The sequence below is a fragment of the Actinokineospora auranticolor genome (genome assembly GCF_002934265.1).
Classification (GTDB): Bacteria; Actinomycetota; Actinomycetes; order Mycobacteriales; family Pseudonocardiaceae; genus Actinokineospora; species Actinokineospora auranticolor.
This window is the reverse complement of record NZ_PTIX01000035.1, coordinates 1-57671: the sequence shown is the minus strand read 5'-3', so window position 1 is coordinate 57671 and position 57671 is coordinate 1. Positions and strand designations below refer to the sequence as shown.

Genomic DNA, 57671 nt, shown 5'->3' with positions numbered 1-57671 from the left:
TATGGACTCTGACCCGAGCTATTTGCCCACCGGTGAAACCAACCCCGTGCGCACCGCGTAGAGCGCGGCCTGGGTGCGGTCGTTGAGGCCCAGTTTGCCGAGGATGGCGGTCATGTGGGTCTTCACCGTCTTCTCCGACAGCACCAGTCTGCGGGCGATCTCCCGGTTGGTGTTCCCCCGTGCCACCTCCTCCAGCACCTCGCGCTCGCGCGCCGTCAACGTCGCCGCGCCGGGGCGGGTGTCGCCCTCGGCCAGCAACCGGGCCACCGACGGGTGCAGCAGGACGTGGCCCGCGTGCACCGAACGCACCGCCGCTGCCAGGGCCAGGGGGTCGACGTCCTTGTAGACGTAGCCCGCCGCGCCCGCGCGGACCGCCGGGACGATGGCGGTGGGTTCGGTGTAGCTCGTGATGACCAGGACCCGCGCCGGGTTGCCCGTCTCGCGCAGGCCGTGCAGGGCGTAGACGCCGTCCGTGCCGGGCATGCGCAGGTCGAGCAGCACCACGTCCGGGCGCAGCCGCTCGGCCTCGGTCACGCAGGTGGCGCCGTCGGCGGCCTCGCCGACCACGGTGATGTCGGCCTGCAGGTCGAGGAACGTGCGGAGTCCCTGTCGCACCACCGGGTGGTCGTCAACCACGAGCACCCGGATCACCTCAGCCGCCAAGGGGCACCTCCAACCGCACCGTCGTCCCGCCCGGGCTGTGCGAGTCCACCGCCAAGTCGCCGCCCACCGCGCGGGCGCGCTCGCGCATCGACTTGATGCCGAGCCTGCGCGTGCCGCTGCCCGCCACGTCGAAGCCCAAACCGTCGTCGCTGACGCGCAGCACCAGGTTGTGCTCGCGGACCATCAACTCGACGACGATGCGCGCCGCGCGCGCGTGCCGCAGCGCGTTGTGCAACGCCTCTTGGCTGACCCGGTACACGGCCTCCTCCCGCGGTGACGTCAACCGGGGGACCGCGCCCGCCCGGTAGACGATTTCGATGTTGTGCACGCGGTTTAGCAGGTCGGTCAGCTTGCCGATGGCGATGTCGAGCCCGTCGCCCGCCAGGTCGGGCGGGCGCAGGCCGACCACGACCGACCGCAGCTCCGCGGCCACCTCGGCGGACAGTCGTCGGACCAGCGCCAGCTCCAGCATCGACCGCGGCCCGTCGCGGTCGGCCAGCGTGGCCGCGGACTCGGCGGCCAACCGCAGGCTGAACAGCTTCTGCGTGACGGCGTCGTGCAGCTCGCGCGCGATGCGGTTGCGCTCCTCGACGATCGACAGCTCGCGGGCGCGCTCGTGCAACCGCGCGTTGACGATGGCGATGGCGGCGTGCGCGGCCAGCAGCACCAGCATCTCCTCGTCCTGCGCGGTGAACCCGCCGTCCTTGTTGGCCACGAAGATCTCCCCGAGGATCTCGTCGCCGTCGGTGATGGGCACGCCGAGGAAGCTCGTCAGCTCCGGGTGCGCCGCGGGCCACCACTCGAACCGCGGGTGCTCGCGGATGTCGTCGAGCCGGACCGGGTTGGGTTCGCGCAGCAGCAACCCGAGCAGACCGTGCTGACGCGGCACCGGCCCGATCGCGGCCCACTGCTCGTCGGACACCCCGTCGGCGAGGAACTCGGCGAACCCACCCGCGTCGTCGGGCACGCCCAACGCGGCGAAGCGCGCGCCCACGAGCCTGCGCGCCGACGTCAGGATCGTGGTCAGCACATCGCGCACCGACAGGTGCGTGGCGACGGCCAGCACCGCGGCGCTGACGGCGCGCAGCTCACTTCTCCCGATTCCGGTCACGGTTCCACATTACCGACCCGCCCCGACAAAACCCCGGTCCTAAGACCAAAGTCCGAGATAAGTCCAGACCCGAGACCGATGCTTCCCCCCACCCCCAAACCTAACGTGGAAACCAACGCCAACAGGAAGGAAAAACCCATGCCGACAAAGAACCCCGTCGCGATCATCACCGGCGCCTCCCGAGGCCTCGGCCTGGCCACGGCGGAAACACTGTCCAACACCGGATGGCGCCTGGTGCTCAACGCCCGCGGCGGCGCAGCGCTCGCCACCGCCGCACAGCGACTCCCCGGCACCATCGCGATCCCGGGCGACATCACCGACCCGGACCACCGCGCGCGGCTGGTGGCCGCGGCGGAGGAACTAGGCGGCGCCACCCTGCTGGTGAACAACGCGGGCGCGCTGGGACCAAGTCCCCTGCCTACCCTCGCCAACCACCCCCTCGACGCGTTCCGGGACGTGTTGGAGACGAACGTGATCGCCCTCCTCGGGTTGACCCAACTCGCCCTACCGACCTTGCGCAGCCGGTCAGGCGCGATTCTCAACATCACCTCGGACGCGGCCGTAGTCGCCTACGAGGGCTGGGGTGGCTACGGGTCGTCCAAGGCCGCGGTGGAACAACTCAGCCGGGTCCTGGCCGTCGAGGAGTCCGGGGTGCGGGTGTGGTGGGCCGACCCAGGCGACCTGCGAACCCAAATGCACCAGGACGCCTTCCCGGGCGAAGACATCAGCGACCGCCCCCTGCCCAGGACAGTGACACCGGCCATCCTCAAGTTATTGGCCACCAACCCGGAGTCGGGCCGCGTGCGTCTACCGGATTTCCTATGACGACACCGCGCGCCCTATGGCTGCCGTTCGAGGTAGACGACCTGGATTCGCTTAAGAGGTTCTACCGAGACCTCTTAGGCTTACCTGAAGTCGACTCGTGGACGACGCCTACCGAACGCGGCACGGTCCTCCGCATCACGGACGGCGCTTACCTGGAACTGGTCTCCCCGGGCACCTCCAGAGCACCGGTCCCGCTCGCCATCGAGCTGGCCGGTAGGTCGGAGGTAGAGGCTACCTTCGCCCGCCTCCACGGCGCTCCGGTCGTGCGACCACCCGGCCCATACCTACGAGGCCACTACGGCTTCGAGGTCCGGGACCCATCAGGCACCCACATCATGGTGTGGCACGAAAAGCCAACGTGACAGCGCCTGGGGGAGCCACTCCATCCGCACCTGTCCACGACAACACCGGCAACAAGCCACACCAACTCAACCCCGCGGAACCTCGACCACACTCGATGTGCGCGCTCCTCGCAGCTTCGGCGGCACGAGTCCAGCCGGACAGCGGGAAGCAACCATCACCACGCCACCGCGCAGACGACACAGTAGGTCGCCACCCGCTACCGCGACGGCACACGGTGGACTTCGCGGGTCCGAACCACAGCGGCAACGCCTGCCGCACAACGCCAGTCTGGCCCGCGTGACTACCGCTTTCACCTGCTCGTGCAGCAGACCCGGTCTCGCACCGAAGTTACGACTGCGGTCGACGCCCGAACCGCACGCCAGCAAAGTCGTCGACCAGTCCGAACCAAGACGACGGCGACGCGGCAGTCCGCGTCGGTGTCCACATCGCCGCAAAGCCACCGTGGCCGAGCGGTGTCCGAGGCCGCACCAGCAGTCCACAAGATCACACAACAACTCGACCGGCGAGGTTCAGGCACCAGCATGTCCACGACAGGGGTCTCGGCCGTCGTCGCCCGCTGCCCGGCTATCCGGGCAGTTCAGTCAGCTCACCGACCAGGGGGAAGCACATGAAGACGTTGCAGTTCAGGGTAACCGGTGACCTGGAGGCTCATGAGCCGCCAGAGGCACGTGGGTTGACGCGGTCCGGGGTGCGGCTACTTGTCGGGGACGGCGCCGAGGTGAGTCATCGGCGGTTCGAGGAGTTGCCGGACATCCTCCGACCGGGAGACGTGTTGGTGGTGAACACGTCGGCGACGATGCCTGCGGCTGTGCCGGTGGTGGGTGCGGACCTGGCGTTGCACTTCTCCACCGAATCGCCGGGCGGCCTGTGGTTGGTGGAACTGCGCGCGGTGGCCGAGAAGGCGACGAAGCCGTACACGGGTGGCGTGGTGGGGCTGCGGTTAGCGCTACCGGGCGGCGGGGCTGCGACGTTGGTGCAGCCGTACTCGCGGGGTCGGCTGTGGGTGGCGTCAATCTATCCCGGCCGGTTCGGGAGCGTGCTCGAGTACCTGGAGGTGTTCGGGGCGCCGATCCGCTACGGGTACGTGTCGCGCCCGTGGCCGTTGCGGTACTACCAGACGGTGTTCGGAACCGAACCGGGCAGCGCGGAGATGCCCAGCGCATCGAGGCCGTTCACAGACCGGGTGGTGACCCGACTGGTGTCGGCGGGCGTGCAGTTCGCCCCGGTGCTGCTACACACGGGCGTGGCATCGCCGGAGGCTCACGAGCGGCCCTACCCGGAGCGGTTCCAGGTCGCCGACACCACCGCCCGAGTCGTGAACACGGCCCGGGCGGCGGGTGGCCGGGTGGTCGCTGTGGGAACGACGGCGGTACGAGCCTTGGAGTCCGCCGCGGACGAGGACGGGGTGGTACGAGCAGCGTCGGGCTGGACAGACCTGATCGTGACACCGGAGCGTGGGGTGTTGGCCGTGGACGGTCTGCTGACCGGGTTCCACGAGCCAGAGGCCTCCCATGTGGACATGCTCGTGGCGGTGGCCGGGGAGGAGTTGTTGGCCCAGTGCTATCAGGAGGCGTTGGCGGAAAGGTACCTGTGGCACGAGTTCGGGGATGTGAACCTGTTGCTGAGGTAGCGGCAGAGGCCGGCCTCGCTCGAGGACAGCTCAGCACCGCACGAGCAGACCGCGAGCCACCCAAGCACGGACAGCACGAGGAGGACAGGGCAAACACGACATGGCAGAAGATGGGAGGCCGGTCGAACGCGCGGCACAGAGCACCGCACCACATCGCGCACCCGGACAGCGCCAGGCAGGGCACGACACCAGAAGGGCCGGGACCACCCGAAGGGTGGGGACACCGCGTGTCCGCGCAGTACGGCAGGACAGGTCACGACTCGGCAGACGCAGAGCGAGAAGACATGGGCGGCTCAGCGGTGCGGCGCGGGGATGTTCGGGCCCGTCGGATAGGTCACCACGAGTGGCTGCGGGCAGGGCTCGGGTGAGGGGAGACAGCGAGGTCCCGGGTCAGACACCAGGTCGGCGGTGAGCATTCGCCGGGCTGTGCGAGGAAAGGTTGTGCGAAAGGAACGAGGCGGTTGGTTTTATTTGGGTCGATCGTGATCGACGAATGGCTGGACCTGGCGAAAGGAGGCGGAGGCAGGGGTGGTGACGCGGTATTCGGTGCGCGAGCGGAGTCGGGCCATCGGCGAAGGCGCGGGCAGAAGGGGGCCGGTTGAGAGGAGCACGGGTGGGAGGAGCGCGTAAGGGAGGTCTTTAGTTGGAGTAATCAACTCCCGAGGTTGACGGTGTCGGGGGTTGGGGTGTCGGCGTAGAGGTCGTCGATGGTGGTGGCGTATTTCCGGGCTATGGGTTTGCGGCGGAGTTTGAGGGTTGGGGTGAGTTCGTCGCCGCCGGGTTCCCAGTAGCTGGGGACGATGTGGAACCGCTTGACCTGTTCGACTCTGGAGAGGCGGGTGTTGCCGGTGCGGATGGCCTGCTCGATCCGGGCGCGGGTCTGCTCCGCCGCGGCGACGGCCTGGCAGGTGTTGGGCAGGTCGTGTTCGGTGGCGAAACGGGTGGCGGCGTCCTGGTCCAGGACGACGAGGGCCGAGATGTACGGGCGGTCGTCGCCGATGGCCACCACCTGGCCGATCAGGCCGCCTTCGGCCTTGATGGCGTTCTCGATGTTGGTGGGCGACATGTTCTTGCCCGCCGCGTTGATGATCAGCTCTTTCTTGCGGTCGACTATGGAGACGAAGCCGTCCGCGTCGACGGTGCCGATGTCTCCGGTGTGGATCCAGCCGTCTTCGTCGAGGGTTTCGGCGGTTCGGACGGGGTCGGCGCGGTAGCCGCGCATCACGGACGGGCCGCGGATGAGGAGCTCGCCGTCGTCGGCCAGCCGCACCTCGGTGGCGTGGACCGGGGTGCCGACGGTGCCGATCCGGTTGCCGCCGACGCGGCCGGACGTGCCCAGCCCGGCCGTCTCCGACATGCCCCAGATCTCGTACACCGGCACGCCGATGCCCCAGAAGAACTCCAGCGTCCGCACCGGGATCGCCGCCGCCCCCGACGCGGGCATCTTGGCCTCGGTGAGGCCCAGGCGGGCCCGCAGCTTGGCGAACACCAGGCGGTCGGCCAGGCGCTGGGCCACCCGGAGGCCGAGAGGCACCGGTTCGCCCGCCTCGACCACCCGTCCGTGGCGGGTGCCGATGTCGATCGCCCAGGTGGCCAGTGTGCGCTTGGGGGCTGGTTCGGCGGCGATGGCGGCCTCGATGGCCAGTCGGAACTTCTGCCACACCCGGGGCACGGCGAAGAACAGGTGCGGGCGAACCTCCGGCAGCACCTCCCCCAGCCGCCGGGGGTCGTCGAGGGAGGTCACGACGGTGCCGAACAGGATGGACGCGTAGTGCGACACCACGCGGTCGGCGATGTGCGCCGAGGGGAGGAACGACAGGACCCGGTCGCCCGGGAGCAGTTGGAACGCGTTGCGCAGCGCGGCGGATACCGCCATCACGTTGGCGTGGGTCAGTTCGACGCCCTTGGGCGGGCCGGTCGTGCCCGAGGTGTAGATGATCGTCGCCAGGTCGGAGGGCGCCACCGCCCGCCAGGCCGCCTCGAAGTCGAAGGAGTCGGCGTCGGCCGCCTCCACGTCGGCCAGTGGCACCGTGTCGGCCACCGACCCGTTGACGCAGACCAGCCGCAGGTCGGGTGCCGCCGCGCGCAGGATCGGCACGAAGGCCGCCTCGGTCACCACGACCCGGGCGCCCGCGTTGGCGAACACGTGCGTCAGCTGCTCGGCCGCGCTGGTGTTGTAGACCGAGAACGGCACGGCGCCCAGGTGCAGTGCGGCCGTGTCGACCAGGTGGAACTCGGGTCGGTTGGTCAGCATCAGCCCCACCGCGTCCCCCGGTCCGACCCCCAAGGCGGCCAGCCCGGCCGCGATGGCGCGCACCCGCCGCGCGTACTCGCGCCAGGTCACCGCGACGGTGTCCCCCGGGGTCCGCAGGGCGACCAGGTCCGGGTTCTCCGCCGCCGTGGCCTGGAAGGCCGCGCACAAGGTCCGGTGCTCACTCATCGCGCCACCTCTCGCCACTGTGGTCCACGACACAGGGCAGTGATCGTAAGGAGCGCGGTCGGCCGTTGTCTACGGCCGATTCGTCCGCTTTTCGATCGAGGTGGGCGCTAGCCCGCGCCGAGGCAGATGAACGGGCGGCGGTAGGGGTCCTCCGCGATCGACGCGGCCAGTGCCCGGGCGGGTGCGACGCCCGCGGTCAGCGACCGGTGGTAGGTGACCATGGCGGTGGCCGCCGACTCGTCGCCGACCCGGCTCGTCGCGGCGATGACCGTGCGGACGCCGCTGGCCAGCAGCGCGCCCGCGTAGCCCAGGGCCTCGTCGCCGGGGCGGACGTAGTTCAGCGCCAGCTCGCAGGCGGCGAGGACGACCTGGCGGGGCGGCTGCCGCAGCCGGGACAGCTCGTAGGCGAACAGCGGACCGTCGGCCAGCTCCAGCCTGGAGAACAGCGCGTTGGTCGGTTCGTGCTCACCGTGGGCGGCCAGGTGGGCCAGTTCGGCACCATCCAACGCGGACAGCACACCCGCCACTGTCGCGTGGTCACCGTCGAGGGCGACCGCCTCCGGGTAGATCTCGCGCAGCGGCCCCTCTTCGGCGACCAACCCGGTCAACATCGGACCGCGGGCCAGCACCGTCCGGCCGCGCGGCGCCGACCCCGTGGCCGCGCTCAGCCAGGCCGTCGCGGACGGGGCGACGACGATCGGGCGGCCCCACAGCGAGGGCAGGCTCCCCCACGGCACCGCGTAGAGCGCGCCGGTCGGCACGATCACCAGGTCCCGGTCGCCGATCAGCGGCAGCAGCGGCTGGATCAGCTGGCGGTCCAGCCCGCCCGCGCTGCGCGCCGCCGAGGTCTTGACGACCTCCACGATCGGCGGGGGCAGCGTGTCCGGCGCCAGCACGTCGAGGTCGGCGTGCAGGCGGGCGGCCCACTCCGCGGCTTCGACCGCCGACCCGAGGCGGACCATCTTGGCGCCGGTCCCGGCCACCACGACCGCGACCAGGTCGTCGTCGGAGGTCGCGAAGGACACCAGTACCCGACCGTCCAGGGCGGGACCGACGGCCTCCAGGGTCGCGACCGGACGCGGCTTGCCCCACGGGCTGGCGTACCAGCCCTGCCGGGCGACCTCGCGCTCCAGGGTCGCGGTCTGCTGCTCCAGCTTCTCCGCCGACCGACCGGCCAACCGGACCAGCTGGGCCGTGCGCTTGGCCAGCCGCAGCTCCGTCGCCTTCTCCGCCATCCGCGGGTCGGCGATGTCCGGCATCGGCTCGTAGCGGTAGACCTGCGCGCGCGTGCGCTCCAGCCAGCCGAACAGCCGCCGCGCGTCGGGGCGCTGGTGCTCCAGCACCAGCCGCACGGCCATGTCGCCGAGCTGCCTGCCGTGCACCGCGGTGCCGCACATGAGTTCCAGGCCGCCCATGCGGTCGCGGGCACGACCCAGCTCGGTCAGCCCGGCGCGGGCCTCGGCGAGCGCGCCGCGGGTGTCCTGGGTGGCCACGGCGAGTTCCGCGCGGCACAGGCGCAGCAGCATCCGGTGGTCGACCGGTGTGGTCACCCGGGGTTTGGGGACCTGGTCCAGCAACTCCGTCGCGGCGGCGAGGTCGCCGCGGTGGATCTGCAGCCGCACCGCGAGCATCAGCGCCAGTGCGGCCTCGTCCTCCAGCAGCAACCCGCGCAGCTGCTCGGCGAGCCGCACCGCGGTGGCGGGCAATGCACGGGGTACGTGGATCCCGTTGCGCTGCTTGGTTTGGATCTTGACCGGTCGGGCGCGGTCGCCGTCGAGGGCGGTGAGGGTGTCGGCGCGCAGCGCGGCCAGCGCGGCGACGGACGCCCAGCGCTCGTTGCCGCGCCGGGTGAACATCCGCTCGCTGCGCCGGGCCCGGCGCCGGGCCTGGGCCGCGTCGCCGTGCAGCAGGGCGGCGGCGGCGCGGGCGATCTCGGCCTCGGCGGCGTCCTGCCCGACGCGTTGGCGGCGCAGCCGGGGCAGCGCGTCGTCGAGGTGCCGGGCGGCCTCGTCGACGAGTCCACCCGCGAGCAGCGCGCGGGCCTGGTCGAGCTGCACGACCGGGAGCATGCTCGGCGCGCGTTCCTGGCAGTCGCGGGAGGTCTCGGCGAAGTAGCGCAGCGCGGTGGGCACGTCGCCGGTCATGTGCGCGACGTAGCCCCGGTTGTGCCGGGCCTTGATGGCGATGTCGTGCAGTTCGTACTTCTCACACAGCTCGATGCAGGTGTCGAGTTCGGCGATGGCCGCGTTCGTCTGGGACCGCTCGATCTGCGCGAGGCTGCGGTTGAGGTACAGGCTCGCCAGCACGTACGGGTCGCCCGCGCCCTCGGCGAGTCCGGCGCGCAGCCGCCGCGCGGCCTCGTCGAGCAGTTCCAGGCCCAGCTCGGTGTTGCCCGCGCGGATGTGCAGGAACCCGCGCTGCTCCACCGAAAGCCCAGCCAGCTCGGTGCGCCGGGGGCCGACCGGCAGCTCGTCGAGCAGCTCGTCGGCCTCGGAGAGCCGCTTGATGCCGGTGGTGATCGAGCTGCCCTCGGTCTCGGCGTAGGCCAGCGTCACCAGGACGCGGACGCGCAGCTCCACGACCTCGGGCGCGTTCTGCTCCGGGGCGGAGTCGAGCACGGCGACGGCTTCGCCGAGCAGCGCCCGCGCACGGGCGAAGGTGTAGGCGTAGACAGCCTTTCGGCCGCGTCGGTACAGCGCGCCTGCACGCCGAACAGCGAGCATGGGTTAAACCCTACGTGCCGCGTCCAGCGGTGGACGCGGCACGTGGGGCACAGCCGGGTGGACGGGGTGTCCCGCGGTGGTCGCTACGACCGCCACCCGAGCTGCTTGAGGTCCTCGTCGCACAGGTCGCGGGCCTGGATCGCCCGCGCGGTGCGCTCGTCGACGGTCTTGGCGTCGGCCAGTTCGGTGAGCCGGGCGGCGAGCATGCCCGCGACCACCGGTGTGGCGAAGGAAGTCCCGGCCCACACGGCGAAGCCGCTGGTGAGGTCGTCCGGGTCGAGGGTGGCCCGGCGCAGCGCGCCGGGGACGGCCAGTTCCAGGTCGGGCTCCTCCGGTCCCTGCCACAGCGGCACGGTGGAGACCACGGCGTTGCCCGGCGCCCAGCGGGTGACCCAGTCGCCCTCGTTGCTGAACGCGGCGACCGTGCGGCCGGACGCGTTCAGCGCGCCGACCGCGATCAGCAGGTCGTTGCCGCTGTTGGAGCCGTCGGAGTTGAGCGCCATGGCGGCCGGGATGAACGGGCGCCGGGTGGCGTCGTTGCCCGCCGCGGCCACTACGACCACACCGAGGTCGGTCAGCTTGCGCACCGCCTCGGCCAGTTTCAGGCCGGTGGTCTCGTCGTGGTGCTCGGGGTAGAAGCCGAGCGAGATCGAGACGATGTCGACCAGGTCCTCCGGCCGGTTCTCGTCGAGCGCCCGCTGCACCCGTACGCGCAGCCACTCCAACCCGGTCAGCACGGAACCGTCGGTGGTGACGCCGTCGGTGTGCAGCACGCGGAGCGACAGCACCCGCGCGTCCGGGCACTTCTGGAACACCAGGCCGGAGACGAAGGTGCCGTGCCCGGCGTGCGAGTCGGTCAGCCCCAGCAGCGGCTGGATGACGTCGCGCTCCTCGAAGGGCGAGCGCAGCGACGGCAGCGCGCCGCCGGTCTCGTCGGTGAGCGTCTCCTCCAGGTCGCTCAGCAGCGCCTGGAACTCGAAGGACACCTCGACGACCGGGTCCGGCACGGAGGTCAGGTCCCGCGCGAAGACCTCGTCCGCCTCGACGACCTGTGCCTTGTCGCGCGACCCGACCGACAGCCACGGGTGCTCGCCGATGCCGGTGTCGAGCACCGCCACCACCGGGCGGCGCCCCGACTTGAGCGTGGTGGGCTCGCGGCGGTGCGGTTGCGGGAGGAACAGGCGCACGGCGTTGCGGGCGCCGTTGCCCAGCGCGATTGCGCCGCCGCCGACGCCGTTGCCGAAGGGCACGCCGTTGCCGAACGGGACCCCGTTGCCGAAGGGCACGCCGTTGCCGAAGGGCGTGGCGCCGCCGAAGGTCTGGCCGTCCATCCCGACCGAGGCGGCGAGCGCGATGTGCTCCAGGCCGATGCCGCGGACCTCTTCCGGTTTCATGGTGCGGCGCAGGGTGGACAGCACGGTCCACGGGTCCGGCGCGCGCTCGGTGATCGCGTCCGCGCGCACGTGCAGCAGTACCGGCACCGGGAAGTCGCCGCTGAAGCGCTCCAGCGCCTCGCGCCAGCCCGCGGTGGTCGGCAGGTGCACGACCAACTCCACGCCGAGCGGGACGAGCTTGTCGTTGAACCGTCCGATCGCGGCCGCGTCACGGGCGGTGGACAGCGGCACCAAGAGCGTGTTGGACCGGTACGCGGTGGAGTCGGGGCGCCTGCCGCGCTCGCCCGGCACCGCGGTGGACGGGTTAAGGATCTTCGCCCGGTGCCGCACCAGCACGTCGGCCGAGAGGCCGATCACCTGTGGGAACCGGGAAAGGTCATCGGGTTTGGCCGTACGCGCCGCACGCTCCCCGTTGGCGCTCTGCTCCGCCATGGAATACCCCACCCCGAAGTCGTTGGTCACGGTCGGTGTCTCTCGCCCGCCGACCTGCTCATCCGTAGTAGAGCAGTCGTGGGGTCACGAGATACATCGATTCGCAAACCTCCTGCGTAACGCCTATTTCGGATCAACTCTCCGCTGATCTTCCCGTGACGATCAGTGAACATCTCGGCGGCGGTGATACCCAGAAAGACCAGCGCGGCCAATGAAGACAACAAGAAACACGGTGTCGACGCAACGCCCCTATCGGGTATTCCTCACTACGGGTCGACACACCGTGCGTTTTCCGTGACCGGATAATCGAACACGTGGTCATCTTTCCCGATTCCGTAACGGGACCGCTCCACAGTGGATCCGTCGCACTGCGGAATGTGACGACCGCTCGCCGATCCGGGAGCGACTACGCGGTCGCCGCGATGGTGGCGCTGCCGAGGACGACGTCGCCGTCCGGGTCCGGGCGGTAGAGGACAACGGCCTGTCCCGGTGCCACACCGCGCAACTCCGCGCCGGGCCGGACCAGCAGCTCACCATCCACAAAGGACGCGTGGGCGGTGGTGGTGCCGCCGTGCGCGCGGATCTGGGCGACGCAGTCGACCGGTCCGGTCAGCGGTTGACCGGACGGCCAGATCGGCCGGACACCGGTGATCTCGCGGACGGACAGCCGCTCGGCGGACCCGATCCGCACGGTGCCCTGGACCGGTTCCAGGGACAGCACGTACCGGGGGCGGCCGTCGGGGGCGGGCGCCTCGATGCCGAGCCCGTGCCGCTGGCCGACGGTGAACCCGTGCACCCCGGTGTGCACGCCGAGCACCGCACCGGTCTCGTCGTCGACGAGCGTGCCGGGCCGGGCGCCGAGCTTGGCGGTGAGGAAGGCGCGGGTGTCGCCGTCGGGGATGAAGCAGATGTCGTAGCTGTCGGGCTTCTCGGCGACGGCCAGCCCGCGCTCGGCGGCCTCCGCGCGCACGTCGGCCTTCACCGAGCGGCCGAGCGGGAACATGGCGTGCGCGAGCTGCTCGGCGGTCAGCGAGGCCAGCACGTACGACTGGTCCTTGTCCAGGTCGGCGGCGCGGCGGAGTTCCGGGTGTCCGTCCACCGTGGCCAACCGGGCGTAGTGGCCGGTGCACACCGCGTCGAAGCCGAGCGCGACGGCCTTGTCCAGCAGCGCCTCGAACTTGATCCGCTCGTTGCACTTCAGGCACGGGTTGGGGGTGCGGCCCGCGGCGTACTCGGCGACGAAGTCCTCGACCACGTCCTCGGTGAACCGCTCGGCGAAGTCCCAGACGTAGAACGGGATGCCCAGGATGTCGGCGACCCGGCGGGCGTCGTGCGCGTCCTCGACGGTGCAGCAGCCGCGCGAGCCGGTGCGCAGCGTGCCGGGCTTGGCCGACAGTGCCAAGTGGACACCGGTGACGTCGTGCCCGGCCTCGACCGCGCGCGCGGCGGCCACGGCCGAGTCGACTCCGCCGCTCATCGCGGCCAGCACTCGCATGGGGGACCTACACCTCCGCGTGGGACGCGCCGCGCCGCAGCCCGGCCAGCCCGGCGTTGCGGGCCCGTTCGACGACCGGCCCGATGGCCGCGGCCAGCACCCGCACGTCCTCGGCGGTCGAGGTGTGGCCGAGGGAGAAGCGCAGCGACCCGCGGGCGTGGGCTTGGTCGACGCCCATGGCCAGCAGCACGTGCGACGGCTGGGCGACACCGGCGGTGCAGGCCGAGCCGGTCGAGCACTCGATGCCGCGGGCGTCGAGCAGCATGAGCAGGCTGTCGCCCTCGCAGCCGGGGAAGCTGAAGTGCGCGTTGCCGGGCAGCCGCGACGGGGCGCCGTCCACCAGCGACTCGCCGGGGTCGCCGTTGAGCACCGCGTCCGGTACCGCGGCGCGGACCGCGCGGACCAGGTCGTCGCGCAGGTCGGCCAGCCGGGCGGCCCGCTCGGCGCGCTGCGCGACGGTGGCGCGCACGGCGGTGGCCATGGCCACGATCGCGGGCACGTCGAGGGTGCCGGAGCGGACGTCGCGCTCCTGCCCGCCGCCGTGCGAGACGGGGGTGCAGGCGGCGTCGCGGGCCAGCAGCAGGGCGCCGACGCCGTAGGGGCCGCCGACCTTGTGGCCGCTGAGCGTGAGGGCGCTCGCGCCGCTGTGCGCGAAGTCGACCGGCAGCACGCCGACGGCCTGCACGGCGTCTGTGTGGAACGGGATGCCGTTGGCCGCGCAGGTGCTCGCGAGCTCGCGGACCGGGTTGACGGTGCCGACCTCGTTGTTGGCCCACATGACGGTGGCGACGGCCACGTCCTCGGGGTTCTCGGCGACGGCGGCGCGCAGCGTGTCCTCGTGCACGCGGCCGAAGTCGTCGACCTCCAGCAGCGTCACGGTGGCGCCCTCGTGCTCGGCCAGCCACAGCGCGGCGTCGAGCACGGCGTGGTGCTCGGTGGCCGAGACCAGGATCCGGGTGCGCTTCGGGTCGGCCGCGCGGCGGGCCCAGAACAGGCCCTTGACCGCGAGGTTGTCGCTCTCCGTGCCACCCGAGGTGAAGATCAGCTCCGACGGTCGGGCGCCGAGGTCGGCGGCCATCGACTCGCGTGCCTCCTCCACCGCGCGCCGCGCCCGGCGTCCGGAGGAGTGCAGTGAGGAGGCGTTGCCGTGGGCGGTCAGCGCCCCGGTCAACGCCGCGGCCGCCTCGGGGAGGATCGGCGTTGTGGCCGCGTGGTCGAGGTACGTCATGGCACCACCAGGGTAGACCGAACCGCCGGGTCGCCGAAAACAGCCCAGGTCAGACGCGGTCATCGGTGGAGCGCCGGAACAGCAGCAGGCCGAGCACCGCGACCCCGGCCATCAGCAGGTCGGTCGGCACGACCGCGGCGGTGGGCGCGGCCGTGGACGCCAGGGCGGTCAGCAGGAGACCGCCGAGCCCGACCAGCGTGGCGGAGGCGACCATGTCGGAGACCTGCAGGGCCGCCGAGGTGAACCCGCGCTCGTGCTCCGGCGCCGCGCCCAGGGCCAGCACGTTGATCGACGGGAAGCCCAGCCCCATGCCCACGCCCGCCACGGCCCACAGCGCCGCCGCCGCCCACGGCCACCCCCACGGCGCCGCGACGACCACCATCGACGCCAGCCCGGCGGCCAGGACCGCGAACCCGACCCGGATCAGCGCGGTGCGCTGGACCTCGGGGCGCCGCCCCTGCCACGCCGAGGCCGCCGACCACCCGAGTGCCCCGGCGGTCAGTGGGAGGCCGGCGAGCGCGGGCGAGAAGCCGTGCACGGACGTGAGCGTCAGCGGCACGAACGCCTCGACGGAGAAGAAGGCCCCGGCGAAGAGTCCTCTGGCGAGGATGACCCTCGGCAGCCCGGGCGCGCCGCGCAGGGTTCCCTTGGGCAGCAACCGCCCCAGCGCGGGAACCAGCAGCGCGAGACCGGCGAGGCCGAGCCAGAGCGTGGCGGGCGACGGGTGCTGCGCGGCCCAGCTGACCGCCGGGATGCCGACGCCCGCCGCCACGGCCGCGAGCGGGATCCCCTTGCGCCGCACGGTGTCCGGATCGGGTGCGGGCACGGCGGGCACGGTGCGCAGCGCGGGCAGGAGCAGGACGACGCCCAGCAGCGCCAGCGGGACGAGCCCGAGGAACACCCACCGCCAGCCGAACCGCTCGGTGACCAGACCGGCGACCGTCGGCCCGACGATCGACGGGACGACCCACGCCGAGGCCGTGAGCCCGAAGACCGTCGGGCGCAGGCGTTCCGGGTAGACGGCGGCGATCAGCACGTAGATGGCGACGACCTCGCCGCCGAGCCCGAGCCCCTGGCAGGCCCGCGCGACCAGGAGCGCGGGCATCCCGGTCGCCGTGCCCGCGAGCACCAGGCCGAGGAGGAAGACGGTCGGCGCGACGAGCAGGACGACCCGGTAGCCCCAGCGGTCGCAGATCCACCCGCCCACCACCGTGGCCACGACGCTGGCGGAGAGGGCGGCGGTGAACGGCCAGGAGTAGAGGGCGCCGCCGCGCAGGTCGGCCAGCATGCTCGGCATGGCGGTGGACACGCCGAGCTGTTCGAAGGCGGCGATGGTGATGAGCAGCAGGATGCCCAGGGTGGTGGCCCGGTTCCGCCCGCTCCACAGCTGCCCTCGGGTGGTGTCGGGGGTGTCGGTGGTGGTCACAGCCGCCATCCTGCAAGTTCGAGTCCGGTGGAGGTCCAGCCCCACCAGGAAACCGGACGTTGTGACGCCTCGCACTCGAGTTTCCGGCGACCGGTGGCGGGGAGGCGTTCGCGGGGCCGGGTGAGCACCGGGCGAATTCGGCGGGTCCGAGCCTGGAAATGATCTTGGAAGGCGGCCGGGGGTGCGCGCCTCCGGCCCCCGATTTCCATTCCAGTGGCGTGGACCGACAGTCCCGGTCAAAGTTGATCATGCCTGTGGATAACCGGTGCGGACCGGTGAACCAAGGTGATGCGATCCGGTGGGCACGTTCCCCATTGCCATGGCCCCCGCGAAATGCGCTGAATGGAGGTACCCCAGTGGGAAGCGGAGAACGACGCGATCCGGTCGGCGCACTCAGCGCCCCGAGCGAAGCCGATACCGTTCCGCGCAAACGCGCGGAGCGGGCGCGACCGGGTTCGGTCGCACCCGCTCCGGCGAGCATCGCTACGCGGCGGTCTTGGGCTTCCTCCTGCGCGGTACCAACGGGGAGACCCGGCGGGTCTGGGTCGGGATGGTGACCCGGCCCAGCGCCGAGTTCACCGCCGCCTCGGCCAGCTCCGCCAACTGCGCGCGGTTGTCCGCGCGGCCCGGTGCCAGCTCGTCGAGCACCCGGACCTCCAGGACCAGGCCCTTGAGCCGCGCGGTCCGGCGCACCGATTCGATGATCGTCTCGGTGCCGATGAAGGCGGGGGCGGGCGTCTCGGGACCGTTCGCCACCCGGTACCGCAACGCGATGGGGCGGACCGGGACGCCGCCGTCGATCGCGGCCTGGAACAGGGCGGGCCGGAAGCGGCCCATCCCGCCCTGGCCGCACCAGGTGGTCCCCTCGGGACACACGTAGACGAGGGATCCGCCGCGCACGGCGGTGGCCACCGAGGCGACCGTGTCCGGCAGGGTCCGGAGCCGTTCCCGGTCCACGAACAGCGTCCCGGCGGCGGCGACCACCGGTCCGAGCACGGGCCAGGCGCGGATGTCCTGCTTGGCCAGCGCGCGCATCGGCCGGACGGCGTTGACCGCGGCGATGTCCAGCCAGGAGATGTGGTTGGCGACCACGAGCGCGCCGCGGCTGCGGCCCGCCCTCAGCTCGTCGGCTCCGGTGACGACGAGGCGGACGCCGACGGCCCGCAACAGCGTTCGGAAGATCGCCTTGGCGACGAACTCCCTGCCCCTGCGGCCGATCAGCGGCAGCAGCGGGGCGGACAGGGCGGCGGCCACCAGGACGGCGACGGCACCGCAGAGACGGAGGGCGGCGTGCAGTGGGCCGACGGTCGGCTCGTCGCCGGTGAGGCAGGACGGGCCGCAGGGTGACGTGGGCATCCAGGCGTGCGCCATGGTGTTCTACTCCCCCAGGAAGAACTTCAGATAGCGTTGGTCGACGTTGGCGAGGTCAAGCAGCACGAGGAAGTCGGCGACGCCGAAGTCGGCGTCGAGCGCGGGCGGGCCGCAGACCTTGGCGCCCAGCCGCAGGTATCCCTTGAGCAGCGGCGGGATCGCCGTGCGGGCGGGGGCAACGACCGACTCCGGGTCCCACGGCGTGCGCGGGTGCACGCGGCGGGAGTCGTCGCTGTAGTGCTTGGCGCGCACGGTCTGCCAGACGCCCGCGGCCAGCGCGCCGCCGTCGGCCAGCGGGACCGAGGCGCAGCCCGCGAGGAAACCGTGGCCGGACAGCAGCATGTAGCGCGCGATACCCGCCCACACCAGGCTGACCACGGAACCCGAGCGGTGGTCGGGGTGCACGCAGGAGCGACCGGTCTCCACCAGGGCGCCGCGGATGTCGGCGAGCGCGGAGAGGTCGAACTCCGTGTCGGAGTAGAGGGATCCGGCCTCGACGGCGCGTTCCGGCGGCAGCATCCGGTACGTGCCGACGATCTCGCCGGTGGCGTCCGCGCGCACCACGAGGTGGTCGCAGAACTCGTCGAACCGGTCGACGTCCACACCGGGGGTGGGGGTGTTGAGCTTGGCCCCCATCTCCTCGGCGAAGACCTGGTAGCGCAGTCTCTGCGCCGCCTCGACCACGTCGCCGTCGTGCGCGACGAGCAGGGAGTAGGCGGGTGCGTCGATACCGGGCTTCGCAGTGCTGAGCAGCACCTGGGCCTGCGTCATAGCTCAGGTTAAAACCACGTTGGCATCCGGTTCGTGCCCCATGTCGTGACGCATCGGTGGCAAGTGAGTGAATTGCCGGTTTGTGTGTTCGGTGTGTGGACCGAAGACGACAAATGGGGCGGTCCCCAGTGCGGGAACCGCCCCAGTGCGCCTACTGCGATCAGCCCTTGCGCTTGGTGACCTCGTCGGTCAGCACGGGCGCGACCGCGAACAGGTCGCCCACGACGCCGAAGTCGGCGATCTCGAAGATCGGCGCCTCGGCGTCCTTGTTCACCGCGACGATCGTCTTGGCGGTCTGCATGCCCGCGCGGTGCTGGATCGCGCCGGAGATGCCGAGCGCGACGTACAGCTGCGGGGACACCGTCTTGCCGGTCTGGCCGACCTGGAACTGCGCCGGGTAGTAGCCGGAGTCGACGGCCGCGCGGGACGCGCCGACCGCCGCGCCGAGCGCGTCGGCCAGCTTCTCCACGACCTCGAACTTCTCCGCCGACCCGACACCGCGGCCGCCGGAGACCACGACGGACGCCTCGGTCAGCTCGGGCCGGTCACCACCGACCACCGGCTCCTGGCCGGTGATCTTCGTGGCCTTGGCCGCGTCCACCTCGGGCACCTTGACCGACTCCTCGACCGCGGCACCGGGCGCCTGCACGGCCTCCACGCCGCCGGGGCGGACGGTGACGATCGGGGTGCCGCGGTTCACCTTGGCCTTGACGGTGAACGCGCCGCCGAAGATGGACTGCACGCCCACCACGTCGCCACCGGCGGACTCCACACCGACCGCCTCGATCAGCAGACCGGAGCCGGTGCGCACGGCCAGCCGACCGGCGACCTCCTTGCCCTCCGCGGTCGCGGGCACCAGCACCGCGGCCGGGGACGCCGCGCCGACCAGCACGGCCAGCACGTCGACCTTCGGGGTGACCAGGTAGCCGGGCACGTCGTCGGACTCGGCGACGTAGACCTTGGCGGCGCCGTAGGCGGCCAGCGACTCCTTGACCTTCGCGGCGGTGCCGGGGGCGGCGACCACGACGGCGGCGGGCTCGCCCAGCTCGCGGGCCGCGGTCAGCAGCTCGAAGGTGACCTTCTTGACCTCGCCGTCGACCTCGTCGACGAGAACCAGGACCTCGGACATCGTTCTCTCCTCCTCGCCGCTTCTCAGATGAGCTTCTGGCCGACCAGGAACTCGGCGATCTTCGCGCCGCCGTCCCCGGAGTCCTCGACCCTGGTGCCCGCCGAGCGCGGGGGCTTCGGGGTGGCCTCCAGCACCGAGGTGCTGGCACCGGCCAGGCCGACCTCGGCCGCGTCGATGCCCAGGTCGGCGACCGTGTAGGTCTCGACCGGCTTCTTCTTGGCGGCCATGATGCCCTTGAAGGACGGGTAGCGCGGCTCGTTGATCTTCTCGCCGACGCTGACCACCGCGGGCAGGCTCGCCCGCAGGTGGGTGAGACCGGTGTCGGTCTCGCGGACCACGGTGATCGTGGAGCCGTCGACGGTGACCTTGCGCGCGTGGGTGAGCTGCGGGTAGCCCAGCACCTCGGCCAGCATCGCGGGCACGGCGCCGCCGCGGCCGTCGGTGGCCTCGTTGCCCGCGATCACCAGGTCGACGCCGTCGACCTTGCCGATCGCGGCGGCCAGCACCCGCGTGGTCTGCAGCAGGCAGGCGCCGTGCAGCGCGGGGTCGCTGACGTGCACGGCCTTGTCCGCGCCCATGGACAGCGCCTTGCGGATCGCGTCCGTGGCCCGGTCGGGTCCGACGCTGAGCACGGTGACGTCGCCGCCGTGCGCCTCCTTGAGCAGCAGCGCCTCCTCGACGGCGCGCTCGTTGATCTCGTCGAGCACCGCGTCGGCGGACTCCCGGTCCAGGGTGTGGTCGGCGTCGGAGAGCTTGCGCTCCGAGTAGGTGTCTGGCACCTGCTTGACCAGGACAACGATGTTTGGCATGGGTCTTCTTCGACCTCCTGGGACGAGCACCGCGTGGCGGCCGACGAGGGTGTCGTCGGGCTTTGACGGCGATTTTCCTGCGGTTCCGCCGACCTTGCCATGCCGCGTGGCCACCCGGCACGGTGGGCTTTGCCACCGCTATGTTACTAGCCAGTAGCGCGTTGGCAATCGGGACCCCGCACGCGGGCGGGTGAGCGTGCTCACCGTGCTCGCGCGCGGGCGGTCGGAAGACGCCCGAAGGCCATCCCCCAGCAGTGGGGATGGCCTTCGAGAGGTGATGACCAGTGGCGCGCTGGTCGGATCACAACAGCCGGTAGGTGGCGGGCGGTCGGCTCACGCCGACGCCGGAAGCCACTTGGCCCGGCCCGGGGACGTGGGCACCCAGCAGCCCGCGACCGCGCCCGTGGCGCGGTCCTGGCCACCGAGCGACCCCGGCGTGCGGTCGTCCGGGAGGTCGATCATCTGGCGCAGCACCTCGGCCGCCCAGCCCTCGCGCCGCCACAGCCAGGAACTCGGGTTGAGCACGTCGTCCGCGTCCGCGGGCAGCCGGGTGGCGATGACCTCGTCCTCGGCGTGCAGCCGGACGACATCGATGACGTTGTGGTGGGCCCGCACGCCGACGACCGCGGCGATCTCGCCGCTGGGGTCGCGCGGGTGCAGGAACTCGAAGCCCCGGGACACGAGCTTGCGCAGGTAGGCCTCGGCCGCGTGCGCGGCGTCCGGGGTGGTGATGACGCCGCTCTTCACCGCGTTGGTGAACGACGCGATGACCGCGCCGGTGAAGACGAGCGCGGGACCCGTGGTGTTCTTGGAGTCGCGGATCGCGGTACGGGTGGCGTCCACCGGCGACACCTCGACGCAGTTGCCCACTGCGCCACTCCGGCTCCCCTTGCGCCAGCGCGCTCCGGGCACCGCGTCAGCCGCCATTCCGTTGCGAAACTCAGACACTGGACCTCGCCTTCGGCAGTCACTCAGTGCAGATGCATGTGCATTGGCAGTGACGACCGTAACACGATCCGGCGGCCCAGCAAATGCACGTGCATCCGAACGGGCCATTCGCACGGACGATTGCCCGTGCAATAGTGACGGAAGCAACCACTGGACGGGCGAACCACCGTCACCCACCAGTTCGGAGTCCCGGGGCGTGGCGGAAACCCGCGCGACCGACCGGTCGCGAAGGAGGCCCCGGTGCCGGGGTGGGCGCGGGAAAATTCCTGGAAGGTCGGACAACTCGCCGGGCGAGTCGTCAGATCTCCTCGCGGCGCTTGCTGAGCAGCTGGCGCGAGCGGCTGGGCGTCTCGGCGTCGACGGTGAGCCGGTCCACGACCCGGCTGTAGCGCTCGATCTCGTCCACGCGGTCGAGGAACAGCGCGCCGCCGAGGTGCTCGATGTAGACGATGTCGGGCAGCTCGGCCTCGTTGAACCGCAGCACGGTGAACGAGCCCTCGGCCGCGTAGCCGCTGAGCGGGTAGGGCACGACCTGCAGGGTGATGTTCGGCAGCCGGGTCAGCTCCAGCAGGTGGTCGATCTGCTCGCGCAGCACCCGCGGACCGCCGATAGGACGGTGCAGGACGGACTCGTCGATCACCGCCCACAGCTTCGGGGCGTCGGTGCGGTGCAGGACCTTCGAGCGGGACATGCGCAGCGAGACGCGGCGGTCCACCTCGTCCTCGTTCAGCTCCGGTCTGCCGTGCCCGGCGAGCATCCGCGCGTACTCCTCGGTCTGCAGCAGACCGGGCACGAACTGCAGTTCGTAGGTCTGGATGCGGGAGGCGGACTCCTCCAGACCGACGAAGTCGTTGAACCACGTCGGCATCAGGTCGCTGTAGCGGTGCCACCAGCCCGGCTCGTTGGACTGCTTGACCATCGCCAGGAACTGGGTGCGCTCGGTCTCGTCGTGCACGCCGTAGAGCGTCAGCAGGTCGGCGACGTCGCGTTCCTTGAACCCGACCCGGCCCAGCTCCATCCGGCTGATCTTCGACTCGGAACCCCGGATGTGGTACCCGGCGTCCGCCCGGGTGATGTCCAGGGCCTCGCGCAGCCTGCGCAACTGCGACCCCAGCACGATCCGCCGCGCGGTGGGCCCGGCGCCTTGCGCGCCGTCGCCTCGGTCCTCGGCCACGTCCAGTCCTCCCGCCACTGTGCACCGTCCAGCGCTGCCGGGGATCCGGGACCATCCGCACCGCGGACGGCCGCGAACCCGGTGTATCCCGGGTCTTGCCCGAACCCCTAGGGTGAGCGTACTCCTTGGGTGCGCACCGTCCATGATCCACGACGCTCTGTGAGGAACAATGGCGACCTCCTCCCCATACCCCTCCGAGCACGAGGTCCCCGCCTACATCGACACCTCGAAGGCGAGCATCGCCCGGGTCTACGACGCGTTCCTCAACGGCAAGGACAACTACGAGATCGACCGCGAGGTGCTGCACCGCGTGCAGCGGGTGGCACCGGAGGCGGCCCAGTTGGCCTTCGACAACCGGGAATTCCTCATCCGCGCCACCCGGTTCATCGCGCTGCAGACCGGTATCCGGCAGTACCTCGACTGCGGCTCCGGCCTGCCGACCGCCGAGAACACCCACCAGGTGGCCCAGCGCATCCGCCCCGACTCGACGGTGATCTACGTCGACAACGACCCCGTGGTGCTCGCGCACGGGCGGGCGCTGCTGGAGGAGAACGACCGCACGCACTTCATCGCCGAGGACATCTTCGAGCCGGAGGCCGTGCTGGACAACATGATCGTGCGCAAGAACCTGGACTTCGACGAGCCCATCGCGCTGTTCCAGTTCGGCACGATCCACCACTACGACGGCGCGCGCAGCCCGCGGGACATCATGACCACGTACATCGACGCGCTGCCCCCGGGCTCGATGGTCGGCATCACGCACTTCTTCGACCCGGAGACCTCCGACCACAGCCCGCTGGCCCGGCGCATGGAGGACGTCTTCCTGCACAGCCCGATGGGCACGGGGGTGTTCCGCACCATGGCGGAGATCGAGGGCATGTTCCCCGGTTTAGAGATGATCGAGCCGGGGGTCGTCCGATGTGCGGAGTGGTGGCCGGACGGTCCGCGGATCAAGCCGCTCGACGAGGTCCAGTACTGCATCGCGGGCGGGGTCGGCGTCAAGCGCTGACCCGCGGCGTACCGGCCGGTAGGTGACCGGCGGGCATCGGCTAGCGTGCCCGCGTGTCCACCGAAACGCCAGGCCTGCCGCTGACCGGCGAGCGCACCGTGCCCGGGATCGCGGAAGAGAACTACTGGTTCCGCAGGCACGAGGTCGCGTACGTCCACTTGGCGGAGCGCTGCGCGGACGCGGTCGTGTTGGAGGCGGGGTGCGGCGAGGGCTACGGCGCCGACCTCTTGGCCGCGCGGGCGTCTTTCGTGGTTGGGCTGGACTACGACGCGTTGACGGCGTCGCACGTCGGTAAGGCCTACCCGGATGTGAGGGTGGTTCGGGGGAATCTTGCCGGTCTGCCGTTGCGCACGGGATCTGTCGACGTAGTGGCGAACCTTCAGGTGATCGAGCACCTGTGGGACCAGGAGGGTTTTCTCGCGGAGTGCCGTCGGGTGCTGCGGCCGGGTGGCCTGTTGTTGGTGACCACGCCGAACCGGATCACCTTCTCCCCCGGGCGCGACACCCCGCTCAACCCGTTCCACACGCGGGAGCTGTCGGCGTCCGAACTCGACGGGTTGGTGCGGGACGCGGGGTTCGCGGTGGAGTTCCTCGGCGGGGTGCACCACGGTCCCGCGCTGCGGGAGGTGGATCGGCGCTTCGGCGGGTCGGTCGTCGACGCGCAGGTGGCGGTCGCGATGTCCGGGGGCGGGTGGCCCGAGGACCTGCTGGCGGCCGTGGCGGGAGTGCGGGTCGAGGACTTCGAGATCCACTCCGACGACGTGGACGCCAGCCTCGACCTCGTCGTGGTCGCGCGGGCATGAGCGAGCCGGTCGGCGGGTTCGCGCTCGTCCTGCACAGCCACCTTCCCTGGTTGCCGCACCACGGGACGTGGCCGGTCGGTGAGGAATGGCTCTACCAGGCTTGGGCGCACTCGTATTTGCCGCTCGTGGACCTCTTGCGTCGTTTCGCCGAAGAGGGCCGTCGGGACGTTCTTACGCTCGGCGTGACACCGGTGCTCGCGGCGCAGTTGGACGACCCGTACGCGTTGCGGGGTATGCACGACTGGCTGGGCAACTGGAACCTTCGGGCGCAGTACGCCGGTGTGCGTTGGCAGGGCGGGGATTCCCGGCTGCGGGAGGTCGCGGCGGCGGAGTATCGCGCGTCGGCCGCCGCGTTGACGGAGTTCGAGTCGCGGTGGCGTCACGGGTTCTCGCCGGTACTACGGCCGTTGGTGGACTCGGGCGTGGTGGAGCTGCTAGGTGGTCCGGCAACCCATCCGTTCCAACCGTTGTTGCACCCGCGATTGCGTGCTTTCGCTTTGCGCACGGGTCTTGAGGACACGGCGTTGCGCGTGGGGCACGCGCCTGAGGGGATTTGGGCGCCGGAGTGCGGTTACGCGCCGGGGATGGAGTACGGGTACGCAGCGGCGGGGGTGCGCAGATTCCTGGTGGATGGTCCGGCGTTGCACGGGGATACGGCGTTTGCGCGGCCCGTGGGCGATTCCGACGTGGTGTGCTTCGGGCGAGACCTTGAGGTCACCTATCGCGTGTGGTCTCCGAAGGCCGGTTATCCCGGGGATAGCGCCTACCGTGACTTCCACACCTACGACCACCCTTCGGGGCTCAAGCCGTCCCGGGTCACCGGGCGCGGTGTAGCACCGGAGGACAAGAAGCCGTACGAACCTGCTCTTGCGGCGGACGCGGTAAGACGGCACGCGCGGGACTTTGTGGACACGGTCGTCCGCAGACTGGGTGACCTAAGAGCCCAACATGGTCGTCCGGGCCTCGTAGTGTCGGCTTACGACACCGAGTTGTACGGGCATTGGTGGCACGAGGGGCCTGCGTGGCTATCCGAGGTGTTGACCGCGCTTCCCGAGGCCGGTGTGCGGGTGACGACGCTGCGGGGCGCGTTGGAGGCGGGTTACCTGGGTGGGCCGGTGGAGCTACCAGCGTCGTCTTGGGGTTCCGGCAAGGATTGGCGCGTGTGGGACGGGGTGCAGGTCGCGGACCTGGTCGACGCGGGCGCGGAGTTGCAGCGCGACCTGCTCGACCTGGTGGACTCCGTACCCGCCGGGGTCGGCCGGGACGTGGTGTTGGACCAGGCGGTCCGCGAGGCGATGCTGGCGCTGTCGAGCGACTGGGCTTTCATGGTCACCAAGGATTCCGCCGCCGACTACGCCCGTAGACGCGCCAAAGCCCACGGGGAGCGCTATGCCGAACTGGCCTGGGGGCTGCGCACCGGCGCGGACCGCGCCGCCCGCGCCGCGGACCTGCGCCGGGTGGACGGCCCGTTCGGCGCCCTCGACGCACGGGCGCTGCGTACCAGCGAGTAGGGTTGCCGCACCATGCGCGTGCTGATGTTGTCCTGGGAGTACCCGCCGGTGGTCGTCGGCGGCCTCGGCAGGCACGTGCACGCCGTCGCCCGGCACCTGGCCGCCCTGGGCCACGACGTGGTGGTGCTGTGCCGCCACGAGGCGGGCACGGACGCGGCGACCCACCCCACCGAGGACGCGGTCCACGACGGCGTGCGGGTCGTGCGGGTCGCCGAGGACCCGACGCACCTGGTCTTCGAGGAGGACCTGGTCGCCTGGACCCTGGCGATGGGCCACGCGATGATCAGGTCCGGCCTGGCCCTGCTGCGCGGCTGGCGCCCGGACGTCGTGCACGCGCACGACTGGCTCGTCACCCACCCGGCCATCGCGCTCGCCGAGCAGGCCGAGGTGCCCCTGGTGGCCACCCTGCACGCGACGGAGGCGGGCAGGCACAGCGGCTGGCTGTCGCACCCGCTCAACCACCAGGTGCACTCGGCGGAGTGGTGGCTGGCCAACCGGGCGGACGCGTTGATCACCTGCTCGTCGGCGATGCGCGCCGAAGCGGCCCACCTGTTCGACGTCGACCCGGCGGGCATCACCGTCATCCACAACGGCATCGAACCGCGCAACTGGCGGGTGACCGCCAGAGCGGTGCGCGCCGCACGGGAGTCCTACAGCCCGGACGGGTCCCCCCTGCTGCTGTTCTTCGGGCGCTTGGAGTGGGAGAAGGGCGTCCACGACCTGATCGCGGCCCTGGCGAAGGTCCGCCGATCACACCCGGGCACGCGCCTGGTGGTGGCGGGCAAGGGCTCGCAGACGACCGCGCTGGTCGAACTGGCCCGGAAGTCCCGGGTACGCCGCGCGATCGAGTTCGTCGGCCACCTGACGGACCGCGACCTGATCGCGGCCCTGTCAGCGGCCGACGCGGTGGTGCTGCCCAGCAGGTACGAGCCGTTCGGCATCGTCGCCCTGGAAGCCGCCGCCGCAGGCGCCCCCCTGGTCGCCTCAACCGCAGGCGGCCTGGGCGAGGTGGTCATCGAAAACGAAACCGGCCTCTCCTTCACCCCCGGCGACACAGACGCCATGACCACCGCCATCCGCCGAGTCCTGAACGACCCGGTCGCGGCCCGCAAACGAGCCCGAGCCGCCAAAACCCGCCTCCCCCTGGACTTCGACTGGACCCGAATCGCGGAACAGACAATCGAGGTCTACCAAGCGGCCACCGTCACCCCTCACCCACCACTGGGCCGCCCAAAAATCGCCACCGGCAACGCCTTCGCCTAACCGGTCCCCACCGCGGGGACCACCAACTGTTGCCCCTCGGGCCCAAAGGACGGCCCACCCACCTCTGAGGGCTGCTTGACCTCAAGGGGTCATCGCGCCACCGTGTTCGACCAGCAGTTCGTTCAGCTTCTCGACGGGTTTGTACCAATCCAGGGACCGCGTCAGCCGCTCCACCAGGGTCAGGATCTGCGATTCGCACGCGGATCCAAGAATGAGATCGCCCTCCCAGAAGCCGGGCACGGCACGGTCCTCGGCCCCTTTCGGGCGCTCGCCGATGTTGACCACGCCTACGATCAGGTCATGCCTGGGCCGCTTCGCCGACAGTGACACCCATTTCGCCCGGCCCGACCGCAGGGCCTTGTACATCACGGCCCGCAATCGCCTTTCCCCTGGACGCACAGAGTCTGGTAGACCGTCTCGTGGGACACGCGCATCTCCGGCTCGGCCGGGAACTCCACCCGTATCCTGGTCGCGATCTGCCGCGGAGACCACCGCTCGCTCAACCCGGCCACCACGTAATCCCGCAACCGGCCCGACCGTTCCAACCCCCTCGGTCACCTCACCGATCAGGGCACATAATTCCTTGACACAGCCTCGACCGAGGCCAGTGGCAGGATACACAGACACGGCCCGTTTTCGAGAATGATGCGTGGTAGCCGAATTCTCGCAAACGGGCCGCTGTCACACGCTTCGGGGTGATCATTGCGGGGCGTGAATAAGCCTCTGCGGACGAATCCCGGGCATGTGGATAACCCGCGATCAGAGAATCTTCGGCGCGGGCACGGGCACCGGAGATACCTAACTATGCCCGAGGGGGCCGGTCCTGCCGGGCGGGGTCAGGCCAGGTCGAGTCGGCTGCGCGTAACGGCCACCCGAGGCCACCACGGCACGATGGCCTCCGCTTCACGCAGCGCCGCTCGGGCGGCGGGGTTGTTCCCCGCCGCCATGTGCGCCCGCGCCAAGGTGGCCAGGTCGTCGGCTCGGCCGAGGCGGTCGTCGCTGCTGTCGGCGGAGAGGCGAGCGAGGGTGACGGCCTTGTCCGCGTTGCCGAGAAGGAGTTCCCGCAACGCGCGGGAGCCGTTGAGTTTGTGGGTGGGGTAACCGAGGGTTTCCGCGTTCTCGAGTGCCTGCGCGGCGGTGCCCAGTCCTAGTTCGGGTTCCAACTGGCCCGCCTCGACGGTCGCGTAGGCCAGCCCCGCGAGGGCTGCGAACGCAACGGCCGCCTCCTGCGGCGTCTGCTCGTGGTCCCCGGCCAACGTCATCGCAAGGAGCAGGGCCTCGGCGTATCTGCCCTGCGCCTGCAGCACCAGCACCCGCGCGGCCGTCGCGGTTCGCAACGTCGGGTATTCGTCCGCAATGCGTGCGGCGAGGTCGACGGCGTGCTCGATGTCGCCGTCCTGGATGGCGTCGACGGTGCTGGTGACCAACGGTGCCGCGTCCAGTTGCCGTGCCCGCACACCGGTCAGCCGGAGCAGGTGCAGCAGGAGCCACCCGGTCGACGTCGAGCCCGCCGTCTTCCGCGGGACGAGCGCGTAGCCGACGGTGGCCGCGCAGCCGACCGCGACCGCGGTGCCGAAGCCGTTGCGAGCGGTGCAGGCGAGAACCACGGCCGTCGCCGTCGCCGCCACACCGAGCACGGCCGAACTGAGCGCCGCACCCCACATGCGCAGCCGCGCCGGGGATTTGCCGGGCCCGACCGACACCGACAGCAGCAGCGGCAGCGCCCGCAGCACCACAACGCGGCGCGGGGTGGTCCAGTCGACGACGCGGGTGCCGACACCGATGACGACCTGGTGGACGCGGGCGCCGGTGATCAGCGCTCCGGCGAGGAGGCCGAGTTGCAGGGCCAGCAGACCGGCGAGCAGGCCCGTCAGCTCGCCGAGGGCGGCCACGGGGAGGGCGGGTGAACCGTGCAGGGGTACCACCACCGCGCACACGGCCGCGGTCAGCAGGATGAGGGGGTGGCGCACAATTCGGAGGAGCCGCACGAGCAACAGACGCTACGCCAGGGTGCCGGGTTCCCCTTCCCGGTTGCCACGATCGAGTCGTGTTCCCGCAGGTAGTCTCGTGGGGTGTTCACCAAGGTCTGCGGTCTGCGCACCCCCTCGGACGTCGCGGTCGCCGTCGCCGCCGGAGCCGACGCGGTGGGTTTCGTGTTCGCCGAGAGCGCCCGCAAGGTGACGGTCGACCAGGCCCGCGCACTGGCCGCGGAAGTCCCCCCGACCGTGCTGACGGTAGGGGTCTTCGCGGGCATCCCCGCCGAAACCGCGGCCTCGATGACCCAGGACGCAGGCCTCGCGGCCATCCAACTCCACGGCGACTACCCCCGAGAGTCCTTCGCCGCCCTGGCGGACCTCCCGGTCAAGCTCATCCGCGCAACCGCCCTCGGCCCGGAGACCGAGTTGGCGACGGGCGCGTGGGGCGAGGACCTCCTCCTGCTCGACTCCCCGGTCGCGGGCTCGGGCGAACGCTGGAACCTGTCCACATTGGACAACCGACGACCGACCGGCGACTGGCTCCTGGCAGGCGGCCTCACCCCCGACAACGTCGCCACCGCCATCGCCGCCGCCCACCCCTGGGGCGTCGACGTGTCCTCCGGCGTCGAGTCGAGCCGTGGGGTGAAGGACCCGGACCTGATCCGAGCGTTCCTCAGCGCGGCCCGCGCCGCGCCCTGACCGCGAACACCATCGGAGTCGGGGATCCCCCCTCGGCGAACCGCTCGACGGCGAGACCGGCGTCGAGGAAGGCGTGCAGGAGTTCGGGCATCGACCAGTGCGCCGCACCGACCTTGTCGCGGAGCCCCTGGTCGGTCCACGAGTCCGTGGTCCAGTGACGATCAAGGTAACCACGCCGAACCACGACGGCTTCCGGGTCCGCGCGATCGGCGAACCCACCGCAGAAGCAGGGATGAACACCGACGTGCACCAGCACACCACCGGGCTCGAGCACCCTGGCCGCTTCCTGGATGATGTCGGGGTAGCCGGGCATATCGGTGTGCACCATGACGGAGACGACAGCCGGAATACCGCTGTCCCGAAAGGGAAGCCGCTTGGCATCGGCCAACGCGACAGGCAGGCGCAGCAGAGCGTGCCCGAGCATGCCGACGGAGAGATCAACACCGACCGGCACCCACCCAAGCTCCCGAACAACGTGCGCGTTGATGCCCGTGCCACAGCCGATCTCCAGGCAGACACCCACACCCTCGCCCAGCAGCTGACGGATGGTCCGATCGATGTCGAGCGGATCCCGCCCAGGCGCCCCCAGCGGGAGGCGTCTGCTGGTGAGGAACTGGTTCTCGTACCAATCCGCGATCTCGTCATAAGCCGCCATACCCCCAGTGCACCGACAGCCGACCACCCGCGCCACATGTTCAGCGCAGAGCCGAACCCCACATCCCCAACACCAGGTCCACCCCACCAACCACCGCCCGGCCGTGAGGCAACACAAGCCCACCCCCCACCAGCCACCCCCACAACCGCCGCAGGATCCCAGCCCCACTCAACGCGACATGTCCCCGCCGCAGCTCCAGGCCGTTCTGTTCCTTCCCGGACCGCCCCCGCGACCGCCGCAGAAGCCCAACCCGCCTCCCAGCGCAACGTGTTCCCGTCACCGAGTCCGAGCTGTTCCGTTCCTTCCCGGACCGCCCCCGCGACCGCCGCAGAAGCCCAACCCACCCCTCAACGCAACGTGTTCCCGCCACCCAGTCCAGCGGTTCCGTTCCTCCCCGGACCCACCCCTCAACCGCCGCTTGAGCCCAAGCCCCCACCAGAACGCAACGCGCCCCCGCTATACGCCTTGATTGGGTGGACTTGCTTTGCGTGGGGGGACGGACCTGCCAAGCTATCTCGCAGGTGGGGTGGGCTTGCCCCTCCCCACCGCTCTTCCCCACCGCAGGTCCGTAGGGGCCCCGCGCAAAGCAAGTTCACCCAATCGAGGACGCCCATGATTTTCGCGTGGGGCCGGACCGATCAACCCAGCAGACCCGCCAAGCCGCACTCCGCGACCATGAAGACGGTCAACGCACGCCTCCGGCCCCCAATGCCAATTCTAGCCAAGGGGACCAACAGTTCCGAGCGAAGACGATCAAGCCTGTGGACAACCCCCGCAAGCGTTTGCTAAGGGATCGCGGGTGTCCCACCCTCCCGAACCGGTAAGCCCGCCGCCTTCCAAGCCCGAAACCCACCAACCAAATCAGTCGCGTGTGCCAAGCCGAGCCGCTGGAGGTCACGGGCGGCCAGCGACGAGGCGTAGCCCTCGTTGCAGAGGACCACTACCGGAGTGTCCCTGGTGAATCCACCAATCCGGTGGCTGCCCCCCGGATCCAGCCGCCACTCCAGGTGGATCCGTTCGATCGGGACGGCGTCCGGGATCTCTCCTTCCGCAGCCCGGTTGGCGATCGGGCGGATGTCGACGAGCAGCGCTCCCCCCTCCTGCAACCGCAGGGCCGCGTGGGGGTCCACTCGGGTCAGCGTGGACCTGGCGTCCGCCAAGAGATCATCAACGGCGCTCATCGGGGGAGTCGCTGGATCGGGAGGGCCGGGATCTCGTCCGGCACGTCACGCAGGCTGGCGTAGTTGCGCGTGGGAACCAACGGCGGCGAATACGCGTGCACGCTGGCCGACTGGGCTCGGCTCAGGTTCTGCACGATGTGCGCCCGTCCCTGTCCGAAGCCGATCGAGTCGCCTGGGCTGTGCAGGGAGTTGCGGATCGGGCCCGCCGGGTAGCGGTAGGTCTCCGCCAGTTCGCCCAGCAGGACCGTGAACGAACCGGACGCCCCGCCGTGGTCGTGCGGGGCCGTGCCCTGGCCGGGCAGCCACGAGAGCAGCCAGACCTCCACCTCGTCGGTCAGCGCCAGTCGGGTCCACCAGCGCTGCGGGCTGGCGAACCGCACGACGTCGAGCAGGCGGGGGGCGTGGTCGGTGACTATCGACGACGTCAGGTCGCGCAGTTCCCGTGGTGTCCACAGTGGATCACGTGGGGCGATCAGCTCGCCCAGCGCCTCCTGGTCGAACCGGGGGTGTACCTCGACGTCGAAGACCGGGGTGCTCATGACTTCTCCTCGTTCGGGTGTCAGCGGGTGACAGGTGAACGCGGCGCGGCATGGCGTCAGGTTTGAGCCGTGCGGCGGCGCGTGGGCCTACAGCCGCACGACGCCACCAGCAGGAGATCGATCGTGCGGTCGCACCAGAACAGCAACGGGAACAGCGACCGGGTCACGACGCGATCGTGGCACGGGCCAAGCGGCCCGGCCACGTGTCTCACGGATTGATACGTGGTGCGCGCAACAGCAGCAGGGTGCGGCCGGGCAGCACGATCCGCTTGCCTGGGGGAAGGGGGTCCGCGTCCTTCGGGACGCCCCGCGCGGTGCCGCTGTCCAGCACCGGGATGTACCTGCGGCCGTAACGGTCACCTGGTAGCGCGACCTCGGCGTTGTCGGCGCCCGCGTGCAGCAGCAACAGCCACGAGTCGTCCGCGACCAGTTCGCCCTCGCGGTTGCGGGACAGGCACTCGGAGCCGTCGATCCACATGCCGATGGTGCGGCGGCCCTCGTCGAACCAGTCGCCCTCGACCATCGGTTCGCCGTCGGGCCGGAACCAGACCAGGTCCGGTTCGCCGGAGCGGGTGGGGCGGCCGTCGAAGAACTGCGGTTGGCGCAGCGCGGGCGAGTCGGCGCGCAGGGCGATCAACCTGCGGGTGAACGCCAGCAGGTCGTCGCCGCGCTTGTCGGCGCACCAGTCCACCCATGACGTCTGGTTGTCGAGGCAGTACGCGTTGTTGTTGCCGTGCTGGGTGCGCCACCGCTCGTCACCGGCGACCAGCATCGGCGTGCCGGTGGACAGCAGCAGCGTGCCGAGCAGGTTGCGGGCCTGCCGATCGCGCAGCGCCAGCACCCCCGGGTCACCGGTCTCGCCCTCGATGCCGCAGTTCCACGAGCGGTTGTCGTTGGTGCCGTCGGCGCCGTGCTCGCCGTTCTCGTGGTTGTGCTTGTGGTCGTAGGACACCAGGTCGCGCAGGGTGAACCCGTCGTGCGCGGTGACGAAGTTGACCGACGACCACGGCCGCCTGCCCGCGTACAGGTCCGACGAGCCCGACAGCCGGTACGCCAGGTCGCGCAGGCCGGTGGCGCCGCGCCAGAAGTCGCGGACGCCGTCGCGGAAGCGCCCGTTCCACTCCGCCCACTGCACGCCGAACCCGCCGACCCGGTAGCCCTCCCCCGTCGCGTCCCACGGCTCGGCGATCAGCTTGAGCTTGGCCAGCACCGGGTCGCTGGTGATCGCGGTCAGCAGCGCGGCGTTCGGGTCGAACCCGCCGCCGCCGGGCCTGCCCAGCGCGCTGGCCAGGTCGAGGCGGAACCCGTCGACGCCCAGCTCGGCGGCGAAGTAGCGCATCGAGTCGGTGACCAGCCGCACCACGGTCGGCGAGCCGGGGTCGAGGGTGTTGCCGCAGCCGGTGAGGTCGATGTCGCGGCCGTTGCCGTCGATCAGGTAGTAGGCGGGCGCGTCGAACCCGCGCATGGACAGCGTCGGACCGGCGACCCCACCCTCGCAGGTGTGGTTGTAGACCACGTCGAGGATGACCTCGATGCCGACCGCGTGCAGCGCGGCGACCATCGTGCGGAACTCCTCGACCTCGTGGCCGGGGCGGCTGGCGTAGCCCGCGTGCGGCGCGAGGTAGCCCAGGGTCGAGTAGCCCCAGTAGTTGTGCCGACCGGAGCGCAGCAGCATCGGCTCGTCGGCGTGGGTGTGCACGGGCAGCAGCTCGACGGCGGTCACCCCGAGCCGGACCAGGTGCTCGACGACGGCCGGGTGCGCCAGGCCCAGGTAGGTGCCGCGCAGGTGCTTGGGCACGTCGGGGTGCAGCTTGGTGAACCCGCGCACGTGCAGCTCGTAGACGACGGTCTCCTCGAACGGCACGTCCGGCCGGGCGCCGGTGTCGGGTCCACCCGGTGAGGTGACCACCGACAGGGGGACGGAGCCGAGGGAGTCGATCCGCGAGGGAGCGCCGGTCATCGGGTCGCCCCGGTAGCCGCGGGTGGCGCCGAGGTCGGTGACCGCGCCCGCGATGCGCCGCGCGTACGGGTCGACCAGCAGCTTGGTGGGGTTGCAGCGCAGGCCGCGGCCCGGGTCGTACGGGCCGTGCACGCGGTAGCCGTAGCGCTGGCCGGGGGTGACGCCCGGGATGACGCTGTGCCAGATGCCGAAGGTGCGCTCGGTCAGCTCGATCCGCTGCTCCACGGGTTCGCCGTGGTCGCCGTCGGAGATCAGGCACAGCTCCACCGCGTCCGCGGCGGACGAGGCCACGGCGAAGCGCACGCCCCCCGCCTCGGGGTGGGCGCCGAGCGGGAACGGGTGTCCGGGGCGTGGGGCTGTGTGCGGCACCCGTCCATCCTGTACCAGAGTGCCGACACGATCGAGGCAACCGGCCCGGCGAAGATCGATTGACCCCCGTTCGTCAGAGCCGGAAGGTGTGGTTTTCGAAGGATTCGTCGTCGTCCGGCGGCGGAACCGGGGCCGGACGGGGCCGCTGAACCGGTTCCGTGTCCCCGGACGGCCGAGCCGAGGCCACCATCCGGGTGAACAACGCCTGGTGCGCGGCCCAGCCCCGGCTCGACGGGCTCGCCAGGGTCAGCAGCAGCATCCGCCCCGACGCGGGATCCGGGATGAACGCCTGCAACTGCACCACCGCGGGCCTGCCCTCCCGCGCCTGCTCGACGCCCGGCACCCGCTGCGCCACCACCGCGGGTCCCACGGCGCTCTCGACCACGACGGTCTCCCGCACGTCCGGGCCGCCGGTCTCCTCGACGGAGTCGCGCACCCGGTCGGCGGTCTCGAGGTCCCAGGTGGGCGGCACGGCCAGGGCGACGCCGGTCAGCAGGGCCGGGTCGGCGCCCTCCGGGGTGACCACGGCCATCAGCACCGCGCCCTCGCGCAGCGCCGCGTCCACGCCCTCGGCGGCCAGCGCCTCCAGGTCCGCCGCGGCGCCCGCCGGGACGTCGCGCAGGTCGCCGATGACGCCCGCGAACTCGGCGACGGCCCGGTCGGGGTCGTCCAGCGGCAGCGGGCGGACCGCGTCCGGCAGGTCCAGCCTCATCGGCGTCCCCTCACTTGAGCGGCTCCCGGAGTTCGGACGCCGTCATGTTGATGGCCGCCTTCTCCGCTCCCGCGCGACCCGGGTTGCCCGCGAGCTTGAGCAGTTCGATCTCCCGGCGCTGCGCGGGGGTGAACTCGACGCCCGCGGCCTGGGCGGACTTGACCGTGGTGTCGACGGCCGCGGTGAACGCGTCGCCCGCCGCGCGCAGCCTGCCGAGGGCGTCGCGCTGGGCCTGGGTGAACTTCTCGGGGTCCTGGAAGCGGGCGGCGACCTTGTCGCCCTTCTCGCGCAGGTCCTTGAGCGCCTTCTCGCGGATCGCGTCGCGGACCGACCCGTTGTTCTCGGCCAGTTCCCGCAGTTCGCGCAGGTCCTTGGTGAGCTTGCCCAGTCCTTCGGACTCGAAACCGCCGCGCGCGCCGTCCGCGGCGCCCTTGGTGACCCGCCGCAGCCTGCTGCCGCCCTCGACGGCGTCGCCAAGCAAGCCCTTGCCCGCACCGACCACGCCGGAGGTGATCGTGCGCCCGGGGATGGCGCCCAGCCCGATGTCGAGCCAGGACGGCGCGTTGGCCGAGCCGACGGCCTTCTGCCCCAGGCCAGCCAGCGTGTTCACCGTGCCCGCGCCCGCCGAGACCGTGCCCGCGACCGGGGCGACGGCCTCGCCGACCAGCGGGATCGCCAGCGAGCCCGCGGCGACGACGGCCGCGGCGCTGGAGACGATGCCGGAGGTGCGGGCGATGCCGTCGAGGACCTGGACGTCCCAGCCGTCGTTCTCCGGCTTGAACACCTCGTCGGGGCCGCTGCGGATCTGCTCGGCGGTCTCGTTCGCCTCGCGGAGGTGCTTGCGCTCCAGCCTGCGCGCGTCGTCGATGACCTTGTCGAAGGCGGCCTGGGCGGTGGACGCGGCGTCGACGGCGGCCAGGAAGGCGTTGTAGCGGGAGTCGTACTGGGGGTGCGAGGTGTCACGCGGGATGGCACCCGCGGCGGCGGATTCGGCGTTGGCGGCGTCCGAGGCCTGCTGCTTGAGCCGCTTGGCCTTGGCCTCCAGCTCGTCGGCCTTGTCCTGGTTGGCCTTCATCCGGCCAGCCCAGGTCAGCAGGGCCTTCGTGACGGCCTGCATGGACTCGGCGCCCTTGGCGATGCCCTTGGGCAGGTCGTCGCCGTGGTCGCTGAACTCCTCGGCGGCCGAACCGCCCCAGTCCGCGTCGTCGGTGATCTTGCACGCCTCGGTCAGCCGGGGCGTGACCTCACCCAGCATGGTCTGCACCTCGGCGAGGTTGACCAGCGTGGTGCGCACGGCGGCCTGCTCGCCGGGGACGGGGTCGAAGCCCAGGGTCGGGTAGCTCCTCACGGCGTGCCCCCGGGGTTGAGCACCTGGTCGATCGCGCCCAGCCGCCGAGCCGTGCCCGCGCGCAGGGCCTGCATCTGCTGCTCGGCCACGGTGTTGTTCACCAGCAGCCGCATCCGGTCCGCACCGCCCTGCTCGACCTGCTCGTAGTTGTCGACCGCGCGGCGCACGTTGTCGGCGATCTTGTCGATCTTGTCGCGCATCGACCCGAGGTCGTCGCGCCACTGGTCGGCGACCTCCTGGGCAGCGGCGGCCAGGTCCCCCGGCCCGAGGTCGCCACTGGCGCCCTGGAGCGCCCCGGCGGCGGCGTCGACCTCCTCCGCCAGCGCCTTCAGCTCCCCGACGCGGATCGCCAAACTCGTCGTGTCGACCGTGTATCCACCGGCCATGCCGCCCTCCCTCTCGCGTTCGCGGCAAGTCAACCCCGCCGCCGTACCGCGGACGGGGCGGGGTGCGCAGGGAGGCAAGCACGGGGCACGGGTGGGCAAAGGCAGAATGGCGCCGTGACCTCTCGGACTCAGCCCGACACGCACCCGGACAACCTCGACGACCTCGTGCTGCACATGGCGGACGTGGGGGTCCGCCGCGGCACCAACGACCTGCTCAAAGGCGTGAGCTGGAGCGTGGAGCTCGACGAGCGCTGGGTGGTGCTGGGCAGCAACGGCGCGGGCAAGACCACGCTGCTGCGCCTGGCGGGCGCCGAGCTGCACCCGAGCACCGGCACCGTGCACGTCCTGGGGGAACGGCTGGGCCGGGTGAACGTGTTCGAGCTGCGCACCCGCATCGGCTTCGCCACCGCGGCGCTGGCCGGTCGGGTGCCCGCCGACGAGAAGGTCGCCGACGTCGTGGTCAGCGCGGGCTACGCCGTGCTGGGCCGCTGGCGCGAGGAGTACGACCGGCTCGACACCGGCCGGGCCGAGGACCTGCTCAAGACCATGGGCATCGCCGGGCTGGCCGACCGCTCCTTCGGCACGCTGTCGGAGGGCGAGCGCAAGCGGACGCTGATCGCCCGCGCGCTGATGACCGACCCGGAGCTGCTACTGCTCGACGAGCCCGCCGCGGGCCTGGACCTGGGTGGCCGCGAGGACCTCGTGGCCCGGCTGACCGACCTGGCGCTGGACCCCGACGCGCCCGCGACCGTGCTGGTCACCCACCACGTCGAGGAGATCCCGCCCGGCTTCACCCACCTGCTGCTGCTGTCCTCCGGCGGGGTCGTCGCGCAGGGCCTGATCGAGGACGTGCTGACGGGGGAGAACCTGTCGGCCGCCTTCGGCCAGCCGCTGGAGCTCGAGCGCTCCGGCGACCGGTACTTCGCGCGCCGACGCGGCTAACCGACCTACCGACAGGTAACCTTTCGACGGTCGCGGCGATCCCGTGGCCGACCACCGACAGGAGGGCAGTGGACCGTGGGTGAGTTCGTTTCGCTGGACGTCGCGGACGGCATCGGCACCATCCGGCTGGACCGGCCGCCGATGAACGCGATCAACCGGCAGGTGCAGGCGGAGATCCGGGCCGCGGCGCTGGAAGCGGGGTCGCGCGCGGACGTCCGGGCGGTGATCGTCTACGGTGGACCGAAGGTGTTCGCGGCGGGCGCGGACGTCAAGGAGTTCGCCACGATGTCGTACACCGACATCAGCGACTACGCCCCCGAGCTGTCGGAGTCCCTGTCGATCGTGGCCGCGTTGCCGAAGCCGACCGTCGCGGCCATCACCGGGTTCGCGCTCGGCGGCGGCTACGAGCTGGCCCTGTGCTGCGACCGCCGGATCGCCGGTGACAACGCCAAGGTGGGGCAGCCGGAGACGCTGCTCGGCCTGATCCCCGGCGCGGGCGGCACCCAGCGGCTGACCCGGCTGATCGGCCCGAGCCGCGCCAAGGACATCGTCTACACGGGACGGTTCGTCAAGGCGGACGAGGCGCTGACGATCGGCATGGTCGACGAGGTCGTCGCCCCGGACGACGTCTACGACGCCGCGAAGCGCTGGGCGGGCCAGTTCACCACGGGCGCCTCGCGCGCGCTGGCGGCGGCCAAGGCGGCCATCGATGGCGGGCTCGACGGCGACCTCAACAGCGGTCTACGCCTGGAGACGACCCTCTTCGCCGGACTGTTCGCCACCGAGGACAAGACCACGGGCCTCACCTCGTTCATCGAGAACGGCCCAGGAAAGGCCGAATTCCATGGCCGGTGACCCAGCCCCCAACCCGCACGCCACCGCCGAAGAGGTGGCCGCGGCCTACGACGACCCCAAGCTCGCCAACGTCCTCTACCACGACTGGGAAGCGGGCACGTACGACGAGAAGTGGTCGATCTCCTACGACGAGCGCTGCATCGAGTACGCCACCGGCCGCTTCCGCACCGCCGCGGGCGAGCAGGGTTGGCCGTACGAGGACGCGATGGAGTTGGGCTGCGGCACGGGTTTCTTCCTGCTGAACCTGATGCAGGGCGGCGTGATCAAGAAGGGGCACGTCACCGACCTGTCACCGGGCATGGTCCAGGTGGCGCTGCGCAACGCGGAGGCGCTGGGGCTCGACGTCGAGGGGCGGGTCGCGGACGCGGAGCGCCTCCCGTACGACGACGAGTCGTTCGACCTGGTGGTCGGGCACGCCGTGCTGCACCACATCCCGGACCTGCCCGCGGCCTTCCGCGAGATCCGCCGGGTGCTCAAGCCCGGCGGCCGGTTCGTGTTCGCGGGCGAGCCCACGAAGGTCGGCGACTGGTACGCGCGCAGGCTGGGCCGCGTGACGTGGTGGCTGACGACCAACGTCACCAAGCTCGAACCGCTGCGGGAGTGGCGCCGCCCGCAGGAGGAACTGGACGAGTCCTCGCGCGCGGCGGCCCTGGAGGCCGTGGTCGACCTGCACACCTTCGACCCGACCGAGCTGGAGGCCCTGGCCGGGGACGCGGGCATGGTCGAGGTCCGCGCGAGCACGGAGGAGCTGTCGGCGGCGCTGTTCGGGTGGCCGGTGCGCACCTTCGAGGCGGCGGTCCCCCGCGAGAAGCTCGGCTTCGGCTGGGCCATGTTCGCCTACCGCACCTGGCAGCGACTGTCCTGGCTGGACGAACGCGTGCTGCGCAAGGTGCTGCCGCGCGAGCTGTTCTACAACGTCCTGATCACCGGCCGCAAGCCGTTCTGATGACGTCGATGTGGGGCGCCCCCCTGGCCTCGCGGCTGCGGGCCCGGGGTCGGCGCGACCCGGCCCAGGCCCGCTTCCTGACCGTGGCCTCGCTGCGCTGGGTGCTGCGCAACCGGGCCTACACGCCCTGGTACCTGGTGCGCTACTGGCGGCTGCTGAAGTTCCGGCTGGCCAACCCGCACGTCGTGCTGAGGGGCATGGTGTTCCTGGGCAAGGACGTCGAGATCCACGCCCGCCCCGGCTACGGCCGCCTGGAGATCGGGCGGTGGGTGCACATCGGCGACGGCAACGCGATCCGCTGCCACGAGGGGTCGCTGCGCATCGGGGACAAGGTGGTGTTCGGGCGGCAGAACGTCGTCAACTGCTACCTGGACATCGAGTTGGGCGAGGCGGCACTGGTCGCGGACTGGGTCTACATCTGCGACTTCGACCACGTGACCGCGGACATCACCCTGCCCATCAAGGACCAGGGCATAGCGAAGTCCCCGGTGCGGATCGGCCCGGACACGTGGCTGTGCACGAAGGTCACGGTCACCAAGGGCACCCGGATCGGTCGGGGCTGCGTCATCGGCGCCCACGCCGTGGTCCGCGGCGACGTCCCGGACTACGCGGTGGCGGCGGGCATCCCGGCGAAGGTCGTCCGCGACCGCCGCGCCGCCTTCGCCGCCGACGCCGACCGCCGGGAAGCGGTGGCCGACATGGCCCGCAAGGCGGCGAAGGCACTGCGGAAGACATTGGAGTCCTAGGGAACCCCTGCTCTATCAGCGGGGTTCGCCACCAGGCAGTCCCGCAGCACCGCTAGGTCGAACGACGACCAGCCCACCCATGCACGACCAGCAGGGTTGACCAGAACAGCCTCTTGTGCTGGGCGTTGGAACCCAAGCGGTCAGCGGGGGAAGTTCGCCACCAGGAAGTCCCGCAGCACCGCCACCCGCAACGGCAGGTGCCGGTTGGACGGTACCACCAGGTGCAGCGGTCGGCCCTCGGCGTGGTGGTCCGGCAGCACCAGCGTCAGCAGTCCGCCTCGCACCGATGCCGCGACCGCCGGTTCGGGCAGCAGCGCGATCCCCGCCCCGGCCACCGCTGCCCGGCGGACGAAGGACAGGTCGTCGGCGGCCAGTTGGCCGGATACCTCAACCGACACCTCTCCGCGTGGGCCGTGCAGGTGCCAGCGGTCGGCGTCGCCGAAGCGGAGGCACAGGTGTGCGGCCAGGTCTGCCGGTCGTTGCGGGATTCCCTTGCGCGCCAGGTAAACCGGTGATGCGAACAGGCGGAAGCGGGCGTCCTGGAGCCGGGTCGAGCCGCTACCGCCCTCCCCCGCGCGCAGCGCCAGGTCGAAGCCGCCCTCCACCAGGTCGACCGACGTCGACAGCACCACCTCCACCCGCATCTCCGGGTGCCGGGTCAGGAACGCGGCGACCAGTTCCGGGAGGACCTCCGCGCCCACGTCCGGCCGCGCGGCCAACCGCACCAGACCGCGCGGTGCTTCTCGGCTGTCCGCCGCCGCGCCCGCTGCCGAGTCCAATTCGGACAGTGCGACCGACACCCGCGCGTGGTAGGCGCGGCCCGCGTCGGTCAACGACAGCGACCGGGTGGTGCGGTGCAGCAGGCGCACCCCCAACCGGTTCTCCAACCGCGCGACGCGGCGGCTCACCGACGACTTCGGCATCCACAGCGCCCGCGCGGCGGCGGAGAAGCTCCCCGCCTCCACAACCCGGACGAAGACCGCCACGTCACCCAGTTCCTCCACACCCGACATTGTGCCACTGGTGGAACAGTCCGTTCGGAATCCACTCACTAGTTCACCTCGGACAACGCTCCTACCGTTGGTGACATCCCAAGGACCAACCCCAGGAGCGCACCCGTGCCCCGAACAGCGCAACGGTCGACCCTCGCGACGATCGCGATGAACGTCATCCCGGCGTACGTCATGCCCGCCGCCATGAGCTACGCCAGCGCACTGGCCGTCGACGACCACCGGCTGGCGGCGGCGTCGGTCACCACGATCGCCATCCCGTCCGCGCTCGCCGCGCTCGCCGTCACCTTCGCCCCACGCGGCGGCGGGCGCGCGGTCCGCATGCTGCTCGGCGCCGTGCTGTGCGCGGCCCTGGCGTTCGCCGCGAGCCTCGCCCTGGTCCACACCGGACTGGCCGCGCCAACCCTGTTCCTCGACGCCGTGCCCTCCGCCGCACTCGGCGGCGTCATCACGGCGGCCCGCACCACCAACCGGAAGAAGGAATCATGATCGTCGTCATCGGCGGCACCGGCACCACCGGCCGCGCCGTCCTGCGCGGACTCCGCGCCCAGGGCGTACCGACCCGCGCCCTGGTCCGCACCCCCACCGACCTCCCCGGCGTCGAACAGGTCATCGGCGACGCGGCAGACCCCGGCGCGGTGCGCGCGGCCCTGACCGGCGCGGCAGGCTTGTTCCTGGCGATGGGGAACGGTCCACGCCAGGAGGCGATCGAACTCGGCGTGGTCGACGAGGCCGCCCGCGCCCGTGTGGGTCACCTGGTCAAGCTGTCCGCGCCTGGGCCCGAGAACTCGCCGGTCGCGGTTGCCCGGCTGCACCACCGGGTTGAGGAGGCGGTGCGGTCGTGGGGGATCACGCACACGTTCCTGCGGCCGTACGCGTTCTTCCAGAACCTGCTCTTCCACGCCGACCGCATCCGCGCCACGGGCTGGTTCCCGACCACGACCGGCGACACCAGACTGAACATGGTGGACGCGCGGGACGTGGCGGACGTGGCCGTGAACGCACTCACCTTCGGCGCCACCGGCACCCACGTGCTGACAGGCCCGGAGGCGGTATCGTACCCGGAGGTCGCCGCCAAGCTGACAGCGGCAGGCAGGCCGACCCGCTGCGTCAACATCACCCCGGACGAACTACGCGCCGACCTGCGCGGCGCCCCGGATTGGCTGGTGAACCACGTCCTGGAAATCCAGCACCTGTCCACCACCCACCCGGAACACCCGAACGACACGGTATCCCGCCTACTCGGTCGCCCCCCACGCTCCCTGGACAACTTCCTCCACGAACACGCCCCGGCATTCGGCGCCCCCACAACGACTCCCCCGCAGCAAGCGGCGACCAACTAGCCCAACAACCACAACTGGCGAACAACCGCACGATCCCACCGCTTGCCAGGCACCCGACCCTTCCCGCTCCCAACCCCCTTCTCTCCCGAGCCATCCACACAACCGCCGCAGGATCCCAGCTCCCGCAGAACGCAACGCGCCCCCGCCACATGGTGTGCCATGGAATTGAGTGGTGGGTCGGCCTGGTACACGTCGGCGGTAGCGGGTTCAGCCTGGCGGGGTGAGGGGAGCTGCGAGGCGGCCTGGGGTGAGCGGGCGTATGCGGCTTGGCTGGGACTGGGCTCACTCTTGTCTTGACCACCCCGAGGCCCAACAAGCACAGCCCCGCCCTCCTCTGGGGGGGGGACAGCCCTGCTCCAGTCTATCGGTGCTGGGGTATTGGGAAAGGAGCCGCGAGATCCTGTGGATGGATGCGGCGGATGTGGACAACTCGCGATCAAGGAAAAAGGCCGCCGAGTGGGCCAGCGGGTTCGACGTGGAACCAACGAGTCGGAGAAAGGTTGAAGGCCCGAGCCGCCAGGGCTCGGGCCTTCAGGCAAGGTCGGCTACTTGAACTGCTCGTCGCAGCCCTTGTCGCCTTCGAAGTAGCCGATGCGGAAGGCCTCCACACGGGCGAAGCCGGACGGGACCTGCTTCCCGTTCACGTCCGCCGCGATCAAACTGCTGTCCTGCAACAGCTCCGCGACCGCCTCATCCAAGTCCCCAACCGCCAGGCGCAGTTTCGTCGTGCTGTTGTCGCCCAAGTCCGTGAAGTGCGCCCAAGCCCCCGTCAAACAAGCCGTGCGCAGCCCCGTCTTGTCGCCCTCCAGAGGCAGCTTGACCCCCTTCTGGATGGCCAACGAGTACCGCGAAGCGATTTCAGCGAACGCCGCGAAGTCCCCGATCCCAGCGCCGTCGACCCCAGGTTCCTGCCCCTTCTTCGGCGGCGTCGCGATCTTCCGCATGGCCTGCGGGTCAACCGCGACCACGTTCTCCTCCTGGCAGTACGACACCGGCGGCGTCGAACGCCCCTTGGCGCAATCCGCGCCGTTGTACGTGATCTTCGGCGCGGCAGCACCCGTCCGCTTGAAGGCCTCTTCCAGGCTCTGGCTCAGCAGGACCTGGATCTCCGCATCCGTGAACTTCACGTCGCCGTTCTTGGCGGTGTCCATTTCCGCTTCGGCGCGTTCCTTCTCCACGATCCGGTTGTTGATCTCGTCCATGGTGATCCGCGCGCACCGGCCCGGGCCCTCGGCGAAACCGGCCTGGAAGGCGAAGACGCGGTCGAACGCCAGGCCGTGCGCACCTTGCTTGGCGGCGGAGAGGCCTGCCGGGTCGCGGATGAAGAACATGGTGGCCAGCACGTGGTTGAGGCCCTTGCCGGTGTTCACGTCGAAGTGCTTGGCCTTGCCCTCGGCCACCCAGCGGAAGAAGCCGCCCGCATAGCAGTCGGCCTGCTGTTCCTTGACGATCGTCTGGGTGGTCTGGTTGATGCCGCTCTTCTCGCCCAGCCGGAACTGCACCGCGTGGCCCATCTCGTGGGCCAGCACGGCCACCACCGACATCGGGCCGAACTGCTTGTTCAGCATCGGCAGCAGCACGCCCCGGTCCCAGGCCACGCTGTCGTCCGCACCGCAGTAGAAGGCGTTGACCAGTTCCTTGGTGCTCTGGCCGCACAGCTTGACCGGCGCGCCCTCCGAGTCGTACGACGCCAGCCTGCGGATGGGCTCGAACTGCTTGCCGTCGAAGCCCGCGGGCATCTGCTCGATCCAGTAGTCGTAGATGTCCGACAGCGCGTTGACCGCGAGGCGGTCCATCTCGCCGCCGTCGGCGTTCTCGACGGCCAGGGTGGCGTCCGGGACGCCCTTCTTCGGTCCGGTCGGACCCTCGTTGTTCACCGGGATGCCCGCCGCCGTGCCCGCGTCGATGTCGCCGACGCCGCGGGCCTTGCCCGGGACCTCCTCCGGCGAGCACCCGCTCAACTGGACGACCACCGCCAGGGTCACGGCCAGGACCGCCGCCACCCGCGCACCCAGAAACCGCACCGTGTCCCCGTTTCGCCTCCGTGCTTGACAGGGTGCACAGTACTGGGGCGGATTACCCTCCGTTGGCAAATCCCGTCACGTCACGTGATTCCACACGCGTCGCCACCCTGGGTGAACCCCTTGCGGAACTCGCGCACGCGGTCGAACCCGGCGCCCTTGGCCGTGCCCTTCACGTCGCGGGCGGCGTAGTCGTAGTCGAGCAGCACCTGCACCGCCTCGTCGAGGTCGCCCGGGGACAGGTAGCGCTTGTTGGCGGCGAACAGCGAGCCGGTGAACGAGCCGGACAGGCACACCGCCGACCGGCCCGCCTGCTCCCCGTCCAGCGGCTTGCCCAGGGTCTGCCGCGCGGCGAGCCCGTAGCGGCTGGCCAGCAGGGTCGCGGTGGCGTAGTCGCCGATCTCGGAGTGGATCTTGGGCAGTTCCCCGGACTTGTCGTACGCCAGCGCCTTCGTCGACGCGCAGAAGGCGACCGGTCCCTGTTTGCCGCCGTCGCAGGTCGGCTCGCCGTCGGCGCCGGTCGCGGCGGGCGGGGTCCACTGCTTGCCCTTGTCGGCGACCAGCTTGGTGAAGTAGTCGTCGAGGCCGGGGGTGACCGAGTCGAAGATCTCGCTGAAGGTGAGGTTGCCGCCGCGGGCCTGGTCGTCGGCGCTGAGGAAGCCGCCCGCGGTGAACGTGCGGTTGTCGACGGTCATCTCCGAGCACAGCTTCACGCCCTGCTCGTAGCCGTCCTGGAAGGCCGAGACCCGGTCGAAGGCGTCGCCGTGCGCGCCGCGGTCGCCCTGGCTGGTGCCGATCGGGTCGCGGAAGCTGATCAGCGACTCGAGCGCCTGGTCGAGCCGGTCGGTCTCGATCTCCAGGTGCTCGGCCTTGCCGTCGGCGACCCAGCGCACGAAGGCGCCCGCGTAGCAGTCGGCCATGGCCTCGATCAGGATCGTCGGCCACTTGCGCGGGTCGGCCTTGCGCTCGTCGAGCCCGGCGCCGGTGCGGTCCTGCACGGCGTGCCCCATCTCGTGGGCCAGCACCAGCATCACCGCCGCCTCCCCGAAGCGGTCGCGCAGCACCGGCAGCAGGGCGGCCCGGTCCCAGGCGATGATGTCGGCGTTCGGGCAGTAGAACGCGTTGCCCTCCACGTCCGCCGCCTTGTCCGCGCACGGCGGCGCCTTGGCGTCCGCGTCGGCGGTGTCGACCGAGTAGTAGCCCCCGGACAGGTCGTCGAACGGCTTGCCGAAGGCGGTCGGGAAGGTCTCGGTCCAGAACACCCGCACGTCGGTGACCACGGTCGCGGCGAGCCGGTCCACCTCGCCGCCGTCGGTGTTCTTGACGAACGACTTCGGGTCGACGCCCGTCCCCGGGGTGTCGCGGGAGACCACCGAACCCTGGCTGAGCGGTGTCCCGGCCACCTCGGTCGTGCACGCGCTCGCCAGGAGCGCCAGCACGGACAGCAGCAGCACCAGCCGGGACTTGCCGGGTCGGTTCACCCGCCCAGTGTGCCCCAGCCCCCACTCGCCACGCTCAGGACTCCTCGGTCGGCACCTCGGGCAGTTCCGGGGCGTCCTCGGGTACCAGCCACACCACGCCCTGGGGCGGGAGTTGGAGGACGACCGACGCCGGGCGGCCGTGCCAGGCGACGGGCTCGGCCTCCACCGACCCGAGGTTCCCGACCCCCGACCCGCCGTACGCGGCGGCGTCGGTGTTGAGGACCTCGCGCCAGCGGCCGGTGCGCGGCAGGCCCACCCGGTAGTCGTGGTGGGGCGCGCCGGAGAAGTTGGCGACGCACAGCAGCTCCGCGTCGCCGCCGAGGCGCAGGAAGCTGAGCACGTTGCCCGCCGAGTCGTTGGCGTCGATCCAGGAGAAGCCCTCGGGGCGGGTGTCGTCGGCGTAGAGCGCGGGCCGGTCGCGGTAGGCCAGGTTCAGGTCGCGGATCAAGGACTGGATGCCGCGGTGCAGCGGGTTGTCGAGCAGGTCCCAGTCCAGCGACCGCGACTCCGACCACTCCCCCGGCTGCCCGAACTCGCCGCCCATGAACAGCAGCTGCTTGCCGGGGTGCGCCCACATGAACGCCAGCAGCGCGCGCACACCCGCCGCCTTGTTCCAGTCGTCGCCGGGCATGCGGGTCCACAGGGAGCCCTTGCCGTGCACCACCTCGTCGTGCGAGAGGGGCAGCACGAAGTTCTCGCTCCAGGCGTAGACCAACGAGAAGGTGACCTCGTTGTGGTGGTACGAGCGGTGCACGGGGTCGTGGCCAAGGTAGCTGAGCGTGTCGTGCATCCAGCCCATGTTCCACTTGAACCCGAAGCCCAGCCCGCCCAGGTGCGTCGGCCGGGTCACGCCGGGCCACGCGGTGGACTCCTCGGCGATCATCACGGTGCCCGGGTGGTGCTTGTAGACGGTCGCGTTCAGCTCCTGCAGGAACCGCACCGCGTCCAGGTTCTCCCGGCCGCCGTGCTCGTTGGGCAGCCACTCGCCGTCCTTGCGGGAGTAGTCCAGGTAGAGCATCGAGGCGACCGCGTCGACGCGCAGGCCGTCGACGTGGAACTCCTCGATCCAGTACAGCGCGTTGGCGACGAGGAAGTTGCGGACCTCGTTGCGACCGAAGTCGAAGACGTACGTGCCCCAGTCGGGCTGCTCGCCGCGCCGGGGGTCGCCGTGCTCGTAGAGCGGGCTGCCGTCGAAGCGGGCCAGCGCCCAGGAGTCGCGCGGGAAGTGCGCGGGCACCCAGTCGACGATCACGCCGACACCGCGCCGGTGCAGCTCGTCGACGAAGAACCGGAACTCGTCCGGGGTGCCGAACCGCGAGGTGGGCGCGAAGTACGACGTGACCTGGTAGCCCCAGGAACCGCCGAACGGGTGTTCGGCCACCGGCAGCAGCTCGACGTGGGTGAAGCCCTGCTCGGCGACGTACTCACCGAGCTGGTCGGCGAGCTCCCGGTAGCCCAGGCCCTGCCGCCACGAGCCGAGGTGCACCTCGTAGACGCTCATCGGCGCCGAGCTCCACGACGTCGCGTCGCGGCGGGCCAGCCACTCGTCGTCGGACCACCGGTACTCCGAAGTGGACACCACCGACGCGGTCGCGGGCGGCACCTCGGTGGCGAACGCCATCGGGTCGGCCTTCTCGTGCCACGACCCGTCCGCGCCGTGGATGCGGAACTTGTACCGGGTCCCCGGGGTCACCCCCGGGATGAACAGCTCCCACACCCCCGACGAGCCCAGCGAGCGCATCGGGTTCGCGCGCCCGTCCCAGCCGTCGAAGTCGCCGCACACCCGCACGCCGCGCGCCGTCGGCGCCCACACCGCGAACGAGGTGCCCTGCACGACCCCGGCCGGGGTCTCGTACGAGCGCGGGTGTGCGCCCAGCACGTCCCACAGCCGCTCGTGCCTGCCCTCGCGGAACAGGTGCAGGTCCAGCTCGCCCAGGGTGGGCAGCCAGCGGTACGGGTCGTCGACCAGCTCGGGGCCCGCGCCGTAGTCGACCTCCAGCAGGTACTCCGCGGGCGCCACGTCGAGATCGGCGGCGAAGACGCTGTCGGCGACCTCCTCGGCCTCGTGCCGCCGGTCGCCGACGATCACGGCGACGGACTTGGCGTTGGGCCGCAGCGCCCGGACCACCGACCCGCCGGGGGCCGGGTGGACGCCGAGCAGCGAGTGGGGGTCGTGATGGGCACCGGCGATGAGGCGTTCGATCTCGTCAACCAAGGGGAATCAACCCTGCGCTATGTAGGATTCGAGCTGGTCGCGGCTGGCTTCCAGCTGGGAGATGTGGCTCTTGACGACGTCACCGATGCTGACGATGCCGACCAGGTCGCCGCCGTCGAGCACCGGCAGGTGCCGGATGCGCCGTTCGGTCATGGTGGCGGCCAGGCTGTCCACGCTGTCGTCGGGCGCGCACCCCAGCACCGGACTGGTCATGACGTCCGCGACGCGCAGGCCGAGCACCGCGGCGCCGTGCTCGTGCAGGCCCCGGGCCACGTCGCGTTCGGACACGATGCCGACGACCGCACCGCCGTCGACGACCACGAGCGCTCCCACGTTGCGCTCGGCCAGGACAGCGACCAGTTCGTCGACGCCGATCCCCGGTGCCACGGTGGCCACCTCGGAACCCTTGCCGCGCAACACATCCGAAATCCGCATGCCGACACCCCGATCCTGATCCTGGCGGCACCCGGCGAGCGGGCGTTTCTCGATCAGGTTAACCACGAACACGAATACCCGAAACTCGTGTTGCCTAAAAGTCGCAATCAACCCCCGCCTGTCACACGACGGATGGCGGCCAGCGGGATCGCCACCCAATCGGGTCGGTTGCGGTGCTCGTAGGCCACCTCGTACACGGCCTTGTCCAACTCGAAGGCGCGCAGCAGCGCCCCCTCCGCGCGCGGGTCGCCCGCGACACCGGCGTAGCCCTCGCAGAAGGCGGCGCGGTTGCGGTCGGCCCACTCGGCGGCCCGGGTCAGCCGCTGGTGGTCGGGTTCCTCGCCCGCCAGCAGGTGCAACGCGGCGTAGTCGAAGGAGCGCAGCATCCCGGCGACGTCGCGCAGCGCCGACTTGGGCCGGACGCGGTCCTCCGGCGGCGCGGCCGGTTCGCCCTCGAAGTCGATCAGGACCCAGCCCGAGGTGGTGCGCAGGACCTGGCCGAGGTGCAGGTCGCCGTGGATCTGCTGGACGGTCATGCCGGGCAGGCCGCGGGCGGCGTCGAAGGCGGCCCGCAGCCGCTCCTCGTGCTCGCGCAGCTCCGGGACATCGGCCAGCACGGCGTCAAGTCGCCCGTGCATCTGGTCGATCTCGACGGCCACCGCGTCCGCGCCGACCTCTTCGGTGCCGAGCACGGCGGCCAGGTCGGCGTGCACCTGGGCGACGGCGGCGCCGAGCCGGGCGGCCTCGCCCGCGTAGTCGCCGCCGACCTCGCGGGCGTGCAGGTCCTCCTCCGCCAGCAGGTCGCGCACGCTGGCGGTGGCGGTGGCCCAGCCCTCGGCGGCGCCGCCGAGGAAGCGCTGGGCGAAGCCGAGCACGGTGTCGTCGAGCGCGACCGTGGCGACCGGCTCGGCGACCTGCGCGCTGCCCGCCCTGGCCAGCGCCCGGTGCAGGTCGACGTCGCGGTTGGGCCCGGGGGTCGGCCGCCGGTACAACTTGAGGATGTACCGGTCGCCGTACACGACCGAGGAGTTGCTCTGCTCCACGCCGATCGGCCGGGCGCGCAGGCCGGTGGTGAGCCGGATACCCGGCTCGGCGCGCCAGGCGAGCCCGCCGGTGGTCGCGCCCTCGGCGAACAGGTCGAGCAGCCGGGACATCAGCTCGTGGTCCTGGGTGGCGTCGTAGTTCCGCCCACCGATGGCCGAGTGGGCCAGGTGCTCGGTCAGCTCGTCGCGGACCCCGACCAGCACCTGGTAGACCTCGTCGTCGGCGGTGACCAGCAGGTGCCGCAGACCGGGGTCGCCGTCGAACACCGTGCTCGACCGGGTGACCCGCACGTCGGTGATGGCCTGTCCCTTGGCCGCGAACCAGCGCTGCGCGGGCAGCCAGGCCCGCAGGTCCGCCACCGCGAGCTCGTCGAGCGCGCTCGGCCACTCCGCGTGCGGGTTCGCGCTCTGACCGGGGTTCACTGCGATTCGCCCTCCCCCGTGGTCGGCCGGGTGATCTGGAACCAGTAGAAGCCGTGGCCCGGCAGCGTCAGCAGGTACGGCAGCTCGCCGATCGCCGGGAACCGCACCCCGCCGGTCAGCTCGACCGGGACGCAGCCGTCGTGCTCGGACAGGTGCAGCTCGACCGGCTGCGGGAAGCGCGACAGGTTGTTGACGCAGATGACCACGTCGTCGCCGTGGGTGCGCAGGTAGGCCAGCACGCTCGGGTTGGACGAGCCCAGCTCGACGAAGTCGCCGAGGCCGAACGCCGGGTGCTCGGTGCGCACCTGGAGCATGCGCCGGGTCCAGTGCAGCAGCGACGACGTGTTGTTCATCTGCGACTCGACGTTGACCGCCTGGAACCCGTACACCGGGTCGGCGATGGTCGGCAGGTAGAGCCTGCCGGGGTCGCAGCGGGAGAAGCCCGCGTTGCGGTCGGGCGACCACTGCATCGGCGTGCGCACCGCGTCGCGGTCGCCCAGCCAGATGTTGTCGCCCATGCCGATCTCGTCGCCGTAGTAGAGCACCGGGGAGCCGGGCAGGCTCAGCAGCAGGGCGGTGAACAGCTCCTGCTGGTTGCGGTCGTTGTCCAGCAGCGGCGCGAGCCGTCGCCGGATGCCGATGTTCGCCTTCATCCGGGGGTCTTTGGCGTACTCGGCGTACATGTAGTCGCGCTCTTCGTCGGTGACCATCTCCAGCGTCAACTCGTCGTGGTTGCGCAGGAAGATGCCCCACTGGGCGCCCGCCGGGATGGACGGCGTCTGGGCCAGGATCTCCGAGATCGGGAACCGGGACTCGCGGCGCACGGCCATGAAGATGCGCGGCATCAGCGGGAAGTGGAACGCCATGTGGCACTCGTCGCCGCCGATGCCCGCGTCGCCGAAGTACTCGACCACGTCGGCGGGCCACTGGTTCGCCTCGGCCAGCAGCACCCGGCCCGGGTACTCGTCGTCGACGACCTTGCGGCAGCGCTTGAGGAACTCGTGCGTGCGCGGCAGGTTCTCGCAGTTGGTGCCCTCCTCCTCGAAGAGGTAGGGCACGGCGTCGAGCCGGAAGCCGTCGATGCCGATGTCGAGCCAGAAGCGCAGGACGTCGAGCATCGCCTCCTGCACGTCCGGGTTCTCGTAGTTGAGGTCCGGCTGGTGGGAGAAGAAGCGGTGCCAGTAGAACTGGCCGCGCACCGGGTCGTAGGTCCAGTTCGACGTCTCGGTGTCGACGAAGATGATCCGCGCGTCGGCGTAGCGGTCGTCGGTGTCGGACCAGACGTAGTAGTCGCCGTAGGGGCCGTCCGGGTGCTGGCGGGACTCCTGGAACCACGGGTGCGCGTCGGAGGTGTGGTTGAGCACCAGGTCGGTGATCACCCGGATGCCGCGCTTGTGCGCCTGGTCGAGCAGGTAGCCGAAGTCGTCGACGGTGCCGAACTCGGGCAGGACCGCGCGGAAGTCGCTGATGTCGTAGCCGCCGTCGCGCAGCGGGGAGGCGTAGAACGGCGGCAGCCACAGGCAGTCGATGCCGAGCCACTGCAGGTAGTCCAGCTTGTCGGCGAGGCCGCGCAGGTCGCCGGTGCCGTTGCCGTCGGAGTCGTTGAACGCCCGGACGAGCACCTCGTAGAAGACCGCGCTCTTGTACCAGCGCGGGTCCGGCGGTGCCGACCGGGCGTGGTGGAAGTCCCCGGCCTGCGGTTCGGTCAGGTGACCATCCGCGGTCACCGCCTCACCGGTGTGCGGAATGCCCGCCAACCCCAACGCGGCGTCGGGGGCGGTGGAGGTGTCCTGAACCGTCATGCTCGTCGCCCTGTCCGTCTGGCCCAGTCCGGCCGTCGTCCTTGTCGGTGCGCGTACCTGCTCGCCGGGGGCCGTCGGTCCACCCCGGACCGCGCCGCGGTCAACCCACACGATGTCCGATGTGCACAGTTCCCGCTCTCGGACCCCGGTGGGCGCTACCCAGAGGGATACCACCCCGGGAGGGATCCCACCCACCGAAGTTGATCACGATCGGGGCTCACCGTCGAATGTGGACGATGTGGGCCACCGAGGTCCACGGGTCGATGCGGATGTAGTTGGCCCGTCCCCACCGCCAGGTCTGCCCGGACACCTCGTCGTGCGCGGCGTGCGCGGTGTCGGGGTCGAGGCCGAGCGCGGCCAGGTCCAGCCAGAGCGTGCCCTCCTGGGGCGCGTTCGGGTCCAGCGTCACCACGGTCACGACCGTGTCGCCGGTGGCCGGGTCGGTCTTGGAGTAGGCCAGCAGCGCGTCGTTGTCCACGTGGTGGAAGCGCAGCGTGCGCAGCTGCTGCAGCGCCGGGTGGGCGCGGCGGATCGCGTTGAGCCGGGTCAGCCACGGTTGCAGCGAGCGGCCCTGGGCCAGCGCGCCCGCGTAGTCGCGCGGGCGCAGCTCGTACTTCTCCGAGTCCAGGTACTCCTCGCTGCCGGGGCGCACCGGCTCGTGCTCGTAGAGCTCGAAGCCGGAGTACACGCCCCAGGTCGGGGCGAGGGTCGCGGCCAGCGCGGCGCGGATGGCGAACATGCCCGGGCCGCCGGTCTGCAGCGATTCGTGCAGGATGTCCGGGGTGTTGACGAACAGGTTGGGCCGCGCCTCGTGCGCGTGCTCGACCAGCTCCACGCCGAACTCGGTGATCTCCTGCTTGGCCGTGCGCCAGGTGAAGTACGTGTACGACTGGGTGAACCCGAGCTTGGCCAGGCCGTAGAGCCGGGCCGGTCGGGTGAACGCCTCGGACAGGAACAGCACGTCCGGGGCGACCGCCTTGACCTGGCGGATGGTCCACTCCCAGAAGTCCGGCGGCTTGGTGTGCGGGTTGTCCACCCGGAACACCTTCACCCCGCGGTCGACCCAGAACAGCAGGATCCGCAGCACCTCGCCGTAGATGCCCTCGGGGTCGTTGTCGAAGTTGAGCGGGTAGATGTCCTGGTACTTCTTGGGCGGGTTCTCCGCGTACGCGATGGTCCCGTCGGGGCGGGTGGTGAACCAGTCCGGGTGCTTGATCACCCACGGGTGGTCGGGGGCGCACTGGAGCGCGAAGTCCAGCGCCACCTCCATGTCGAGTTCGCGGGCGCGGGCCACGAAGGCGTCGAAGTCGGCGAACGTACCCAACCGCGGGTGGATCGCGTCGTGGCCGCCGTCGGAGGAGCCGATGGCCCACGGGGAGCCGACGTCACCCGGCTTCGAGTCGACGTTGTTGTTCGGTCCCTTGCGGTTCACCTCGCCGATCGGGTGGATCGGCGGCAGGTAGACGATGTCGAAGCCCATGGCCGCGACCCGGTCGAGCTCCTTGGTCGCGGTCTTGAAGGTGCCGTGCACCGGCTTGCCCTCGGTGTCGAGGCCGCCGGTGGACCGCGGGAACAGCTCGTACCAGGAGCCGTAGAGCGCCGTCTTGCGGTCGACCCAGATCTGCGCGGTCTTGCCCTTGGTGACCAGTTCGCGGACCGGGTGCTCGGTCATCACCCGGCGGGCGGCCTCGGAGAGCGCCTCGGCGATGCGCGCGGGCAGCGGCGTGGTCTCGTCGCGCAGCGCGCGGGCGGCGGAGAGCAGCAGCTTGCGGTCCGCGCTGCGGTCGGGGCGGCGGCCGACGCGCTCCAGCAGCCGGGCGCCGACCTCGAGGTCGTTGGCCAGTTCGTCGGCCTGCTGCCCGGCGGCGACCTTCACCTCGACGGTGTGCGTCCAGGTGGCCCAGGGGTCGCTCCACGCGTCGACGCGGAAGGTCCACAGGCCCTCCGCGTCGGGCACGATGGCCGCGGCCCACCGGTCGGTGCCCGCGCCCTCGTGCCGCATGCGGGTGCGGCGGGCCTTGCCGTCCTTCGGGCCGCGCCAGCTCACGGTGGCCGCCACCGCGTCGTGGCCTTCTCTCCACACCGTCGCCTCGATGGGGACGTGTTCGCCCACAACGGCTTTGGCGGGGTACCGACCGCAGGACACGATCGGGGAGACGTCGTCGATGCCCAGCCGACCGCTCACCGGTACGGCTCCTTCCCGTCGCCTTCGGGTTAGCGCACTGATCAGCCCCCAGTGTGCCCTGTGCGACCGCGCCGGACATCACGTAACCCACCCGCGTCCCACCGCACGAGCACCCCGTTAGAGTGACCTTTTCAGGGTGTACCCGTTCCGGGCCGCGCGGAATCCCTCATTCGGCGGCCGTGCAAGCAGTACAACCGTTCGGGTGGGCCGGGTCGCGGGGCGAACGGTCCAGAATGGCCGATCGGGGCCCGCGACGGGCTCGATCGCGGTCGGCGACATTCCGACGAGTTGCGCATCACCGGCACCCGGTTTGATCAGCGGTTTCGGCGCGCGCGGCGCGCTCACGGAGGGTGTCGCGGCCCGGCACGGCTTGCTCGATCCAGGCTGGCCGCTAGGGTCGGAAGCCGTGAAAGCCGTGCGTCGATTCACCGTCCGTGCCGGGCTCCCCGAGCCGCTCGCCGATCTGGGCGTCCTCGCCACCAACCTGCGGTGGACCTGGCACCCGCCGACCCAGGACCTGTTCGCCAGCGTGGACCCGGAGATCTTCGACCACGAGGGCGGCGACCCGCTGCGGTTGCTCGCGCGGGTGCCCGGGGAGCGCCTGGAGCAGTTGGCCACCGATCCGGACTTCCTCGCCAGGGTCCGCGCGGTGTCCGACGACCTGCGCGCCTACCTCACCGAGCCGCGGTGGTACCAACGCCAAGGTGACGGCGGGGGGAACGGCACGCGGCTGCCGGGTTCCATCGCCTACTTCTCCATGGAGTTCGGCGTCACCGAGGCGCTGCCCAACTACTCCGGCGGCCTCGGCGTGCTGGCGGGCGACCACCTGAAGGCGGCGTCGGACCAGGGCGTGCCGCTGATCGGCGTCGGCCTGCTCTACCGGTCGGGCTACTTCCGCCAGTCGCTGTCCCTCGACGGCTGGCAGGTCGAGCACTACCCGGTCGTGGACCCGGACGGGCTCCCGCTGGTGCCGCTGACCGAGCCGTCCGGCGCGCCGATCCTGGTGCACGTGGCGATGCCGGGCGGGCGGGTGCTGCGCGCGCGGATCTGGAAGGCGCAGGTGGGCCGCGTCCCGCTGCTGCTGCTGGACTCCGACATCGAGGAGAACGCCGAGGACCTGCGCGGCGTGACCGACCGCCTTTACGGCGGCGACCAGGACCACCGCATCCGGCAGGAGATCCTCGCCGGTGTCGGCGGCGTGCGCGCGGTGCGCACGTACTGCGAGCTGACCGGCGTGCCGCAGCCCGAGGTGTTCCACACCAACGAGGGCCACGCGGGTTTCCTGGGCCTGGAACGGTTGCGGGAGCTGGTGTCCGGGCAGGGCCTCGACTTCGACCAAGCGCTATCGGCGGTGCGGGCGGGGACGGTGTTCACCACCCACACGCCGGTGCCCGCGGGCATCGACCGGTTCCCGGTCGACCTGGTGCAGCACTACTTCGGCGACGGCACGCTGCTGCCGGGCATCGACCTGCGCCGCATCCTGGCCCTGGGGGCCGAGGAGAACGCGGGCATGTTCAACATGGCGCACATGGGTCTGCGCCTGGCCCAGCGCGCCAACGGCGTCTCGCAGCTGCACGGCGCGGTGAGCCGGGAGATGTTCGGCGGCCTGTGGCCGGGCTTCGACACCGACGAGGTCCCGATCACGTCGGTCACCAACGGCGTGCACGGCCCGACCTGGGCGGCCCGCGAGATCACCGCCGTCATCGGCGACCCGCAGGACGACGGCTACGAGTCGTTCGACGAGTCGGTCACCGACGCGCGGCTGTGGGAGCTGCGCTGCGGGCTGCGCGCGCGGCTGGTGGACGAGGTCCGCCGCCGGGTGCGCGCGGCCTGGTTGCAGCGCGGCGCGTCGGCGCTGGAGCTCAACTGGACGGATTCCGTTTTCGACCCGGACGTCCTGACCGTCGGCTTCGCCCGCCGCGTCCCGACCTACAAGCGCCTGACCCTGATGCTGCGCGACGCCGACCGCCTGCGGCACCTGCTGCTGCACCCGGACCGCCCGGTGCAGCTGGTGGTGGCGGGCAAGTCCCACCCGGCGGACGACGGCGGCAAGGCGCTGATCCAGCAGATCGTCCGGTTCGCCGACGACGCGGGTGTCCGCCACCGCATCGTCTTCCTCCCGGACTACGACATGTCGATGGCCCGCTACCTGTACTGGGGCTGCGACGTCTGGCTGAACAACCCCATGCGCCCCCTGGAGGCCTGCGGCACCTCGGGCATGAAGGCGGCCCTCAACGGCGGCCTGAACCTCTCCATCCGCGACGGCTGGTGGGACGAGTTCTACGACGGCAGCAACGGCTGGGCCATCCCCACCGCGGACGGCGTCACCGACCCGGTCCGCCGCGACGACCTGGAGGCGGCGGCCCTGTACGAGCTGCTGGGCTCGCAGGTGGCGCCGCTGTACTACGACCGCGACGGCAGCGGCGTCCCCGCCAGGTGGATGGCCATGGTCCGGCACACCCTCGCGTCCCTGGGCCCCAAGGTCCAGGCGTCGCGCATGGTCGGCGAGTACGTGCAGAACGCCTACGCCCCGGCCGCCACCGCGGGCGCGCTGGCCCAGTCCGATGACTTCCGGGTCGCCAAGGACCTCGCCGCCTACCGCCTCCGGCTGAGCGGTTCGTGGCCGCACATCCGCGTCATCGACTGCGAACTGCACCTGGAGGACGGCCACACCCCGGTGATCGGCGACCGCGTCCCGGTCCGCGCCCGCGTGGACCTGGCGGGGTTGGACCCGGCGGACGTGGAGGTCCAAGCGGTGGTCGGCCGAGTCGGCGACACGGACGAACTGACAGACGTGGTCACCGGCACCATGCACCACAACGGCGACGGCTACTACGCGACCGAATTGACGTTGCCACACGCGGGTTCCCTCGGCGTGACGGCCCGGGTCCTGCCCAAGCACGGACTGCTGGCCACACCGGCGGAACTGGGCAAGGTCGTCCTCGCCTGATCTCCTGCTCTGTTTACCGGCCGCGCGGCTAACCCCGCGCGGCCTTTTCTTTCTCAGCTCCAGCTGAACCCCGCCTCACCACACAACTTCCGCAGGACCCCAACCTCACCCAACGCAACACGCCCTTTCCCGCCCTCACTTCCTTCGCCAACCACCCCCGCCCGCAGCCGCCACAAAGCCCAGCCCTCAGAACGAAACGCGCCTCCAGCACATCACTCAGACCGTTCCGCCCCCTCCCAGCAACCCGAAGAAACCACCGCAAGATCCCAGCCCCCGCGCAACGCGACATGCTCCCACCACATCACTCAAGCCGTTCCGGCTTCTCCCCAGCCACCCCGAAACCGCCACCCGAACCCAGTCGCACCCAACCGCGACGCGCGCCCACCACACCGTTCCAACCATTTCGACTTCTTCCCAGCCACCCCAGAAACCGCCGCTGGAGCCCAGCCCCCACCCAACACAACGCGCCCCCATCACACCGGAGCAGCGTCGCCCCCTACCCAGCCACCCCGAAACCGCCGCAGGATCCCAGCCCAACGCGCCCCTGCCACACGCCTCGATTGGGTGGACTTGCTTTGCGTGGGGGACGAGCCTGCCAAGCTCTCCCGCGGGTGGGGTGGGCTTGCCCATCCCACCCGCTCTTCCCCACCGCAGGCTCGTAGGGGCCCCGCGCAAAGCAAGTTCACCCAATCGAGGCCGCGCATCTTTTCCGCGAACAGCCGGACCGATCAACCCAGCCACGACCCCAACCGGCACCCCGCAGCACAAAGATGATCAACGCACGCCTCCGGCCCCCACTATCAACCCTAGCGATGAGGACCGACAATTCGGGAAGAGGGACTGTTTCAAAATCGGTGTTTCCGGCCCGACACGCCGGGCCGAAGGTCCGGCGGGATGGGCACTGTGAGTGATGACATCCGATGTTGTGAGT

General features: G+C 71.1%; 46 protein-coding genes. 15 read left to right on the top strand and 31 right to left on the bottom strand.

Annotation, left to right across the window (positions count from 1 at the left end; translation table 11 throughout):
* Positions 1 to 18: 18 nt before the first annotated feature.
* Both CLV40_RS34550 and CLV40_RS34545 read right to left on the bottom strand, forming a co-directional pair.
* Positions 19 to 642 (bottom strand): response regulator, encoded by a 624-nt coding sequence (locus CLV40_RS34550; RefSeq protein ID WP_342752331.1) that lies wholly within the window; start codon positions 640 to 642, stop codon positions 19 to 21.
* A gap of 10 nt (positions 643 to 652) precedes the next feature.
* Positions 653 to 1774: a GAF domain-containing sensor histidine kinase gene (locus CLV40_RS34545; protein ID WP_104483237.1), complete on the bottom strand. Its 1122-nt coding sequence runs from the start codon at positions 1772 to 1774 to the stop codon at positions 653 to 655.
* Positions 1775 to 1912: 138 nt separating this feature from the next.
* On the opposite strand from CLV40_RS34545, the gene CLV40_RS34540 reads away from it, so the two are divergent.
* The 3 genes from CLV40_RS34540 (at position 1913) to CLV40_RS34530 (ending at position 4592) form a co-directional block, all read left to right on the top strand.
* Positions 1913 to 2599 (top strand): SDR family NAD(P)-dependent oxidoreductase, encoded by a 687-nt coding sequence (locus CLV40_RS34540; RefSeq protein WP_104483236.1) that lies wholly within the window; start codon positions 1913 to 1915, stop codon positions 2597 to 2599.
* Entirely contained in the window at positions 2596 to 2961 is a 366-nt protein-coding gene (locus CLV40_RS34535) for a VOC family protein (RefSeq protein ID WP_104483235.1), read from the top strand. The genes CLV40_RS34540 and CLV40_RS34535 overlap by 4 nt, the downstream gene beginning before the upstream one ends.
* 608 nt (positions 2962 to 3569) lie before the next feature.
* Positions 3570 to 4592, top strand: a complete 1023-nt coding sequence (locus tag CLV40_RS34530) for an S-adenosylmethionine:tRNA ribosyltransferase-isomerase (RefSeq protein ID WP_104483234.1) — start codon at positions 3570 to 3572, stop codon at positions 4590 to 4592.
* A gap of 652 nt (positions 4593 to 5244) precedes the next feature.
* On the opposite strand, the gene CLV40_RS34525 is transcribed toward CLV40_RS34530, so the two are convergent.
* From CLV40_RS34525 to CLV40_RS34470, 12 genes are all read right to left on the bottom strand, one after another.
* Positions 5245 to 7032 (bottom strand): AMP-dependent synthetase/ligase, encoded by a 1788-nt coding sequence (locus CLV40_RS34525; protein ID WP_104483233.1) that lies wholly within the window; start codon positions 7030 to 7032, stop codon positions 5245 to 5247.
* A gap of 107 nt (positions 7033 to 7139) precedes the next feature.
* The gene (locus tag CLV40_RS34520; RefSeq protein WP_104483232.1) at positions 7140 to 9755 is read right to left on the bottom strand and encodes a CHAT domain-containing protein; all 2616 of its coding nucleotides are present in this window, start codon (positions 9753 to 9755) and stop codon (positions 7140 to 7142) included.
* 83 nt (positions 9756 to 9838) lie between these two features.
* Positions 9839 to 11581, bottom strand: a complete 1743-nt coding sequence (locus tag CLV40_RS34515) for a S8 family peptidase (protein WP_146108385.1) — start codon at positions 11579 to 11581, stop codon at positions 9839 to 9841.
* A 406-nt stretch (positions 11582 to 11987) separates the two neighbouring features.
* Positions 11988 to 13076 carry a tRNA 2-thiouridine(34) synthase MnmA gene (gene mnmA, locus CLV40_RS34510; protein ID WP_104483230.1) on the bottom strand — a complete coding sequence of 363 codons (1089 nt, stop codon included), beginning with the start codon at positions 13074 to 13076 and terminating at the stop codon, positions 11988 to 11990.
* 7 nt (positions 13077 to 13083) lie between these two features.
* The gene (locus tag CLV40_RS34505) at positions 13084 to 14304 is read right to left on the bottom strand and encodes a cysteine desulfurase family protein (protein ID WP_104483229.1); all 1221 of its coding nucleotides are present in this window, start codon (positions 14302 to 14304) and stop codon (positions 13084 to 13086) included.
* A gap of 49 nt (positions 14305 to 14353) precedes the next feature.
* Positions 14354 to 15739: an MFS transporter gene (locus tag CLV40_RS34500; RefSeq protein ID WP_104483228.1), complete on the bottom strand. Its 1386-nt coding sequence runs from the start codon at positions 15737 to 15739 to the stop codon at positions 14354 to 14356.
* Positions 15740 to 16213: 474 nt separating this feature from the next.
* Positions 16214 to 17101 carry a lysophospholipid acyltransferase family protein gene (locus tag CLV40_RS34495; protein ID WP_104483227.1) on the bottom strand — a complete coding sequence of 296 codons (888 nt, stop codon included), beginning with the start codon at positions 17099 to 17101 and terminating at the stop codon, positions 16214 to 16216.
* Positions 17102 to 17107: 6 nt separating this feature from the next.
* A complete protein-coding gene (locus tag CLV40_RS34490; protein ID WP_104483226.1) occupies positions 17108 to 17872 on the bottom strand; it encodes a GNAT family N-acetyltransferase in 765 nt (254 codons plus the stop codon).
* A 160-nt stretch (positions 17873 to 18032) separates the two neighbouring features.
* A complete protein-coding gene (locus tag CLV40_RS34485) occupies positions 18033 to 19001 on the bottom strand; it encodes an electron transfer flavoprotein subunit alpha/FixB family protein (protein ID WP_104483225.1) in 969 nt (322 codons plus the stop codon).
* A gap of 23 nt (positions 19002 to 19024) precedes the next feature.
* Positions 19025 to 19810 carry an electron transfer flavoprotein subunit beta/FixA family protein gene (locus CLV40_RS34480; RefSeq protein ID WP_104483224.1) on the bottom strand — a complete coding sequence of 262 codons (786 nt, stop codon included), beginning with the start codon at positions 19808 to 19810 and terminating at the stop codon, positions 19025 to 19027.
* A gap of 333 nt (positions 19811 to 20143) precedes the next feature.
* Positions 20144 to 20737: a DUF397 domain-containing protein gene (locus tag CLV40_RS34475; protein WP_104483223.1), complete on the bottom strand. Its 594-nt coding sequence runs from the start codon at positions 20735 to 20737 to the stop codon at positions 20144 to 20146.
* Between the two features lie 319 nt (positions 20738 to 21056).
* On the bottom strand, positions 21057 to 21932 hold the full coding sequence (locus CLV40_RS34470) for a helix-turn-helix domain-containing protein (protein WP_245931758.1): 876 nt from the start codon (positions 21930 to 21932) through the stop codon (positions 21057 to 21059).
* Positions 21933 to 22101: 169 nt separating this feature from the next.
* Between CLV40_RS34470 and CLV40_RS34465 the strand changes: the two genes are divergently transcribed.
* From CLV40_RS34465 to CLV40_RS34450, 4 genes are read left to right on the top strand one after another with little or no spacing between them, the layout of a single operon-like run.
* The gene (locus CLV40_RS34465) at positions 22102 to 22941 is read left to right on the top strand and encodes an SAM-dependent methyltransferase (protein WP_104483221.1); all 840 of its coding nucleotides are present in this window, start codon (positions 22102 to 22104) and stop codon (positions 22939 to 22941) included.
* Positions 22942 to 22994: 53 nt separating this feature from the next.
* Complete coding sequence (locus tag CLV40_RS34460) at positions 22995 to 23744, top strand: class I SAM-dependent methyltransferase (RefSeq protein WP_181043925.1); 750 nt, start codon at positions 22995 to 22997, stop codon at positions 23742 to 23744.
* The gene (locus tag CLV40_RS34455) at positions 23741 to 25255 is read left to right on the top strand and encodes a 1,4-alpha-glucan branching protein domain-containing protein (RefSeq protein ID WP_104483220.1); all 1515 of its coding nucleotides are present in this window, start codon (positions 23741 to 23743) and stop codon (positions 25253 to 25255) included. Before CLV40_RS34460 ends, CLV40_RS34455 begins: the two co-directional genes overlap by 4 nt.
* A 12-nt stretch (positions 25256 to 25267) precedes the next feature.
* Positions 25268 to 26518 (top strand): glycosyltransferase family 4 protein, encoded by a 1251-nt coding sequence (locus CLV40_RS34450; RefSeq protein WP_104483219.1) that lies wholly within the window; start codon positions 25268 to 25270, stop codon positions 26516 to 26518.
* Between the two features lie 81 nt (positions 26519 to 26599).
* Here the strand turns inward: CLV40_RS34450 and CLV40_RS34445 are convergent, their stop codons facing one another.
* Complete coding sequence (locus CLV40_RS34445; protein ID WP_146108384.1) at positions 26600 to 26887, bottom strand: hypothetical protein; 288 nt, start codon at positions 26885 to 26887, stop codon at positions 26600 to 26602.
* 467 nt (positions 26888 to 27354) lie between these two features.
* Positions 27355 to 28488 (bottom strand): hypothetical protein, encoded by a 1134-nt coding sequence (locus tag CLV40_RS34435; protein ID WP_104483216.1) that lies wholly within the window; start codon positions 28486 to 28488, stop codon positions 27355 to 27357.
* 102 nt (positions 28489 to 28590) lie between these two features.
* On the opposite strand from CLV40_RS34435, the gene CLV40_RS34430 reads away from it, so the two are divergent.
* Positions 28591 to 29193 (top strand): phosphoribosylanthranilate isomerase, encoded by a 603-nt coding sequence (locus CLV40_RS34430; RefSeq protein WP_104483215.1) that lies wholly within the window; start codon positions 28591 to 28593, stop codon positions 29191 to 29193.
* Here CLV40_RS34430 and CLV40_RS34425 read toward each other — a convergent pair.
* From CLV40_RS34425 to CLV40_RS34395, 7 genes are all read right to left on the bottom strand, one after another.
* Positions 29168 to 29848 carry a class I SAM-dependent methyltransferase gene (locus CLV40_RS34425; RefSeq protein WP_104483214.1) on the bottom strand — a complete coding sequence of 227 codons (681 nt, stop codon included), beginning with the start codon at positions 29846 to 29848 and terminating at the stop codon, positions 29168 to 29170. The two genes, CLV40_RS34430 and CLV40_RS34425, sit on opposite strands and share 26 nt — an antisense overlap.
* Before the next feature lie 785 nt (positions 29849 to 30633).
* Positions 30634 to 31029, bottom strand: coding sequence for a rhodanese-like domain-containing protein (locus CLV40_RS34420; protein WP_104483213.1), 396 nt, complete (start codon positions 31027 to 31029; stop codon positions 30634 to 30636).
* Positions 31026 to 31568, bottom strand: a complete 543-nt coding sequence (locus CLV40_RS34415) for a cysteine dioxygenase (RefSeq protein WP_104483212.1) — start codon at positions 31566 to 31568, stop codon at positions 31026 to 31028. Before CLV40_RS34415 ends, CLV40_RS34420 begins: the two co-directional genes overlap by 4 nt.
* 208 nt (positions 31569 to 31776) lie before the next feature.
* On the bottom strand, positions 31777 to 33897 hold the full coding sequence (gene glgX, locus CLV40_RS34410; RefSeq protein WP_104483211.1) for a glycogen debranching protein GlgX: 2121 nt from the start codon (positions 33895 to 33897) through the stop codon (positions 31777 to 31779).
* 73 nt (positions 33898 to 33970) lie between these two features.
* The gene (locus CLV40_RS34405; RefSeq protein WP_104483210.1) at positions 33971 to 34609 is read right to left on the bottom strand and encodes a hypothetical protein; all 639 of its coding nucleotides are present in this window, start codon (positions 34607 to 34609) and stop codon (positions 33971 to 33973) included.
* A gap of 10 nt (positions 34610 to 34619) precedes the next feature.
* Positions 34620 to 35957: a putative T7SS-secreted protein gene (locus CLV40_RS34400; protein WP_104483209.1), complete on the bottom strand. Its 1338-nt coding sequence runs from the start codon at positions 35955 to 35957 to the stop codon at positions 34620 to 34622.
* Positions 35954 to 36343, bottom strand: a complete 390-nt coding sequence (locus CLV40_RS34395) for a WXG100 family type VII secretion target (protein ID WP_104483208.1) — start codon at positions 36341 to 36343, stop codon at positions 35954 to 35956. The genes CLV40_RS34400 and CLV40_RS34395 overlap by 4 nt, the downstream gene beginning before the upstream one ends.
* A 174-nt stretch (positions 36344 to 36517) precedes the next feature.
* Here CLV40_RS34395 and CLV40_RS34390 point away from each other — a divergent pair, with 174 nt between their 5' ends.
* The 4 genes from CLV40_RS34390 (at position 36518) to CLV40_RS34375 (ending at position 39832) form a co-directional block, all read left to right on the top strand.
* Positions 36518 to 37285, top strand: coding sequence for an ABC transporter ATP-binding protein (locus CLV40_RS34390; protein ID WP_104483244.1), 768 nt, complete (start codon positions 36518 to 36520; stop codon positions 37283 to 37285).
* Positions 37286 to 37360: 75 nt separating this feature from the next.
* The gene (locus CLV40_RS34385) at positions 37361 to 38140 is read left to right on the top strand and encodes an enoyl-CoA hydratase/isomerase family protein (protein ID WP_104483207.1); all 780 of its coding nucleotides are present in this window, start codon (positions 37361 to 37363) and stop codon (positions 38138 to 38140) included.
* Complete coding sequence (locus tag CLV40_RS34380) at positions 38130 to 39086, top strand: class I SAM-dependent methyltransferase (RefSeq protein WP_104483206.1); 957 nt, start codon at positions 38130 to 38132, stop codon at positions 39084 to 39086. Before CLV40_RS34385 ends, CLV40_RS34380 begins: the two co-directional genes overlap by 11 nt.
* A complete protein-coding gene (locus CLV40_RS34375; RefSeq protein WP_104483205.1) occupies positions 39086 to 39832 on the top strand; it encodes an acyltransferase in 747 nt (248 codons plus the stop codon). Before CLV40_RS34380 ends, CLV40_RS34375 begins: the two co-directional genes overlap by 1 nt.
* A 140-nt stretch (positions 39833 to 39972) precedes the next feature.
* Here the strand turns inward: CLV40_RS34375 and CLV40_RS34370 are convergent, their stop codons facing one another.
* Positions 39973 to 40845 carry a LysR family transcriptional regulator gene (locus CLV40_RS34370; protein ID WP_104483204.1) on the bottom strand — a complete coding sequence of 291 codons (873 nt, stop codon included), beginning with the start codon at positions 40843 to 40845 and terminating at the stop codon, positions 39973 to 39975.
* Between the two features lie 105 nt (positions 40846 to 40950).
* On the opposite strand from CLV40_RS34370, the gene CLV40_RS34365 reads away from it, so the two are divergent.
* Positions 40951 to 41331, top strand: a complete 381-nt coding sequence (locus tag CLV40_RS34365) for a hypothetical protein (protein WP_146108382.1) — start codon at positions 40951 to 40953, stop codon at positions 41329 to 41331.
* Complete coding sequence (locus tag CLV40_RS34360; protein WP_104483202.1) at positions 41328 to 42185, top strand: NAD(P)H-binding protein; 858 nt, start codon at positions 41328 to 41330, stop codon at positions 42183 to 42185. The genes CLV40_RS34365 and CLV40_RS34360 overlap by 4 nt, the downstream gene beginning before the upstream one ends.
* 545 nt (positions 42186 to 42730) lie before the next feature.
* On the opposite strand, the gene CLV40_RS34355 is transcribed toward CLV40_RS34360, so the two are convergent.
* The 7 genes from CLV40_RS34355 to CLV40_RS34325 all read right to left on the bottom strand — a co-directional run bounded on the left by CLV40_RS34355 (position 42731) and on the right by CLV40_RS34325 (position 53790).
* Positions 42731 to 44209: a neutral zinc metallopeptidase gene (locus CLV40_RS34355; RefSeq protein ID WP_342752330.1), complete on the bottom strand. Its 1479-nt coding sequence runs from the start codon at positions 44207 to 44209 to the stop codon at positions 42731 to 42733.
* Between the two features lie 80 nt (positions 44210 to 44289).
* A complete protein-coding gene (locus tag CLV40_RS34350; RefSeq protein WP_104483200.1) occupies positions 44290 to 45705 on the bottom strand; it encodes a neutral zinc metallopeptidase in 1416 nt (471 codons plus the stop codon).
* Positions 45706 to 45721: 16 nt separating this feature from the next.
* Complete coding sequence (glgB, locus tag CLV40_RS34345; RefSeq protein ID WP_104483199.1) at positions 45722 to 47902, bottom strand: 1,4-alpha-glucan branching protein GlgB; 2181 nt, start codon at positions 47900 to 47902, stop codon at positions 45722 to 45724.
* A 6-nt stretch (positions 47903 to 47908) separates the two neighbouring features.
* Positions 47909 to 48337, bottom strand: coding sequence for a CBS domain-containing protein (locus tag CLV40_RS34340; protein WP_104483198.1), 429 nt, complete (start codon positions 48335 to 48337; stop codon positions 47909 to 47911).
* A gap of 107 nt (positions 48338 to 48444) precedes the next feature.
* Complete coding sequence (locus tag CLV40_RS34335; RefSeq protein ID WP_374065699.1) at positions 48445 to 49803, bottom strand: maltokinase N-terminal cap-like domain-containing protein; 1359 nt, start codon at positions 49801 to 49803, stop codon at positions 48445 to 48447.
* Positions 49800 to 51605: a maltose alpha-D-glucosyltransferase gene (treS, locus tag CLV40_RS34330; RefSeq protein ID WP_104483197.1), complete on the bottom strand. Its 1806-nt coding sequence runs from the start codon at positions 51603 to 51605 to the stop codon at positions 49800 to 49802. Before treS ends, CLV40_RS34335 begins: the two co-directional genes overlap by 4 nt.
* Before the next feature lie 217 nt (positions 51606 to 51822).
* Entirely contained in the window at positions 51823 to 53790 is a 1968-nt protein-coding gene (locus CLV40_RS34325; RefSeq protein WP_104483196.1) for a maltotransferase domain-containing protein, read from the bottom strand.
* A gap of 406 nt (positions 53791 to 54196) precedes the next feature.
* On the opposite strand from CLV40_RS34325, the gene glgP reads away from it, so the two are divergent.
* Positions 54197 to 56740 (top strand): alpha-glucan family phosphorylase, encoded by a 2544-nt coding sequence (glgP, locus tag CLV40_RS34320; RefSeq protein ID WP_104483242.1) that lies wholly within the window; start codon positions 54197 to 54199, stop codon positions 56738 to 56740.
* Positions 56741 to 57671: the final 931 nt, after the last annotated feature.

What these genes read in the sequence shown, in the direction of transcription:
- CLV40_RS34540 (WP_104483236.1), top strand. Translation starts at nt 1,913, where the DNA reads ATGCCGACAAAGAACCCCGTCGCGATCATCACCGGCGCCTCCCGAGGC.
- CLV40_RS34535 (WP_104483235.1), top strand. Translation starts at nt 2,596, where the DNA reads ATGACGACACCGCGCGCCCTATGGCTGCCGTTCGAGGTAGACGACCTG.
- CLV40_RS34530 (WP_104483234.1), top strand. Translation starts at nt 3,570, where the DNA reads ATGAAGACGTTGCAGTTCAGGGTAACCGGTGACCTGGAGGCTCATGAG.
- CLV40_RS34525 (WP_104483233.1), bottom strand. Translation starts at nt 7,032, where the DNA reads ATGAGTGAGCACCGGACCTTGTGCGCGGCCTTCCAGGCCACGGCGGCG.
- CLV40_RS34520 (WP_104483232.1), bottom strand. Translation starts at nt 9,755, where the DNA reads ATGCTCGCTGTTCGGCGTGCAGGCGCGCTGTACCGACGCGGCCGAAAG.
- CLV40_RS34515 (WP_146108385.1), bottom strand. Translation starts at nt 11,581, where the DNA reads ATGGCGGAGCAGAGCGCCAACGGGGAGCGTGCGGCGCGTACGGCCAAA.
- mnmA (WP_104483230.1), bottom strand. Translation starts at nt 13,076, where the DNA reads ATGCGAGTGCTGGCCGCGATGAGCGGCGGAGTCGACTCGGCCGTGGCC.
- CLV40_RS34505 (WP_104483229.1), bottom strand. Translation starts at nt 14,304, where the DNA reads ATGACGTACCTCGACCACGCGGCCACAACGCCGATCCTCCCCGAGGCG.
- CLV40_RS34500 (WP_104483228.1), bottom strand. Translation starts at nt 15,739, where the DNA reads ATGGCGGCTGTGACCACCACCGACACCCCCGACACCACCCGAGGGCAG.
- CLV40_RS34495 (WP_104483227.1), bottom strand. Translation starts at nt 17,101, where the DNA reads ATGGCGCACGCCTGGATGCCCACGTCACCCTGCGGCCCGTCCTGCCTC.
- CLV40_RS34490 (WP_104483226.1), bottom strand. Translation starts at nt 17,872, where the DNA reads ATGACGCAGGCCCAGGTGCTGCTCAGCACTGCGAAGCCCGGTATCGAC.
- CLV40_RS34485 (WP_104483225.1), bottom strand. Translation starts at nt 19,001, where the DNA reads ATGTCCGAGGTCCTGGTTCTCGTCGACGAGGTCGACGGCGAGGTCAAG.
- CLV40_RS34480 (WP_104483224.1), bottom strand. Translation starts at nt 19,810, where the DNA reads ATGCCAAACATCGTTGTCCTGGTCAAGCAGGTGCCAGACACCTACTCG.
- CLV40_RS34475 (WP_104483223.1), bottom strand. Translation starts at nt 20,737, where the DNA reads ATGGCGGCTGACGCGGTGCCCGGAGCGCGCTGGCGCAAGGGGAGCCGG.
- CLV40_RS34465 (WP_104483221.1), top strand. Translation starts at nt 22,102, where the DNA reads ATGGCGACCTCCTCCCCATACCCCTCCGAGCACGAGGTCCCCGCCTAC.
- CLV40_RS34455 (WP_104483220.1), top strand. Translation starts at nt 23,741, where the DNA reads ATGAGCGAGCCGGTCGGCGGGTTCGCGCTCGTCCTGCACAGCCACCTT.
- CLV40_RS34450 (WP_104483219.1), top strand. Translation starts at nt 25,268, where the DNA reads ATGCGCGTGCTGATGTTGTCCTGGGAGTACCCGCCGGTGGTCGTCGGC.
- CLV40_RS34425 (WP_104483214.1), bottom strand. Translation starts at nt 29,848, where the DNA reads ATGGCGGCTTATGACGAGATCGCGGATTGGTACGAGAACCAGTTCCTC.
- CLV40_RS34420 (WP_104483213.1), bottom strand. Translation starts at nt 31,029, where the DNA reads ATGAGCGCCGTTGATGATCTCTTGGCGGACGCCAGGTCCACGCTGACC.
- CLV40_RS34415 (WP_104483212.1), bottom strand. Translation starts at nt 31,568, where the DNA reads ATGAGCACCCCGGTCTTCGACGTCGAGGTACACCCCCGGTTCGACCAG.
- CLV40_RS34405 (WP_104483210.1), bottom strand. Translation starts at nt 34,609, where the DNA reads ATGAGGCTGGACCTGCCGGACGCGGTCCGCCCGCTGCCGCTGGACGAC.
- CLV40_RS34395 (WP_104483208.1), bottom strand. Translation starts at nt 36,343, where the DNA reads ATGGCCGGTGGATACACGGTCGACACGACGAGTTTGGCGATCCGCGTC.
- CLV40_RS34390 (WP_104483244.1), top strand. Translation starts at nt 36,518, where the DNA reads ATGGCGGACGTGGGGGTCCGCCGCGGCACCAACGACCTGCTCAAAGGC.
- CLV40_RS34380 (WP_104483206.1), top strand. Translation starts at nt 38,130, where the DNA reads ATGGCCGGTGACCCAGCCCCCAACCCGCACGCCACCGCCGAAGAGGTG.
- CLV40_RS34375 (WP_104483205.1), top strand. Translation starts at nt 39,086, where the DNA reads ATGACGTCGATGTGGGGCGCCCCCCTGGCCTCGCGGCTGCGGGCCCGG.
- CLV40_RS34370 (WP_104483204.1), bottom strand. Translation starts at nt 40,845, where the DNA reads ATGTCGGGTGTGGAGGAACTGGGTGACGTGGCGGTCTTCGTCCGGGTT.
- CLV40_RS34360 (WP_104483202.1), top strand. Translation starts at nt 41,328, where the DNA reads ATGATCGTCGTCATCGGCGGCACCGGCACCACCGGCCGCGCCGTCCTG.
- CLV40_RS34340 (WP_104483198.1), bottom strand. Translation starts at nt 48,337, where the DNA reads ATGCGGATTTCGGATGTGTTGCGCGGCAAGGGTTCCGAGGTGGCCACC.
- treS (WP_104483197.1), bottom strand. Translation starts at nt 51,605, where the DNA reads ATGACGGTTCAGGACACCTCCACCGCCCCCGACGCCGCGTTGGGGTTG.